Annotated in this window: 43 protein-coding genes, 2 tRNA genes, 1 rRNA gene and 1 pseudogene (1 of these 47 running past the window's edge); 17 read left to right on the forward strand and 30 right to left on the reverse strand. The window is 56.7% G+C overall.

Annotation, left to right across the window (positions count from 1 at the left end):
* A protein-coding gene (locus AC1RKG_RS15125; RefSeq protein WP_020825346.1) for a MurR/RpiR family transcriptional regulator crosses the window boundary here: on the reverse strand, positions 1 to 77 show its start. The gene continues 763 nt to the left of window position 1, outside the view; the window shows 77 of its 840 coding nt (coding positions 1-77); the start codon lies at positions 75 to 77; its stop codon lies beyond the left edge, outside the window.
* Positions 78 to 223: 146 nt separating this feature from the next.
* On the opposite strand from AC1RKG_RS15125, the gene AC1RKG_RS15130 reads away from it, so the two are divergent.
* From AC1RKG_RS15130 to AC1RKG_RS15155, 6 genes and pseudogenes are all read left to right on the forward strand, one after another.
* Positions 224 to 1810, forward strand: coding sequence for a gamma-glutamyltransferase family protein (locus tag AC1RKG_RS15130; RefSeq protein WP_493183378.1), 1587 nt, complete (start codon positions 224 to 226; stop codon positions 1808 to 1810).
* Between the two features lie 27 nt (positions 1811 to 1837).
* Positions 1838 to 2029, forward strand: coding sequence for an oxalurate catabolism protein HpxX (gene hpxX, locus AC1RKG_RS15135; RefSeq protein WP_046374439.1), 192 nt, complete (start codon positions 1838 to 1840; stop codon positions 2027 to 2029).
* Complete coding sequence (locus AC1RKG_RS15140; protein ID WP_256814089.1) at positions 2026 to 3426, forward strand: AtzE family amidohydrolase; 1401 nt, start codon at positions 2026 to 2028, stop codon at positions 3424 to 3426. Before hpxX ends, AC1RKG_RS15140 begins: the two co-directional genes overlap by 4 nt.
* Positions 3427 to 3429: 3 nt before the next feature.
* A complete protein-coding gene (gene hpxZ / locus AC1RKG_RS15145; RefSeq protein WP_041415223.1) occupies positions 3430 to 3813 on the forward strand; it encodes an oxalurate catabolism protein HpxZ in 384 nt (127 codons plus the stop codon).
* 89 nt (positions 3814 to 3902) lie between these two features.
* Positions 3903 to 4019 (forward strand): annotated as a pseudogene (locus AC1RKG_RS15150) (CopG family ribbon-helix-helix protein); the annotation flags it as partial.
* Between the two features lie 41 nt (positions 4020 to 4060).
* Positions 4061 to 4255, forward strand: a complete 195-nt coding sequence (locus tag AC1RKG_RS15155) for a type II toxin-antitoxin system RelE/ParE family toxin (RefSeq protein ID WP_238387424.1) — start codon at positions 4061 to 4063, stop codon at positions 4253 to 4255.
* Positions 4256 to 4264: 9 nt separating this feature from the next.
* On the opposite strand, the gene AC1RKG_RS15160 is transcribed toward AC1RKG_RS15155, so the two are convergent.
* The gene (locus AC1RKG_RS15160) at positions 4265 to 5149 is read right to left on the reverse strand and encodes a siderophore-interacting protein (protein WP_041414248.1); all 885 of its coding nucleotides are present in this window, start codon (positions 5147 to 5149) and stop codon (positions 4265 to 4267) included.
* Positions 5150 to 5154: 5 nt separating this feature from the next.
* Positions 5155 to 6378 carry an MFS transporter gene (locus tag AC1RKG_RS15165; protein WP_129982481.1) on the reverse strand — a complete coding sequence of 408 codons (1224 nt, stop codon included), beginning with the start codon at positions 6376 to 6378 and terminating at the stop codon, positions 5155 to 5157.
* A 137-nt stretch (positions 6379 to 6515) separates the two neighbouring features.
* Between AC1RKG_RS15165 and AC1RKG_RS15170 the strand changes: the two genes are divergently transcribed.
* Genes AC1RKG_RS15170 through AC1RKG_RS15190 form a run of 5 tightly spaced genes read left to right on the forward strand, consistent with a single transcriptional unit; the run spans position 6516 to position 14548 of the window.
* Entirely contained in the window at positions 6516 to 8261 is a 1746-nt protein-coding gene (locus tag AC1RKG_RS15170; RefSeq protein WP_048759744.1) for an IucA/IucC family protein, read from the forward strand.
* On the forward strand, positions 8258 to 9208 hold the full coding sequence (locus AC1RKG_RS15175; RefSeq protein WP_493183381.1) for a GNAT family N-acetyltransferase: 951 nt from the start codon (positions 8258 to 8260) through the stop codon (positions 9206 to 9208). Before AC1RKG_RS15170 ends, AC1RKG_RS15175 begins: the two co-directional genes overlap by 4 nt.
* The gene (gene iucC, locus AC1RKG_RS15180) at positions 9205 to 10953 is read left to right on the forward strand and encodes an IucA/IucC family protein (protein WP_020825335.1); all 1749 of its coding nucleotides are present in this window, start codon (positions 9205 to 9207) and stop codon (positions 10951 to 10953) included. The genes AC1RKG_RS15175 and iucC overlap by 4 nt, the downstream gene beginning before the upstream one ends.
* The gene (locus AC1RKG_RS15185) at positions 10950 to 12278 is read left to right on the forward strand and encodes a lysine N(6)-hydroxylase/L-ornithine N(5)-oxygenase family protein (protein ID WP_122077366.1); all 1329 of its coding nucleotides are present in this window, start codon (positions 10950 to 10952) and stop codon (positions 12276 to 12278) included. The genes iucC and AC1RKG_RS15185 overlap by 4 nt, the downstream gene beginning before the upstream one ends.
* Positions 12279 to 12313: 35 nt before the next feature.
* Positions 12314 to 14548: a TonB-dependent siderophore receptor gene (locus tag AC1RKG_RS15190; protein ID WP_020825333.1), complete on the forward strand. Its 2235-nt coding sequence runs from the start codon at positions 12314 to 12316 to the stop codon at positions 14546 to 14548.
* Positions 14549 to 14608: 60 nt separating this feature from the next.
* Here AC1RKG_RS15190 and puuE read toward each other — a convergent pair whose 3' ends face one another.
* From puuE to AC1RKG_RS15205, 3 genes are read right to left on the reverse strand one after another with little or no spacing between them, the layout of a single operon-like run.
* Positions 14609 to 15547, reverse strand: coding sequence for an allantoinase PuuE (gene puuE / locus AC1RKG_RS15195; RefSeq protein ID WP_020825332.1), 939 nt, complete (start codon positions 15545 to 15547; stop codon positions 14609 to 14611).
* 19 nt (positions 15548 to 15566) lie between these two features.
* Positions 15567 to 16310, reverse strand: a complete 744-nt coding sequence (gene hpxA / locus AC1RKG_RS15200; protein WP_493183385.1) for an allantoin racemase — start codon at positions 16308 to 16310, stop codon at positions 15567 to 15569.
* Entirely contained in the window at positions 16307 to 17056 is a 750-nt protein-coding gene (locus AC1RKG_RS15205; RefSeq protein WP_493183387.1) for a GntR family transcriptional regulator, read from the reverse strand. Before AC1RKG_RS15205 ends, hpxA begins: the two co-directional genes overlap by 4 nt.
* Before the next feature lie 166 nt (positions 17057 to 17222).
* On the opposite strand from AC1RKG_RS15205, the gene AC1RKG_RS15210 reads away from it, so the two are divergent.
* Positions 17223 to 18683, forward strand: coding sequence for an NCS1 family nucleobase:cation symporter-1 (locus AC1RKG_RS15210; protein WP_261156662.1), 1461 nt, complete (start codon positions 17223 to 17225; stop codon positions 18681 to 18683).
* A 46-nt stretch (positions 18684 to 18729) separates the two neighbouring features.
* Here the strand turns inward: AC1RKG_RS15210 and AC1RKG_RS15215 are convergent.
* Together AC1RKG_RS15215 and dnaQ are read right to left on the reverse strand one after the other, a co-directional pair.
* Positions 18730 to 18806: transfer RNA gene (locus tag AC1RKG_RS15215), tRNA-Asp, on the reverse strand.
* 157 nt (positions 18807 to 18963) lie between these two features.
* A complete protein-coding gene (gene dnaQ, locus AC1RKG_RS15220) occupies positions 18964 to 19704 on the reverse strand; it encodes a DNA polymerase III subunit epsilon (protein ID WP_373417546.1) in 741 nt (246 codons plus the stop codon).
* 72 nt (positions 19705 to 19776) lie between these two features.
* Here dnaQ and rnhA point away from each other — a divergent pair, with 72 nt between their 5' ends.
* Complete coding sequence (gene rnhA / locus AC1RKG_RS15225; RefSeq protein ID WP_020825327.1) at positions 19777 to 20244, forward strand: ribonuclease HI; 468 nt, start codon at positions 19777 to 19779, stop codon at positions 20242 to 20244.
* Here the strand turns inward: rnhA and AC1RKG_RS15230 are convergent.
* Positions 20241 to 20960 (reverse strand): class I SAM-dependent methyltransferase, encoded by a 720-nt coding sequence (locus AC1RKG_RS15230; protein WP_020825326.1) that lies wholly within the window; start codon positions 20958 to 20960, stop codon positions 20241 to 20243. The genes rnhA and AC1RKG_RS15230 overlap by 4 nt on opposite strands.
* 44 nt (positions 20961 to 21004) lie before the next feature.
* On the opposite strand from AC1RKG_RS15230, the gene gloB reads away from it, so the two are divergent.
* Positions 21005 to 21760 (forward strand): hydroxyacylglutathione hydrolase, encoded by a 756-nt coding sequence (gloB, locus tag AC1RKG_RS15235; RefSeq protein WP_493183390.1) that lies wholly within the window; start codon positions 21005 to 21007, stop codon positions 21758 to 21760.
* A 71-nt stretch (positions 21761 to 21831) separates the two neighbouring features.
* Positions 21832 to 23217 (forward strand): murein transglycosylase D, encoded by a 1386-nt coding sequence (mltD, locus tag AC1RKG_RS15240; RefSeq protein WP_170868526.1) that lies wholly within the window; start codon positions 21832 to 21834, stop codon positions 23215 to 23217.
* 62 nt (positions 23218 to 23279) lie between these two features.
* Here the strand turns inward: mltD and AC1RKG_RS15245 are convergent, their stop codons facing one another.
* Together AC1RKG_RS15245 and AC1RKG_RS15250 are read right to left on the reverse strand one after the other, a co-directional pair.
* Complete coding sequence (locus AC1RKG_RS15245; RefSeq protein WP_071844577.1) at positions 23280 to 24074, reverse strand: endonuclease/exonuclease/phosphatase family protein; 795 nt, start codon at positions 24072 to 24074, stop codon at positions 23280 to 23282.
* Positions 24075 to 24317: 243 nt separating this feature from the next.
* On the reverse strand, positions 24318 to 25493 hold the full coding sequence (locus tag AC1RKG_RS15250; RefSeq protein WP_493183392.1) for an MFS transporter: 1176 nt from the start codon (positions 25491 to 25493) through the stop codon (positions 24318 to 24320).
* Positions 25494 to 25599: 106 nt separating this feature from the next.
* Between AC1RKG_RS15250 and yafC the strand changes: the two genes are divergently transcribed.
* Positions 25600 to 26487 (forward strand): DNA-binding transcriptional regulator YafC, encoded by an 888-nt coding sequence (yafC, locus tag AC1RKG_RS15255; protein WP_020825320.1) that lies wholly within the window; start codon positions 25600 to 25602, stop codon positions 26485 to 26487.
* 44 nt (positions 26488 to 26531) lie between these two features.
* On the opposite strand, the gene dkgB is transcribed toward yafC, so the two are convergent.
* From dkgB to AC1RKG_RS15340, 17 genes are all read right to left on the reverse strand, one after another.
* Entirely contained in the window at positions 26532 to 27335 is an 804-nt protein-coding gene (dkgB, locus tag AC1RKG_RS15260) for a 2,5-didehydrogluconate reductase DkgB (RefSeq protein WP_020825319.1), read from the reverse strand.
* A 141-nt stretch (positions 27336 to 27476) separates the two neighbouring features.
* Positions 27477 to 28706 carry a beta-ketoacyl-ACP synthase gene (locus tag AC1RKG_RS15265; protein WP_130016752.1) on the reverse strand — a complete coding sequence of 410 codons (1230 nt, stop codon included), beginning with the start codon at positions 28704 to 28706 and terminating at the stop codon, positions 27477 to 27479.
* Positions 28703 to 29434: a 3-ketoacyl-ACP reductase FabG2 gene (locus tag AC1RKG_RS15270; protein WP_115060019.1), complete on the reverse strand. Its 732-nt coding sequence runs from the start codon at positions 29432 to 29434 to the stop codon at positions 28703 to 28705. Before AC1RKG_RS15270 ends, AC1RKG_RS15265 begins: the two co-directional genes overlap by 4 nt.
* On the reverse strand, positions 29431 to 29904 hold the full coding sequence (locus AC1RKG_RS15275) for a hotdog family protein (RefSeq protein WP_002488030.1): 474 nt from the start codon (positions 29902 to 29904) through the stop codon (positions 29431 to 29433). Before AC1RKG_RS15275 ends, AC1RKG_RS15270 begins: the two co-directional genes overlap by 4 nt.
* The gene (locus AC1RKG_RS15280; protein ID WP_493183396.1) at positions 29901 to 31070 is read right to left on the reverse strand and encodes a beta-ketoacyl-[acyl-carrier-protein] synthase family protein; all 1170 of its coding nucleotides are present in this window, start codon (positions 31068 to 31070) and stop codon (positions 29901 to 29903) included. Before AC1RKG_RS15280 ends, AC1RKG_RS15275 begins: the two co-directional genes overlap by 4 nt.
* The gene (locus tag AC1RKG_RS15285) at positions 31070 to 31642 is read right to left on the reverse strand and encodes a DUF3261 domain-containing protein (RefSeq protein ID WP_493183398.1); all 573 of its coding nucleotides are present in this window, start codon (positions 31640 to 31642) and stop codon (positions 31070 to 31072) included. The genes AC1RKG_RS15280 and AC1RKG_RS15285 overlap by 1 nt, the downstream gene beginning before the upstream one ends.
* Positions 31642 to 33948, reverse strand: a complete 2307-nt coding sequence (locus AC1RKG_RS15290) for an MMPL family transporter (RefSeq protein ID WP_493183399.1) — start codon at positions 33946 to 33948, stop codon at positions 31642 to 31644. The genes AC1RKG_RS15285 and AC1RKG_RS15290 overlap by 1 nt, the downstream gene beginning before the upstream one ends.
* Positions 33938 to 34543: a LolA family protein gene (locus AC1RKG_RS15295; protein WP_261109751.1), complete on the reverse strand. Its 606-nt coding sequence runs from the start codon at positions 34541 to 34543 to the stop codon at positions 33938 to 33940. The genes AC1RKG_RS15290 and AC1RKG_RS15295 overlap by 11 nt, the downstream gene beginning before the upstream one ends.
* Positions 34540 to 34968 (reverse strand): acyl-CoA thioesterase, encoded by a 429-nt coding sequence (locus AC1RKG_RS15300; RefSeq protein WP_046374459.1) that lies wholly within the window; start codon positions 34966 to 34968, stop codon positions 34540 to 34542. The genes AC1RKG_RS15295 and AC1RKG_RS15300 overlap by 4 nt, the downstream gene beginning before the upstream one ends.
* Entirely contained in the window at positions 34965 to 36683 is a 1719-nt protein-coding gene (locus AC1RKG_RS15305; RefSeq protein WP_493183400.1) for a glycosyltransferase family 2 protein, read from the reverse strand. Before AC1RKG_RS15305 ends, AC1RKG_RS15300 begins: the two co-directional genes overlap by 4 nt.
* A complete protein-coding gene (locus AC1RKG_RS15310; RefSeq protein ID WP_020825309.1) occupies positions 36674 to 37018 on the reverse strand; it encodes a 3-hydroxyacyl-ACP dehydratase FabZ family protein in 345 nt (114 codons plus the stop codon). Before AC1RKG_RS15310 ends, AC1RKG_RS15305 begins: the two co-directional genes overlap by 10 nt.
* Complete coding sequence (locus AC1RKG_RS15315; RefSeq protein ID WP_493183402.1) at positions 37015 to 38388, reverse strand: AMP-binding protein; 1374 nt, start codon at positions 38386 to 38388, stop codon at positions 37015 to 37017. The genes AC1RKG_RS15310 and AC1RKG_RS15315 overlap by 4 nt, the downstream gene beginning before the upstream one ends.
* Positions 38355 to 38912 carry a COG4648 family protein gene (locus AC1RKG_RS15320; RefSeq protein WP_116691257.1) on the reverse strand — a complete coding sequence of 186 codons (558 nt, stop codon included), beginning with the start codon at positions 38910 to 38912 and terminating at the stop codon, positions 38355 to 38357. Before AC1RKG_RS15320 ends, AC1RKG_RS15315 begins: the two co-directional genes overlap by 34 nt.
* A gap of 38 nt (positions 38913 to 38950) precedes the next feature.
* A complete protein-coding gene (locus tag AC1RKG_RS15325) occupies positions 38951 to 39202 on the reverse strand; it encodes an acyl carrier protein (RefSeq protein WP_046374464.1) in 252 nt (83 codons plus the stop codon).
* Between the two features lie 9 nt (positions 39203 to 39211).
* Positions 39212 to 39472, reverse strand: coding sequence for a phosphopantetheine-binding protein (locus AC1RKG_RS15330; RefSeq protein ID WP_044548404.1), 261 nt, complete (start codon positions 39470 to 39472; stop codon positions 39212 to 39214).
* Positions 39473 to 39476: 4 nt separating this feature from the next.
* Positions 39477 to 40295 (reverse strand): lysophospholipid acyltransferase family protein, encoded by an 819-nt coding sequence (locus tag AC1RKG_RS15335; protein WP_046374465.1) that lies wholly within the window; start codon positions 40293 to 40295, stop codon positions 39477 to 39479.
* The gene (locus tag AC1RKG_RS15340; RefSeq protein ID WP_493183405.1) at positions 40295 to 41017 is read right to left on the reverse strand and encodes a beta-ketoacyl synthase chain length factor; all 723 of its coding nucleotides are present in this window, start codon (positions 41015 to 41017) and stop codon (positions 40295 to 40297) included. The genes AC1RKG_RS15335 and AC1RKG_RS15340 overlap by 1 nt, the downstream gene beginning before the upstream one ends.
* Before the next feature lie 284 nt (positions 41018 to 41301).
* Between AC1RKG_RS15340 and AC1RKG_RS15345 the strand changes: the two genes are divergently transcribed.
* Positions 41302 to 41691, forward strand: coding sequence for a hypothetical protein (locus AC1RKG_RS15345; RefSeq protein ID WP_115060041.1), 390 nt, complete (start codon positions 41302 to 41304; stop codon positions 41689 to 41691).
* Between the two features lie 188 nt (positions 41692 to 41879).
* On the opposite strand, the gene AC1RKG_RS15350 is transcribed toward AC1RKG_RS15345, so the two are convergent.
* Both AC1RKG_RS15350 and rrf read right to left on the reverse strand, forming a co-directional pair.
* Positions 41880 to 41956: transfer RNA gene (locus tag AC1RKG_RS15350), tRNA-Asp, on the reverse strand.
* A 95-nt stretch (positions 41957 to 42051) separates the two neighbouring features.
* Positions 42052 to 42131 (reverse strand): 5S ribosomal RNA (gene rrf, locus AC1RKG_RS15355); the annotation flags it as partial.

Here is a 42131-nt window from a genome sequence, read left to right on the forward strand (position 1 = left end):
ATAAAATCGGCTACCCGCTGTTCCTGCGGCGTAAGCTGCGAATATTCCCCGCGCAGGCGTTCATCGATCTGCTTCATTGCTGCTCCTGCTTGTAACCTTTGTTTCAGCGGAACATAGCACGGCCAATCTACCCGCTGGCAAGCGTTTATTACCACCGAAGAAAACATGGAACGCCTCTTGCTTGTCTTTGAGACAGAAGCTGACCTCAAACAAGGGCCAAGAAATGATTAACAGCAATACCGCGCCATTGGGCATGGCCGTCACGCCTCACCACCTCGCCAGCGAAAGCGCGCTGGCGGTTCTGCGTGAAGGGGGTAACGCCATCGAAGCCATGGTCGCCGCCGCCGCGACTATCGCCGTGGTTTATCCGCACATGAATGGCCTGGGCGGTGACGGCTTCTGGCTGATTGTGCCGCCACAGGGCGATCCGGTGGCGATCGACGCCAGCGGCGCTGCCGGTTCCTTAGCCACGCTGGATTTTTACGCCGGTGAAAGCCACATCCCGCATCGCGGCCCCAGGGCGGCGCTGACCGTTGCCGGCACCGTTGGCGGCTGGCGTGAAGCGCTAGACTATTCCGGCGAGCTGGGCGGCGAACAGCTGCCGCTACCGCGTCTGCTGGCCGATGCCATTCGCTATGCGGCGGACGGCATTCCGGTTACCGCCTCGCAGGAGGCCGCCACACGCAGCAAATATCATGAACTGGCGGATGTGGAACATTTTGCCCGCACTTACTTACCGCAGGGGGAAATCCCCCTTGCCGGACAGCGTTTCTGCCAGCCACAGTTAGCGGATACCCTGATTGCCCTGGCCGAAGAGGGGTTGGACAGCTTCTATCGCGGCCGACTGGCGCAAAGCATGGCGGGCGATATGGCCCGGCTGGGCATGCCGCTCACCGCCCAAGATCTTGCGGATTATCGGCCGCGTCGGCGCACGCCTTTGCGACTTGAGCATCAGAAAGGTGAAGTCTTCAACCTCACCCCACCGACTCAAGGCCTGGTGTCGCTGGCAATCCTCGGTTTGACCGATCGCCTGCCCCTGGCCAGCAAAAGCGAAGGCGCAGTGGTGCATGGCATCGTCGAGGCCACCAAGCTGGCTTTCGGTCTGCGTGACCAATTCATCACCGATCCACGCCAAATGACGCAGGATCCGCAGGCACTCCTGACGACAGAACGCCTGGATACGCTGGCCAAGCATATCGATCCTGAGCATGCCGCGGCCTGGGGCAAAGGCAAGGGGCCGGGCGATACCGTGTGGATGGGCGTGATGGACAGCAGCGGTCTGGCGGTGTCCTTTATCCAAAGCATTTACCACGAATTCGGCAGCGGAGTGGTATTGCCGCAAAGTGGCGTGCTGTGGCAAAACCGCGGAGCGTCCTTCAGCCTGGATGCCGCCCATCTGCTGGCACTGGCGCCAGGCAAACAGCCTTTCCACACTCTGAACCCCGCGGCAGCTCGCCTGTATGACGGACGCACCTTGGTGTATGGCTCCATGGGCGGCGACGGCCAGCCGCAAACCCAGGCGGCGGTGTTTGTTCGCCATGTGGTGCAGGGCCTGCCGCTGCAGCAGGCGATCAGCGCGCCGCGCTGGCTGCTGGGACGCACCTGGGGTGAAAGCTCTGACTCGCTGAAGCTGGAAGGTCGCTTTAGCGCGGAAACCGTCGACTACCTGCGCCAACGGGGTCACGACGTGGAGTTGTTACCGGACTTTAGCGAAGCGGTCGGCCATGCCGGCGCCATTGTTCGCCATACTAACGGCATGCTTGAAGGGGCTTTCGATCCCCGCAGCAACGGCAGTGCCGCCGGCTTCTAGCCGCCATTTTTATTGGGGAGAAGTAAAATGAAAAACCAACCTGCCGTCGACTGGGCGGCCTATATCAGCCAAATGGAAGCGATACTGGCGCTGGAAATGGATGACGCGCGCCGTCAGGAACTGCTGACCCAGTTCAATCGCATTGCTGCACTGGCGGAACCCTTGATGGCCTTTCCGCTCGATCCACGCCTGGAGATCGCAGGAGTGTATCGCGCATGAATTCGTTAAGTGCCCTATCGATCGCCGAGATCCGCGCGGCCCTGAAGCAAGGTGCGATTTCTGCACGTGAGATTGCCCAACAGACGTTAGAGAATATTGACGCACGGGATCCGGCGCTGAACGCCTATACCCACATCACGCGCGAACGCATGTTGAGCGAAGCCGATCACCTCGATCGCGCACGTGCCAAAGGTCTTCCAATGCCGAGCCTGGCGGCGATCCCTTACGCGGTAAAAAACCTGTTCGACGTCACCGGCGAAACCACCCTGGCGGGGGCCAGTCTGTTCAGCGATAACCCGCCGGCCAAACAGGACGCCTGGGCGATCGGCAAACTGGCCGGCCAAGGTGCCTTGCTGTCCGGCATGCTGAATATGGACGCCTATGCGTACGGTTTTACCACCGAAAACAGCCACTACGGCGCGACGCGTAACCCGCACGACACCACGCGTATTGCCGGTGGCTCCTCAGGCGGTTCGGCAGCGGCGGTCGCCGCCGGGCTGGTGACATTTTCCCTCGGCAGCGACACCAATGGGTCAATACGCGTACCCGCATCGCTGTGCGGCATCTTTGGGCTGAAGCCAACCTTTGGCCGTCTGTCGCGCAGCGGTAGTCAGCCTTTCGTCGCCAGTCTGGATCATCTCGGCCCCTTTGCCCGCCGGGTGCGAGATCTGGCAACGGTGTATGACGTGATGCAGGGCACGGATATTGAAGACCGTTTTCAGGCGGATAAACCGGTCACGCAAACCGAATCGCTGTTGCCCCGTGGCCAACAAGGCCTGCGCTGCGCGGTGCTGGGCGGGTATTTTCAGCAATGGTGCAACGATGATGCTAAAACCGCTGTAAGACAGGCTGCGCAGGCACTGGAGGCCGTGGCTGAAGTTGAATTTCCGCAGGCCGAATTGGCCCGGTCGGCAGCGTTCATCATCAGCGCCGCCGAGGGGGGCAATCAGTATCTGCCGCTGTTGCGCAGCCAGCCAAACCGCTTTGAGCCGCTGTCGCGTGAACGCCTGCTGGCCGGTGCCATGCTGCCCTCCGCCTGGTATGTGCAGGCGCAGCGCTTTCGTACCCATTTTCAGCAACAGGTGCTGCCGCTGTTCGAACGCTGGGACATCCTCATCGCCCCCGCAACGCCCTGCAGCGCCACGCCGATCGGCCAGGAAACCATGCATATCAACGGCACGGATCTGCCGATCCGCGCCAGTATGGGCATGCTGACGCAGCCGGTCTCTTTCCTCGGCCTGCCGGTAGTGACGGTGCCGCTGAAAACCGACTCTGGCCTGCCGATAGGCCTGCAGCTGATTGCCCCCCCCTGGCGAGAGGATCTGGCACTGCGTGCCGCCTATGCGCTGGAACAACGTGGCGTGGCAAGATGTGTTATACCGGGAAAACAGGACTAAATGATGAAAAGTGAGTATATCGATCGTCCGGCGGTGCTGGCAGAGGTGAACGCCGCCTTTTACCGTTACGAACAGGCGCTGATCGGCAATGATATTGAGGTGCTGGATGAGTTGTTTTGGCACGATGGTCGTACCGTCCGTTACGGCGCGACGGAGAATTTGTACGGCATCGATCAGATCCGTGACTTCCGCCAACAGCGTCCTTCCAAAGGGTTGGATCGCCTATTGGAGAACACCGTTATCACCACCTACGGTGACGATATGGCCGTCGCCAGTACCGAATTCCGCCGCCCCGGCAGCGAAAGCGTTGGCCGCCAGATGCAAACCTGGGTCAAATTGCCCTGCGGTTGGCGCATCGTCGCCGCGCACGTGAGCTTGATGGCTTAAGGCAAACCCGGCGCACAAAAAATGGATAGTCTGGCATGTTGAGCCTTATAGTCGGCAGAGGTATTACCTTTAGCTAACTGAGGCTACTTATGACTACGGCTGCATCGATAAAAATTGATGATGAGCTCAAGCAACGGGTGCAACAAATCGCGGCCACGCGTCAGCGAAGTGCGCACTGGATTATGCGCGAGGCTATCCGTGAATACGTCGAGCGAGAAGAAAAGCGCGAAGCGCTGGGCAAAAGGCCGTGGCATCCATTCGTAGCAGCATCAATATCCTGGCCCATCATCCTCAGGCCGGTCGGCCCATTGAAGATATGGAAATTGAATTTAGGGAATGGCCGAACGATTTCGGCAACAGCGGCTATATTGCCCTGTATCATTTTGATGGCAGCACCGCTGTACTGCTGGCAGTGCGCTATCAAAGTGAAGCCGGTTACTGACCGGGTCCCTCAACACCAGTACGCCATAAAGTTAACGGTGGAGCGATCGAGATCGCGTTCGCCAATCAGATAACGGCGTAGCGCCTTCACCGCGGAAGACTCTGCCGCAACCCAGGCGTAGAAGCTTTTCGCCCCTTCGGCTCGTTCCCACAGCAGATCGCCGCCCAAACTGTTTTCCGCCAGCGACTGCGCTTGCGTCCGCGCCGATTCGGGAATATTTACCCGTTGGCGCACCGACTCCACCAGCAGCGTACCGTGCATCTGCTGATGCCCGACATCACGCGGCAGCCAATAGACCTCGGCGAATGGGAAGCGATCCATGTTCAGGCAGTCGCCCGCCACAGGAACCTCGAAGAAAGCCTGTACCCGCGGCGGATTGGCCCGCTGCGCCAGCTGTTCCAGAATGCCTACCGCCGCCGGTACCGCCGTCTCGTCGGCGATCAACAGCGCCTGCTGCAGCTCGCTCGGGGGAACCCATTCGTAACCGCCGCTGTCACCGTCAAAATCGGCATTGGGGGCTACGGTTTGAATAACATCCCCCGGTTTGGCATGGGTCGCCCACGCCGAGGCCGGGCCGTTCACGCCATGCAGCACAAACTCGACGTCCATTTGATTCTGTTCGGCACGCAGCGCCCGCAGCGTATAGGTGCGCATCACCGGGCGTTGATCTTTCGGTATCGCCATATAGTCGCGATACCAGTCGTCGCTGTTTTCCAGACGCAGGATCTGCCCCTCTTCGGCCGGGAACAACAGTTTGATGCGCTGATCCGGCGCCTCCAGCTTCATGCGATGGACATCCGGCCCCTCGAAAACGCAACGCAGCAAGGAAGGTGATACGTTTTCTTTTATTTTCAGTGTGATATCAAAAATTCTGTAGCTTGATGCGCCGGACATACTTGTTACTCTCCCGCAGAATTTGCACTGATGCGGTGCTGGCGCCACAGCCAGCCGCTGATACCCCCCAGCAGAACCGCCATCGTCAAAGCGGCCGCAATCAGCTGCGACTCACCATAAAATTTGGCCACCACCGGCACCATCAATGCGCTCAGGCCGTAACCCAGCGTATGGCTGGTAGCAATGGCCCCCGACCCTTTGCCGGTAGACAATTTATCGTTCAACATCAGTTGATAACCCGGCGTCGCCATGGCAGCGCCAAAAGAGGCCAGTGCGCAACCAACATAGAACAGCGCCAAAGGCTGAGCGCACATCAGGCCCAGTCCCACTATCATCAGCACGGCGGCAATCAGCAGCAGCTGCGACGCGCTAAAACGCTGCGGGCGCACCACCAGAAACTGAGCCAACAGCGTACAGGCCGCCGCCACGCTCAGCAACACCGCCACGTGATGACTGACGGTGGTGGCGGAATGACTGAATAAACCGGTCAAATGCGGTGCCAATCCCAATTGCATCAAGCTGACCGACGCGGCCAGCAACAGTGCGCACAGCAGGTAAGGCACCATATTGAGGCGAAGTCGGTTTTGCTGATGGGCAACCGGCGGCAGCGGTGGATCGTTATGCTGGCGGCACACTACCAATAGGGCGATCAATGGCGCAAGCGCCATCAACCACAGCGGCGCCATCGGATGAATCGACAACGCCAGCGCGGCGCACAGCGGCCCCAACAGTCGCCCGCAGCTCAGCCCGGAACTGATGGTCGCCAGCGCCGACATACGCTGTTCATAGCCGGCACGCTGTAGCGCCCAGGTCTGGCTGGCCGGCACCATGCCGGATACCGTCAGCCCGTAGATAATGCGTGCCGCAATCAGGCCGCCCAACCCCAGCGTCGATGAAAGCCAGCCAGCCGCCAACCCCCAAACCGCCAGTGCCAGTAAAGCAAAACTGAACAAATACCCTGCTAACGCCATGGTTACTACGAACTTGCAGCCGCGAATTTCAGACTGCCTGCCCCACCAGGGTGACCCCACCAAAAACAGCATCGAGCCAAGCGTCAATAGCCCGGCCCAGACTGAAAGCGACAGCTGGGTCATGCTGACCAGCACCGGCAACGCCACCAGCAGGCCGTTTTGCCCGATACCCAGCAGCCCGGCGCACAACGCCAGCGGCCAGTTGGAAGGAGACGTATTCGCTATTGGCGGTGATTTAGGGGGAGATGAAATATGCATCAAACGTAAATTTACCGTTAATAAAATTATAAGGTTATGTTCAATTCATTGAAAAATTGTATCATACGACGATTGATAACAATAAATATTATTGATATAAGAATCATTCTCAATTGATTCAATAGTGAAATGGGATCATGACAATCCAGTTTGAAACCGCGACGACCGACGTGGCTGCGCAATGTTTTCTCAACGCGTTGATGCGTGAAACCCGGGACTGGCAAATCGTTCCGGCGGCCAACAACCAACAGTATCCGCAGCTTCATATTCCACTTTCGCCTTCTCAGGCTATCCGCATCACTTTACGTCACACCTCCCCCACCCAACATCACCAGTATCTGTTCCCTGCCCGCTTGCATCAGCAAGACGACGGCGCTGGTGTTGCGCTGAGCGTGGAGCAACTGGTGACCCTGTTGCTGGAAAAACCGTCGGTGAAGGGGGAACTGTCGGATGAGGTCGTTACCCGTTTCCGCCAGCGCGTACTGGAGAGTCATGACAATACCCAACAGGCGATCGCGGTTCGCCTGGACTGGCCGACGCTGCGCGACAAGCCGCTCAACTTCGCTCAGGCGGAACAGGGTCTGTTGGTAGGCCACGCCTTCCACCCGGCGCCTAAATCCCATGAACCTTTCGACGAACAGCAGGCGCGCCGTTACCTGCCAGATTTTGGCGCCCGTTTCCCGCTGCGCTGGTTTGCAGTCGATAAAAATCACCTGTGCGGCGACAGCCTGAACCTGACGTTGCAGCAGCGCCTGCAGCGTTTTGCCGCCGAAAGCGCACCGCAACTGCTGGCGCATTTTACCGATGACGTCTGGCTGTTGCCGATGCATCCATGGCAGGCCGACCATTTGCTGACGCAGACCTGGTGCCAGGAACTGGTGACCCAGGGATTGCTCAGCGATCTGGGCGAAGCCGGCGAGCGCTGGCTGCCAACCAGCTCTTCCCGCTCTCTGTACAGCGCCAGCAATCGCGACATGATTAAATTCTCCCTCAGCGTGCGCCTGACCAACTCGGTGCGTACCCTGTCGGTAAAAGAAGTGAAGCGCGGCATCCGTTTGGCTCGTTTGGCGCAAACGCCACGTTGGCAGCAACTGCAGGCACGTTATCCCACCTTCCGCGTGATGCAGGAAGACGGCTGGGCCGGGCTGCGTTCTGCGGACGGGACGATTCAGGAAGAAAGCCTGATGGCACTGCGCGATAACCTGCTGTTTGAGCAGCCGGAAAGCCAGACCAATGTGCTGGTAACCCTGACCCAGGCCGCACCGGACGGCGGCGACAGCCTGCTGGCAGCGGCGGTGCGGCGTTTAGCCGCCCGACTGAATCTGCCGGTGCAACAGGCCGCTCATACCTGGCTGGATGCTTACTGCCAACACGTCTTACTGCCGCTGTTCAGCACCGAAGCCGATTACGGGCTGGTGCTGCTGGCCCACCAACAAAATATTCTGGTGGAAATGCAGCAGGATCTGCCGATCGGCATGCTGTATCGCGACTGTCAGGGCAGCGGCTTTACCCGCGATGCCGGGCCGTGGTTAGAAGAAATTGGCGAGGCCGAGGCGGAAAATCGCTTCAGCGAACAGCAGTTACTGCGTTACTTCCCTTACTACCTGCTGGTGAACTCCAGCCTGGCGGTCACTGCAGCGTTAGCCGCGGCCGGCTTCGACACTGAAGAACAGCTGATGGCCCGGGTGCGCGATGCGCTGAGTGGTCTGCGTGCCAACGCCAAAAACACCCTGTGTCTGGACTACGTCCTCGACAGCAGCCACTGGAACTGCAAAGGCAACTTCTTCTGTTATCTGCATGACCACAACGAAAACACCATCGTCGATCCGGCGGTGATTTATTTCGACTTCGTCAACCCGCTGCGCCAGGGAGCCGCTCAATGATGCCGCAAGCCAAACTGACGCATGCCGGCAACGGTTTTTGCTGCGAGCAGCTGGGAAAGGCGCTGCAACTCAGTCTGGGCCTGGACGGTAGCGCGGTGTTGCACTATCCGGGGCCACTGCCGCAGAACTGGCTGGTGCAGGCGCTGGACCAGTTGCTGGTGGCGGCACCGCAGCTCAGCGGTGTCACCTTGCCCTATGCGCAATGGTGCGAAGAACCGCAGGCACAGGCGCTGTTCGCGTTAGCCAGCAGTGACTATCTGGCGCGCGAAACCTTTTATCAGTTACCGCTGTGGCTCGGTGCCGAACGCCACTCCGCGTCCGGGAAAATGCAGTATGACGCCGAGCGTAGCCTGTGGTTCCCACAGCGCCCCGCTCGCCCCAGCGGCGAGGTGTATCGTCGTTACGATCCGCAGCTCAAGCGAACCCTGAGCTTCCGCCTGCCGGAAGTGGCACACGACGCCGAGCAGTTCACCCGCTGGATGAATTCACCGCGCGTGGATGCCTTCTGGGAAATGAGTGGCCCGCTCGAAACCCAGGCCGCCTACCTGCAGCGTCAGTTGGACTCCAGCTACTGCTATCCGTTGCTGGGGTGCTTTGACGATCGCCCGTTCGGCTATTTCGAAGTCTATTGGGCTCCGGAAGATCGCATCGGCCGCCACTACCGTTGGCAGCCGTTCGACCGCGGGCTGCACATGCTGGTCGGTGAAGAAGACTGCCGCGGCGCGCAATACATCCGCAGTTGGCTACGCGGCCTGACGCATTATCTGTATTTGGATGAACCGCGCACCACGCGCGTGGTCGCCGAACCGCGCGCGGATAACCAGCGACTGTTCCGTCACCTGCCGACAGCCGGCTACCAAACAGTCAAAGAGTTCGATTTCCCGCATAAGCGCTCGCGTTTGATCATGAATCAGCGTGATGAATTCTTCCGGGGGGCTTCAGTATGAACACCGTAGATTACGCCGACTGGCAGCGCGTAAACCGCCAAATGATCGCCAAGATCCTCGCAGAGCTGGAATATGAACGCACGCTGCAGGCCGAACAACACGGCGAGCAATGGCGCATTCTGCTGGGCGACGCTCAGTATAGCTTCAGCGCCGAACGCGGCATTTGGGGTTGGCTGCACATCGACCCGGCAACGCTGACCTGTGATCAATCGCCGTTAGCCGCCGACCAAACGCTGCGCCAACTGGCTCAGGTGTTGAAAATGGACGATGCGCAGGTCGCCGAACATCTGGAGGATTTGTACGCCACGCTGCGCGGCGATATGCAGTTGCTGTCCGCCCGTCACGGCATGAGCGCACAGGATTTGATTGCCCTGGATGCTGACGCGCTGCAGTGCCTGTTGGCCGGACACCCCAAGTTTATCTTCAATAAAGGTCGTCGTGGCTGGGGCCTGACCGCGCTGCATCAGTACGCGCCCGAATACCAGGGGCAGTTCCAACTGCACTGGGTAGCGGCCAAACGCGGCAGCTTTGTCTGGTGCGCCGACGAAGAATATTCACTGGATAACCTGCTTAACAGCGCGATGGACAGTGCCGAACGCCAACGCTTCGATCGCCGCTGGCGCGAGCTGAAACTGACCCATGACTGGATCCCGGTCCCGCTGCACCCGTGGCAGTGGCAGCAAAAGATCGCTTTGCACTTCCTGCCGCAGTTGGCCGAAGGGGATCTGGTGGAACTGGGTGAATTCGGCGACAGCTATCTGGCGCAGCAATCGTTGCGCACGCTGACCAATATCAGCCGCCGTTCCGCTTTCGACATCAAGCTACCGCTGACCATTTACAACACCTCGTGCTATCGCGGCATTCCGGGCAAGTACATCAGCGCCGGGCCGGCCGCTTCCCGTTGGCTGCAGCAGATTTTTACCGAGGACGATACGCTGAGCGCCAGCGGTGCCGAGATCCTCGGCGAGCCGGCGGCAGGCTATATGACCCACCCGACCTACGCCTCTTTAGCCAAAGCGCCTTATCGCTACCAGGAAATGCTGGGGGTGATCTGGCGTGAGAATCCCTCTTGCTACCTGCAGGAAGGCGAACAGGCCATCTTGATGGCGACGCTGATGGAAACCGACAACCACGGCCAGCCGCTGATTGCCGCCTATATCGCCCGTTCCGGCCTGAGCGCTGAAGCCTGGCTGCAGCAGATGTTCAGGGTGGTGGTGGTGCCGATGTACCACCTGATGTGCCGCTACGGCGTAGCGCTGATCGCCCATGGGCAAAACATCACGCTGGTGATGAAAGATCATGTGCCGCAGCGCGTGCTGTTGAAAGACTTCCAGGGCGATATGCGTCTGGTGGATCAGGACTTCCCCGAAGCGACATCACTGCCGAAAGTGGTGAGAGACGTCACCGTGCGCCTGTCCGCCGACTATTTGATTCATGATTTGCAAACCGGGCATTTCGTCACCGTGCTGCGCTTTATCTCGCCGCTGATGAAGGCCTGTGGGGTCAGTGAAACCCGCTTCTATCAACTGCTGGCACAGGTGCTGAAAGGCTATATGGCACAGCATCCGGACATGGCGGAACGCTTTGCGTTGTTTGATCTTTTCAAACCACAAATTATTCGCGTGGTGCTCAACCCGGTAAAACTCACCTACTCAGAGCAGGATGGCGGCAGCCGCATGTTGCCAAACTATCTGCAGGATCTGGATAACCCTCTTTACTTGGTCACCAAGGAGTTTGCCCAATGAATCAGCCCCTGGATTTCATCGGCATTGGTATCGGCCCGTTCAACCTCAGCATTGCCGCACTCGGCAGTGAAGTTGCCGGTTTTAACAGTAAATTCCTCGAACGCAAGCCGCACTTTTCCTGGCATCCCGGCATGATGGTGCCGGATTGCCATATGCAGACCAGCTTCCTGAAAGATCTGGTCAGCGCGGTATCGCCAACCAATCCCTACAGCTTTCTTAACTACCTGGTGAAAAGGAAGAAGTTTTATCGATTCCTGACCACCGAGCTGCGTACGGTGTCGCGCGAAGAGTTCGCCGACTACCTCGACTGGGCCGCCAACGGGCTGAAGTCGCTGGAGTTCAGTCAGGATATTCAGAGCGTCGATTTTGACGACCAGCAGCGCCAATTCATCGTCACTACCCAGCGTGCGACTTACCGGGCGCGCCACGTCTGCCTGGGCATAGGCAAACGCATAAAACTGCCGGACTGCGTTACCGAGCAAAACGATCGCTGCTTCCATGCCAGCGAAATGACGATGCGCAACCCGAACCTGGCCGGAAAACGCGTCACCATCGTCGGTGGCGGCCAGAGCGGTGCAGACCTGTTCCTGAACATCTTCCGCGCCGAATGGGGACAGCCTGCACAACTGAATTGGATCTCGCGCCGCAATAACTATAACGCGCTGGATGAAGCCGCCTTCGCCAACGAGTACTTCACGCCGGACTACGTTGACAGCTTCTATGGCCTGAACGACGGTGCCAAGCAGCGCATGCTGACCGAGCAGAAGATGACCTCTGACGGCATCACCAGCGATTCGCTGCTGGCTATTTACCGCGCAATGTATCACCAGTTTGAAGTGTTGCGCGAAAAGCCCTGGGCGCACCTGCTGCCAAGCCGCTCGCTGGCGGCAATCCAGGCCGCAGGCGATGGCTGGCAGTTGGTTACCCATCACCATCTTGATCAGGGTAAAGAAACCTTCGACACCGACGTGGTGATTTTCGCCACCGGCTATCAGCAGGATCGTCCGGCGTTCCTCGAACCGCTGGCCGATCGCCTGCTGACCACCGCCGATGACCAGTTCCGCGTAGCCCCCGACTTCAGCCTGGAGTGGGAAGGCCCCAAGGAAAACTGCCTGTTTGCCGTTAATGCCGGCATGCACAGCCACGGCATCGCCGAACCCCAACTCAGCCTGATGGCCTGGCGTTCGGCACGCATTCTCAACCGGGCTTTAGGACGCGACCAGTTCGATTTAACGTCCACCCCGGCTGTGATCCAATGGCGTAGTCGGCAGCCGGGTATTCCGTCCCGCGCCGAGCACGTCATGCTCAATTACACCGAGTTTTAACTACACACCAATATGGGACACTCTGGAAAATAACGATGAAACGCAAACACCTCTGGGTATTAAACCCTTGCCTGCTGGCGATGCTCGCCCCTACGGCCTGGGCAGAAGAACAAAAAAGCGAAGAGCAAATGGTGGTTTCCGCCAGCCGTACGCACCGTACAGTGGCAGAAATGGCGCAGACCACCTGGGTGATTGAGAGCCAGGAAATTGAGCAGCAAGTTCAGGGCGGCAAAGAGATCAAGGACATGCTGGCGCAGTTGATCCCGGGCATGGACGTCAGCGGTCAGGGGCGTACCAACTACGGCATGAACCTGCGCGGCCGCTCAATGATGGTGATGATCGACGGCGTACGTTTGAACTCATCGCGCAGCGACAGTCGCCAGTTGGATTCGATAGATCCCTTTAATATCGATCACATTGAAGTGATCTCCGGTGCTACCTCGCTGTACGGCGGCGGCAGCACCGGCGGCTTGATCAACATCGTTACCAAAAAAGGCCAGAAAGAGCAGCAGGTTGAACTGCAGATCGGCGGTAAAACCGGCTTTGGCGGCCACACCGACCACGACGAGAACGTAGCGGCAGCGGTCAGCGGCGGCAACGACAACGCCTCGGGCCGGTTGTCGGTCTCCTATCAGCGCTACGGTGGCTGGTATGACGGCAAGGGCAACGAAGTCCTGATTGATAATACTCAGACCGGCCTGCAATATTCCGATCGCCTCGACGTGATGGGCACCGGCACTATCAATATCGATGACCACCAGCAGTTGCAGTTGACCACTCAGTATTACAAAAGCCAGTCCGATGGCGACCATGGCCTGTTCCTGGGGGAAAATTTCGCCGCGGTGACCGGCAGCGCCAAGGCGTACAACAGCGGTAATCTCAATTCGGATCGTATTCCAGGCACCGAACGCCACCTGATCAACCTGCAGTACTCCAACACCGATTTCCTCGGCCAGGATCTGGTGGCGCAGGTCTACTATCGCGATGAGTCGCTGACCTTCTATCCGTTCCCGACGCTGGCAGGCAAAGCCCCGGATTATTACGTCAGCAGCATCGGCGCTTCCCAGCAAAAGACCGACTTTTACGGCGGCAAACTGACGCTGAACAGCAAGCCGATCGAGGCCCTGACGTTAACCTACGGCATCGACGCCGAGCATGAGACGTTCAACTCCAACCAGCAGTTCTTCGATCTGGCGAAAGCGCAGCAGTCTGGCGGTATGGACCTGCAAAACGCCTATAACACCGGGCGCTACCCAGGCTACAGCACCACCAACCTGGCGTCCTTCCTGCAGGCAAGCTACGACATCAACCCTATCTTTACCCTGAGCGGCGGCGTGCGCTACCAGTACACCGAAAACAAGATTGATGACTTCGTCGGCTACAACCAGCAGCAGGCTATCGCTACCGGCGCCGCCACCTCGGCTGATGCTATCCCGGGCGGGAAAACGGACTACAACAACGCCCTGTTCAACGCCGGCCTGTTGGCACACCTGACCGAACGTCAGCAGACCTGGATCAACTTCTCGCAGGGTTACGAGATCCCGGATCCGGGCAAATATTACGGCAACGGTACCTATGCGCTGAACAACGGCCACTACCAGTTGAACAAAAGCGTCAACGTTGGCGACTCCAAGCTGGAAGGCATTAAGGTTAACTCCTACGAACTTGGCTGGCGTTACACCGGCGATAACCTGCGCACGCAGATTGCCGGCTACTACTCCCTGTCCGATAAGAGTATTTCGATCAACAAAACCGACATGACCATTAACGTCAACTCGGACAAACGCCGTATTTACGGGATGGAAGGCGCGGTCGATTACTTCTTCGAAGACAGCGACTGGAGTGCGGGCACCAACTTTAACTTCATCCGCTCCGAGACCAAGGTCAACGGCGAATGGAAAAAGCTGGTAGTGGATACCGCCAGCCCATCCAAAGTGACTGCCTATGTCGGCTGGGCGCCGGGCGACTGGAACCTGCGCCTGCAGTCACAGCAGACTTTCGACGTATCGGATGACGGCGATTACACCAAGGCAGGCTCTACCCAGGGACGTAAAATTGATGGCTACAACACCATCGATTTCCTCGGCAGCTACGCGTTGCCGGTGGGTAAACTCAGCTTCAGCGTGGAAAACCTGCTGGATAAGGAATACACCACCGTTTGGGGCCAGCGCGCACCCATTCTCTATAGCCCGACCTATGGCTCACCCGAGCTTTACAGCTATAAAGGCCGCGGCCGTACCTTTGGTCTGAACTACTCCGTACTGTTCTGATCCATGCCCGAGCGCAATCCTGCGCTCAAACATAACGAAAAGGGCCACATCGGCCCTTTTTTACTTCTTAAAAGGATGCTGTGCCAGCCAGTGGTCAGCAATATCCTGGCGTCGACATACCCAAACCCGATCGTATTGCTCGATATAGTCCAGGAATCGCTGCAGCGCGCGAAACTTGCCCGGACGGCCCAATAAACGGCAGTGCATGCCGATCGACAGCATCTTCGGCGACTCCTCGCCTTCGGCATACAGCACGTCGAAGCTGTCTTTCAGATAGGTAAAGAACTGCTCTCCGGTGTTAAACCCCTGTGGCGAGGCAAAGCGCATATCGTTGGCCTCGAGGGTATAGGGTACGATCAGGTGCGGCTTTGTTTCACCATTGGCGCACTGCACCTCGGTCCAGAACGGTAAATCGTCTCCGTAATAGTCGCTGTCGTATTGCAAGCCACCGTGCTCTACCACCAAACGACGGGTATTGGGACTGTCCCGCCCGGTATACCAACCGAGCGGTGCCTGGCCGAACAGATCCCGCAATACCGTCATCGCCTGCTGCATGTGCTGCCGTTCGGTCACTTCATCCATCTGCTGATAGTGGATCCAGCGCCAGCCGTGGCTGACCACATCGTAACCGGCGTTTTTAATCGCTTCGACCACCTGCGGGTTACGCGCCAGCGCCATCGCCACGCCAAACACCGTCAAGGGCAGGCCGCGACGCTGAAACTCATCGTGGATGCGCCAGAACCCGGCGCGTGAACCATATTCGTAAAGGGAATCCATCGACATATGCCGTTCTGGATAGCTGGCCGCACCGATGATATCGGAAAGAAACTGTTCGGAGCCGGCGTCGCCATGCAGCACGTTGTTTTCAGCCCCTTCCTCATAATTGAGGACAAACTGCACCGCGATGCGCGCCTGACCAGGCCAACGAGCATGCGGCGGACGACCGGCGTAGCCGATCAAATCACGGGGATAATCTTTATTGAACGCGAAATCACTCATCGTTGTTTCCCCTTACCGATCACCCGTTAAAATGACTGAACATGCCGGACAAAGGTTTTGCCCGCGGAAAATCCAGATCGCCGTGCTTGCTGGTGCTCAGACCGAGCGCGCTTAGCGATTCGATCATTTTTACCGCGGCGCTGACGCCGTCGATCACCGGGATCCCCAATTCCAGCGTCAGTTCGCGCGCCAAATCGGCCATGCCGCCGCAGCCAAGCACAATCGCCCCGCTGCCATCCTGTTGCTTAGCCCGGATGCACTGCTCACGCACTTTTTGCTGAGCCCGACCGCTGCCGTCCTCCAGCGCCAACACCGGCAGATCAATCGCATGCAGCGCCGCACAGTGCCGCTCAAAACCGTATTGATGCAGTAAATGCCTTGCAATGACCAACGTGCGCGGCAGCGTGGTAACAATGGAAAAACGCGTCGCCACCAGCGTCGCCATGTGCATTGCCGCCTCGGCGATACCGACCACCGGCTTGTCGGCCAGCTCACGCGCGGCCAGCAAACCCGGATCGCCAAAGCAAGCAATGACATGACCGCTCACACCGGCTTCTCGGCCGGCTTTCACCTGCTGCAAAACGCCAATGGCAGCAATGGCTTCGTCAAAATGTCCCTCTATCGATGGCGCCCCTTCCTGCGGGCAGACCGCCAGGATTTCGGTGCCCGGCGCAGCCACCGCACACGCCGCAGCGGCGATGGTTTCGGTCATTGCCTGGCTGGTGTTCGGATTGATGACCTGAATAATGCAGCGAGTTGTCATAGCGTCTCCCGCGGATCGGCGTCGGCAAAAATATGGGCGAAATCCGGCGTTTCATTCGCGTCGTGGTTAAACCGTAAATTAGCCACAATATCGTCAAAATGGCGGACCATATGATCTGCCAGCGCCGCGCTGTCTTTCCCCCTCAACAGCGCCAGCAAATCGCTGTGATCGTGGCAGCGACACCCCTGCTGCCAGGGTGAACCATAAACGGCAATCGCCAGCGACGATCGCAAAGTGAGCTGCGACACCATTTCGGTCAGCACCTGATTACCGGCGATAGCCTGCAGTTGAACGTGGAACGCGGCGGACAGGCGGATCGCCGCAGCGCCGTCCTGATCGCGGTGCGCCTGCTGTTCCTGCGCCACGATCTCCTCCATCGCCAGCAGATGCTTTTCGTCGCAGTGGGCAAGCACCTGCGGCAGGTTGGTGCATTCCAGCATCTTGCGCGTCCGGAATACCTGGGTTGCCTCGTCCTGCCCGGGCGTAGCCACCTGTGCACCACGTTTGGGCAGTTGGGTCACCAATTGCACTGCGGCAAGGCGCTGCAGCACCCGACGGATCCCGGTTCGGCTTACGCCGAAGGTCTCGGCCAAGGCTTCTTCCGGCAATTTGCTGCCGGGCAGCAACCGATGTTCGACAATGGCTTTCACCAACGAGTTGTAAATATGATCGTCTTTATCTTCAATGAAATAAGTGGCCTGTTGCCCATGCCACGCGGCGTTGGTACCGATCGTCGTGCCGACCATTTTTCTGCTCCCCGTCCCCTTGAATAGTCAAATCGTATACAAGATGAAGATATTTTGTATACAAAAAAGAAAAGTCTGGCCTGGATCCTGCAAAAGCCCTCTCAGCAACCTTTGCCAAAAAACAGATAACAACATCCGGGTGACGTTCTTGAGAGGAGCACGATTTATGCCAAACCCTAATGAAAACTACAGTCCCAAGCTGTGCAACGACGATCTGGCACCAACGCGTGACCAGAACTGGAGCTGGTACAACATTTTTTCTTTCTGGATGTCCGATGTACACAGCATGGGCGGCTATGTGGTGGCCGCCAGCTTCTTCGCCCTCGGCCTGTCGAGCTGGCAGGTCCTGATTTGCCTGCTGGTGGGGATTTGCATCGTGCAGTTTTGCGCTAACCTGGTGGCCAAGCCCAGCCAGCTCGGCGGCGTGCCCTACGCCGTATTAAGCCGCCAGGCGTTTGGCGTGTTCGGCGCCAATATCCCGGCGGTGATCCGCGGCATGATCGCCTTCGCCTGGTATGGCATCCAAACCTATCTGGCCTCCAACGCGCTGATGCTCACACTGCTGAAATTCTTCCCGTCGCTGGAACCGATGACCCTGCCGCATTTTCTTGGGCTGTCGCAGCTTGGCTGGGTTTGTTACATCACCATGTGGCTGCTGCAGGCGATGGTGTTTTGGCACGGTATGCAGGCAATTAAGCGTTTTATCGACATCGCCGGGCCGGCGGTTTACGTGGTGATGTTCGCGCTGGCAGGCTGGATTGTATACCGCGTAGGTTTCTCTAATCTCTCCCTTACTCTGGCGAGCAAAAACCTGAGTGCCGGTGAGCAAGGCTGGCTGATGCTGACCGCCACCGCGCTGGTGGTTTCTTACTTCTCCGGCCCGCTGCTTAACTTCGGCGACTTTACCCGCTACGGAAAAAGTTTTGCTGAGGTACAGCGCGGCAATCGCTGGGGTTTACCCTTCAACTATCTGCTGTTTTCGTTGGTCACCGTGGTGATCGTTTCCGGCACCCTGCCATTGTTCGGGCAACTGATCACCGATCCGATCGAAACCGTCACCCGCCTCGACAGCGATATCGCCGTGGCCCTTGGGTTGCTGACGATGATCGTCGCCACCATCGGCATCAATATCGTGGCCAACTTTGTCTCGCCGGCCTTTGATTTTTCCAACTGTTCGCCGCAGAAGATCAGCTTCCGTACCGGCGGGATGATTGCCGCCGTCGGCTCGTTCCTGTTGACCCCCTGGAACCTGTTCCAGTCACCCGAGCTGATTCACTACACGCTGGACGTATTAGCGGCCTTTATCGGCCCGTTGTTCGGCATTCTGTTGGTGGATTTCTACATTATCAAACGCGGTGAACTGCACGTCGACGACCTGTACAATGCCACGCCAGGCGGCCGTTACTGGTATAAAAACGGCTTCAATCCGAATGCGATTTGGGCACTGGTACCCTCAGTGATTATCGGGTTGGCGATCAGCTTCACGCCGAGTTTGCATCAGGTGGCTAACTTCAGTTGGTTTATCGGGGCAGCGTTGGGTGGGGGATGTTATCGGATCATTGCTCGCCGGGAGTGGGCAGCCAATCAGGCGGTGACCTTCGCCAAAACGCAATTGAGCAAAGATTAAAAACAACGAAGCCCTGAGTTATTACTAACTCAGGGCTTCTAAATGTTGGCGGAACGGACGGGGCTCGAACCCGCGACCCCCTGCGTGACAGGCAGGTATTCTAACCAACTGAACTACCGCTCCGCGCCGTTCTTCTCTTGCGAGAGGAACGAGGCGCATATTACGGTTGAGCCACTATGTCGTCAATGCCTTTTTCTTACCAAATGAACCGTTTGCACAGTTTTTCAGCTAACGGAACCCTAAGGTGATAACGCCCGGTTTATTTACGGCGAAAATACCGTTATTCCGCTTCCGCACGCCACAGGCAACTGCCGCCCTTTTTCGCCACCAAATCCAGACGCGCCTCATGGGCCATCACTTCTTCATCGCTGGCGTAGACCACTTTCATTGCCGTTGCCGGACGCACAATGCGCTGAATGTCCTGCGTCGAATTGTTGTTTTGCGTATCCCCTTCCATCTGGAAGGCCATTGACGTCTGACCGCCGGTCATCGCCAGATAGACTTCCGCCAGGATCTCGGCATCGAGCAATGCGCCGTGTAGCGTACGCTTGCTGTTGTCTATCTCATAACGACTGCACAGGGCGTCGAGGTTGTTGCGCTTGCCCGGGAACAGGCGACGCGCCATTAACAGGCTGTCGGTGATGGTGCAGAAGGTATCGGTCTTCGGAATGCCCTGCTGCAGCATGCGGAATTCGTGATCCATAAAGCCGATGTCGAACGCCGCATTATGGATAACTAACTCACCGCCGCGGATAAAGTCGATAAACTCATCGGCAATTTGGTCGAACGTCGGTTTATCCGCCAGGAACTCGTCGCTGATGCCGTGAACCCCATAGGCCTCCGGGTCCACCAGCCGATCCGGCTTGATGTAGACGTGGTAGTGGCGACCGGTCGGGCGACGGTTAATGACCTCGACCGCACCAATTTCAATGATGCGATGGCCTTCGTAATGCACCCCGAGCTTGTTCATACCGGTGGTTTCGGTATCGAGGACAATCTGTCTGGTGGTTGTAGTGATCATATTGCAGTGCTCACAGCGTTCGTTTATGTCAGACTTGGCTTTTATAAAACTGATAGGAAGAGTCTACCAGAGATGCTTAAACAGGTAGAAATTTTCACCGACGGCTCCTGCCTTGGCAACCCGGGTCCCGGTGGTTACGGCGCCATACTGCGCTATAAGCAGACGGAAAAAACCTTTAGCGCGGGCTTCCGCCTGACCACCAACAATCGCATGGAGATGATGGCGGCGATTGTCGCATTGGAAGCGCTGACCACGCCTTGCGAAGTGATCCTCAGCACCGACAGCCAATATGTACGCCAGGGCATTACCAGTTGGATCCATAACTGGAAAAAGCGTGGCTGGAAGACCGCCGACAAAAAGCCGGTCAAGAATGTCGATCTTTGGCAGCGTCTGGACCTGGCCATTCAGCGCCACACCGTCAAATGGGAATGGGTCAAGGGCCACGCCGGCCATCCGGAAAACGAACGCTGCGACGTACTGGCACGCGAGGCGGCCGGCAATCCAACGCAGGAAGACGTGGGTTACAAGCCGGAAAACTAAGGCTGCTTGCGATAACTCTTGGTCGCGCCGACGGCGCGGCTGAGAGAAGGCTTTCGCGCCCCAAACTTCATCGGCGTTGGCGTCAACGGCAAAGTGCGCTTACGCGCCACAATCACGCTCATACACCCCAGCGCCGGTAAATGGGTGCACAAAAACTTCCCGCCCTTACGCTGCCACGGCAGCACGTGAAAACGCGACTGATGCAACACCTCATAATTCAACAGGCTCAGCCAGTCCAGCAGGCGCATTTGAGTAAACATCCGGCTGACGTAAGGCTGGCGGCGGCGTAACCCTGGCACCAGTTTCCCCAACCCCAACAGACTGAACGGGTTGAAGCTGCTGATCACCAGCCAGCCGTCGTCGATCAACACGCGATCGACTTCACGCAGCATGCGGTGCGGATCGTCAGCATAGGATAGCGTGTGTGCCAGCAAACAGGCATCTACCGACTTGGCGGCGAAGGGCAATTGGTAAGCATCTGCGACTACCTGCAGGTTATCGCCTTCCAGGCTGACGTTGACCTGGTGGGAAATGGCGCATTTATCCGTTGCCAGACTGGCGCTGAGATTACCGATTTTCAGCAGGTGGAAACCAAACAGCTTCGGCCACCAGGGTTGCAACTGCCGCTCTAGCGCCTCACGATAGTATTCCCCCCACGGCAACTCGGCCCAAGACTGTGGGCTGGCGAGCTTTTGTAGAGTATGGGCTGGTTTCATGATTTATTATCTTCTTTCAAGCCGTTGCCAACGAGAGGTCCAAGATGAATCTTATCAGTATTCCCGCCTTCCAGGACAATTACATTTGGTTGTTAGATAACCAGCAGGGGCACGGCATCATTGTCGATCCCGGTGAGGCACAGCCGGTGCTTGATGCGCTGGAACGCCTGAATTTGACGCCTGACGCGATTCTGTTGACCCACCATCATCACGATCACGTCGGTGGCGTAGCGCAAATTGTGGCACGCTATCCTGGGCTGAAGGTCTATGGGCCACAGGAAACTGCCGACAAAGGCGCTAACCACATCGTTCATGACGGAGAAACCCTCGAGATCGATGGCCGAAAATTCGCCGTAATCGCGGTTCCCGGACATACCTTGGGTCATATTGCATTCTATAGCGCCCCTTATCTTTTCTGCGGAGACACTATTTTTTCTGCCGGCTGCGGCAGGCTGTTTGAAGGGACCGCAGAACAAATGTACGACTCATTTCAACAACTCGCGCAACTTCCCGATAACACCTTAATTTGTTGCGCGCATGAATATACACTTTCAAATCTTAAGTTTGCGCGGGCTATTTTGCCGGAAGATCGAGGAATTGAAACATATCAGCAACAAGTTGAAGCGTTACGGGCAAAAGGCCTGCCTAGCGTCCCCACTCAGCTACAATTAGAGCGTAAAATTAACCTATTTTTACGCTGTCATGACACTGATTTACAAATAAAATTAGGCTTTCACTCGCCACCACAGCACCTTCATTCGGTTTTTTCCGAATTACGCCTGCGAAAAGACAACTTCTGAGCTTTTAGTTGTGTTATTTGACGAAGCAAAGTATGATTGCTCGTCTTTTAAGCAACTACATTGACACACACATGAAGGCTAAAGCGATATTTCTCGCCTCAGTCTTGCTAGTGGGGTGCCAGTCGTCCAGGCAGGACGCACCGGCCCCAGAACAGCATGCACAGAGTTTGTCTTCGGCAGGTCAAGAGAGTGAAGCAGGAGAGTACACAGCGAATGGTCGAGCGAGCTCGGCGCGGTGGCTAGATAATAATAGTGGTGCCGCGCAACAGAACCTGTGGAACTTCATTAGCGACGAGCTGAAGATGGAGGTTCCGGAAAATTCCCGGATCCGTGATCAAAAAAGAAAGTACCTAAAAAGTAAGAGCTATCTCCACGATGTAACATTACGGGCAGAGCCGTACATGTACTGGATAGTCGGGCAGATTAAGAAACGCAATATGCCGATGGAACTGGTACTGCTACCCATAGTGGAGAGCGCTTTTGACCCACACGCCACGTCAAGTGCCAACGCCGCAGGGCTATGGCAAATCGTGCCGCAAACGGGTCGCAATTATGGTTTGAAAAACAACCAGTGGTATGACGGGCGACGCGATGTCGTCGCCTCGACGACTGCTGCGCTTGATATGATGCAGTATTTGAACCGCATGTTTAACGGTGACTGGTTACTGACCGTTGCCGCTTATAACAGTGGTGAAGGCCGTGTCATGCAAGCGGTTAAGGCGAATAAACGCCAGGGTAAGCCAACCAATTTCTGGGCATTGTCGCTTCCGCGTGAAACGTCAATTTATGTTCCGAAAATGCTGGCGCTGAGCGACATCATTAAAAACAGCAAGAAGTACGGTATCAATCTTCCGAAGACTGATAATACCCGTGCACTGGCGCGTATCGATGTTGGGCAGCAAATACAGTTAACTCAGGCGGCTGAGATGGCTGGGCTTTCAATCACCAAGATGAAAGCTTATAACCCAGGCTACAAAAAAGGCGTTACGGCACCCAACGGGCCCCATTACATTATGGTTCCCAAAGGTCATGCCGATCAGCTGAAAGACTCGTTGGCCGATGGCCAGATCGCAGTGACTCAGCCAACCACTCAGTTGGCGAAGAATAGCGGTTTGACAGGCGGTAGCTCGTATAAGGTTCGCTCCGGCGACACGGTATCGGGCATTGCCAAGCGGTTGAATATTAAGTCCAGCGATTTGCAGAGTTGGAACAACTTACGTGCCAAGAGCACCTTAAAAGTTGGGCAAACCCTGCAAGTGGCCAGCAACACCGGCAGTAACAGCAGTATCACCTATCAGGTTCGCAAAGGTGATTCGCTGGCCAGTATTGCACGTCGTCACGGCGTCGATATTAACGACGTGATGCGTTGGAACTCAACGCTAGCCAAGGCTAACAATCTGCAACCGGGTCTGAAATTGACCCTGTTTGTCAGTGATAAGTCGTCGCCGGATACCTAAATTTTCGGCACAAAAAAAGCACCCTTCGGGGTGCTTTTTTATTGTCTGAATACGGACGATAATCACCAGTGCGGTTTGTCCGCCTCGGGATGAAACTCCACCAGCAGCGGATTATGGTCTGACGCGCTGGTCACCAGCACCGAAGCCTCCGCCACGCCCATATTGCGATAAAACACAAAGTCCAGCGGGCGGCCAAACGCCTTACGACGATGATCGTCCGTGAAGTTCACCTCACGCAGTGCCATATCGCTGGCGAACTGATACAGCGCATTGATTCGTTTGCGGCTCCAGGCATTAAAATCCCCGGCCATAATCACCGGCCCGTGGTGGTTGGCAATCTGCTCACCAATCGGCCCCAGTTGCTTACTGTAGACGTCCACGCCCAGGCTGAAGTTCACCGCATGAATATTTACGACCATCAAAAGCTGGCCGTTAAACAACGGGTAGACGGTGATTAACGCCGATTTGGCCAGCCGCAGCAGTGGTTCGCGTTCGCGTAATGGGCAGCAATACACCGGATGCGCTGCCGCCAAAGTCATCACGCCCGAAGGGTGTTGCGGCAATACAAAAGCCGGCACCTGATCGGCAGCCAGATAGTTTGACGTGGCAAAGCTCACCAGTTCAGGCGTGGTTTGCGCCTCCTGCAGCAGGACCAGTTGCGCATCCTTGCCATAGCTTTTCAACACCGAGAGCCAGTCTGCCCGTTGCTGTTTAAAGATGTTCCACACCATCACTCGCAACGCGCCGGACGTAGGCAATGCAGCCCCGGGCGGCAGCGGTTGATTAATGGCGCCAGGGAAAATTCGCTCAACTGGCTGACCTGCAACATACCTCATTGCATAAGTTCGTTTCGGCACGCTATTCGCCTATTTCCCATTAGGATGAAACTGACGGTGACATTCCCGCCAACATTGAATCGATTATACGCCTGCCCTCACCTGACGGCATGGCTTTTACGGGGTATATCCTTTCCAGTTATAGGGGCGTGAGGTAGGGATTTCAATCTTCTGACAGTATATGTGTGTAAAGGTTAGCGGTGATCGATGATAAATGCGAAAAGGCCCGCATTTTGCGGGCCAGATAAGGGGAAGGTGCTGCTATCAAGCCAATTGCTGCCGGCACTTCTTATCCAGACGCCCGCTAACCCCCACCAGCAGCAGAGCCACCAGCACGATCAGCGCACCAATCCACGGCGTTTGCGCCAGGCCCAGCGTGGATACGGTCTGACCGCCGATGACCGATCCCAGAGCAATGCCCACGTTGAAAGCTGCGATGTTCAGACCGGAAGCGACATCTACCGCATTCGGCGTGTACTGTTCGGCTTTCTGCACCACGTAAACCTGCAGCCCCGGTACGTTACCGAAGGCGAATACGCCCATCACCACCACCGTCATCAGCGCTGCGATGCTATGGCTGGCTGTGAACTGGAACACCAGCAGCAAAACGGCCAGCGCGGCAAAGATAAAGCTGAGGGCACGGACGGCACCATGGCGGTCAGCCAATTTTCCGCCCCAAATGTTGCCAATCGCTACCGCAATGCCGTAGGCCAGCAGGATCCAACTGACCGCGGGGGCGGAGAACCCCGCCAGTTCCTGCATCATTGGCGCCAGGAAGGTGAAGGTGGTGAATACGCCACCGTAACCCAGCGCGGTGATGGCGTAAATCAGCAGCAGGCGTGGATGAGTCAGCACTTTAAACTGCTCGCCAATGCTGGCGCTGGCCTGATTTTTAATGTTGTTGGGTACCAGGATGACGCTGGCCACCGTGGCAATCACGCCAATAAGCGACACCGCCAGGAAGGTTTCACGCCAGCCAAAATGCTGGCCGATAAAGGTCCCCAAGGGTACCCCTGTCACCAACGCCACGGTCAGGCCGCCGAACATAATGGCGATCGCCGAGGCGGCTTTCTCTTTCGCAACCAGGCTGGTAGCGATAGTAGAGCCGATGGAGAAGAATACCCCGTGGGCCAGGCCGGTCAACAAGCGGGCCACGACCAACGACTCGTAGCTCGGCGACTGCCAGGCCAGCAGGTTGCCGAGGGTAAACAGCACCATCAGGCTGATCAGCAGCAGCTTGCGCGGTACGCGGCCGGTTAAAGCAGTCAGTACCGGCGCACCAATCGCCACGCCGATAGCATAAATGGTAACCAGCAGCCCGGCGGACGGTACTGTCACTCCCAGTTGTTCCGCGATAGTCGGGATTAGCCCAACGATCACAAACTCGGTAGTACCAATAGCAAAGGCGCTGATGGTCAATGCAAGTAATGCGAGAGGCATCTTTTTTACTCCAAATAGCGTTCAGGTTGATGGCGGCTATTATCGGCCTGTGCTTAAATGATAAAAATGCTCAAAATATCAAATGAATTTTGCCAATGGAGCAACAGTGAAAGCGAATTCCGATGAGTTGATTACTTTCGTGACCGTGGTGGAAAGCGGCAGTTTCAGCCGTGCGGCCGAACGGCTGGATCAGGCCAATTCGGTGGTTAGCCGCACCGTCAAAAAGCTGGAAACCAAGCTCGGAGTCACGCTGCTCAACCGCACGACGCGTCAGATCAGCCTGACACAGGAAGGGGAAAACTATTTCCGCCAGGTGCAGAAGGTACTGAGTGATATGGCCGCGGCGGAGAATGCGCTGATGGAAAGCCGTCAGCGTCCACAGGGGCTGTTGCGCGTCGATGCTGCCACGCCAGTCGTGCTGCACGTATTAACGCCGCTAGTGGCGGAATTTAGGGCCCTGTACCCGGAAATGTCGCTGTCACTGGTGTCTTCAGAGAACTTTATTAACCTGATCGAGCGTAAGGTGGATATTGCCATCCGCGTCGGTGAGTTGACCGACTCCAGCCTGAAGGCACGCAAACTGATGACCAGCTATCGACGCGTGCTGGCCTCCCCTGCCTATTTGGCACAATACGGCATGCCACAAAAGGTGGAAGACCTGGCGCAACACTGCTGCATCGGTTTTAACGATCTGCCCAGTTTGAATCGCTGGCCACTGGCCTGCGCCGACGGTCGGCAGTTGGAAATCACCCCGGGCCTCACCACCAACAGTGGTGAAACTCAGCGTCACCTGTGCCTGCATGGCAACGGCATTGCCTGCCTGTCCGATTTTATGATTAGCGCAGACATCGAGCGCGGCGATCTGGTGCCGATCTTGGTGGAGGAGACGCTGCCGGTCGCCATGCCAATCAATGCGGTGTATTACAGCGACAGTGCCGTCAGCAACCGCCTGCGCAGCTTTATCGATTTTCTCAGCAAACATCTGGGGCAATAAAAAAGGCGCCCGTCTGGGCGCCTCTGATGTAAAGGTACGGAAAATTAATCCCAGTTCGGTGCCAGGCCTTCCGGGCTGACCAAACGGCCATTGCTTTCCAGCTTGGCAATTTCTGCCATTTCCTCACTGCTTAACGTCAACTGCTGCGCCAACAGGTTGCTCGCCAGGTTTTCACGTTTGGTCGATGATGGGATCACCGCGTAACCCAGCTGCAGCGCCCAGGCCAGAATAACCTGTGCCGGAGTGGCATTGCGGCGTGCCGCAATCGCCTTGATGGTCTCATCCTTCAGCGCCTGACCATAGGCCAGCGTCATGTAGGAAGTGATGGCAATGCCGTGCTGCTGGGCAAACTCCACCACTTTGCGGTTTTGCAGGTAGGGCGAGAGCTCAATCTGGTTTGTGGCGATCTGCTCTGCCCCAACGGCGTCAATCGCTTGCTGCATCAGATCCAGAGTGAAGTTGGAAACGCCAATTTGGCGCGTCAGGCCTAATTTTTTCGCCTCCGCCAGTTCGGCCATAAACTCGGCAACAGGAACTTCGTCGTTCGGCGAAGGCCAGTGAATCAGGGTCAGATCAACATAGCCGGTTTGCAACTTGCTCAGGCTCTCTTGCAGGCTCGGGATCAGCTTGCCTTTCGCCAAATTGGCGATCCAGATCTTGGTGGTGATAAACAGCTCTTCACGCGGTACGCCGCTGGCGGCAATCGCCTGCCCCACCGCCGCTTCGTTTTCATAGATTTGCGCCGTATCGATCGCGCGGTATCCCAGCTCGAGTGCCGTAGTGACCGAGTCGATCACCACCTGATCCTGGAGACGGAAGGTGCCTAAACCAAATGCAGGGATGCTCATAATTTTATTCTCTCATTAGGATGTTGAAGCGATATGGGAGGATTATGGCAACTGTTTTGTTGATCAAAAACGCCCTATTGTGCATAAGACTTTTGATTAGATAGCAACAATTGCCGGAGGAAAACCTCCGGCAGTGCAAGATTACGCCCAGCGGCGCAGGATCAGTGAAGTATTGATGCCGCCGAAAGCGAAGTTATTCGACTGCACAAACTCGGTATCAATCTGACGATAGCCGCCCATGATGTAGTCCAGGTCGCCACAGGCGCTGTCCGGTTCGCTGAGGTTGATGGTAGGGGCGAAGCTGCCTTCGCGCATCATCTCCAACGTCATCCAGGCTTCCAACGCACCACAGGCGCCCAACGTATGGCCAAAATAACTTTTCAGCGAGGAGATCGGCGTTCGATTGCCGAAAATCGCCGCCGTTGCCTGACTTTCCGCGATATCGCCACGATCGGTCGCCGTGCCGTGGGCACTGATATAGCCGATATCACCAATTGCCAACCCGGAAGCCCTCAGCGCCTGCTGCATGCAAATCTGCATGGTTTCCTGCTGCGGCTGAGTGATATGTGCCGCATCACAGTTGGTGGCAAAGCTGATAACCTCGCCGTAAATGGTCGCACCACGCGCCTGTGCATGTTCCAGCGACTCCAGGATCAGCGTACCTGCCCCTTCGCCAATCACTAACCCATCTCGCTGACGGTCAAACGGCCGTGGCGAAAACTCGGGGCGATCGTTCTGCTGGCTGGTTGCAAACAGCGTGTCGAACACCGCCGCTTCCGAAGGGCACAGCTCTTCGGCCCCGCCGGCCACCATCACCGTCTGATAACCGTGGCGGATGCTCTCATAGGCATAACCAATCGCCTGACTGCCGGAGGTGCAGGCACTGGATGTCGGGATCACCCGGCCCCGCAGGCCGAAGAACAGGCCAGTGTTTACCGCCGCGGTATGAGGCATCATCTGCACATAGGTGGTGCCGGTAATATTGCCGGTGTGCTTCTCGGTGAGCATGGTGGCGAATTCACTGACCGGCTTGGTGCTGCCGGTCGAAGAACCGTAGGCGATACCGGTCTCACCGTTAGTCAGCACCTTCTCGCCCAGCAACCCGGCCTGTTCGAGCGCCAGTTCCGTCGCTCGGGTCGCCAACAGCGAAACACGGCCCATGGAGCGAATACGCTTGCGCGTATAGTGATCCGGCAGTATGAAATTCTCGATCGGGGCACCGAGGTGGGTGTTCAACCCCTGATATTCTTCCCATTGCGTCATGTAACGCACCGCATTCTTGCCCTGCTTCAACCGGCTGGACACCTCTGCCCAGCTATTGCCGAACGCCGTAACGCCCGCCATGCCGGTGACGACCACTCGTTGCGTCATACCATTCCTCCATTAATGGAAATGACCTGCCGCGTTACATAGCCGGCGATATCCGACATCAGGTAGCTGGCCAACCCCGCCACCTCTTCCGCCGATCCCATACGCTTAAGCGGGATTGCCCGCATCGCTTCATCCAGCGCCGCCGGCTCGATGTCGATCATGCCAGTGTCAATCAAACCCGGGGCGATGCAGTTAACGGTAATTTTGCGTTTCGCCAGTTCGATAGCCAACGCCTTACAGGCACCGATCACGCCTGCCTTGGCCGCACTGTAGTTTACCTGTCCACGGTTGCCCATGACGCCCGATACCGACGACAGCGCGATGATCCGCCCGCCTTTGCGCAGGCCAATCATTGGCATGACACAGGGGTGAAGCACGTTGTAGAAGCTGTCGAGATTGGTATGGATCACCCCATCCCAATCCTCCTCGCTTAACGCCGGGAAAGCGCCGTCGCGGGTGATCCCTGCATTATTCACCACGCCGTAGTAGGCGCCGTGGGTTTCAATATCCTGCTCCAACACCTCACGGCACTGCATGCGGTTGCTGATATCAAACTGCATCAATCGCCCTTGCCCGCCGGCACTGACAATTTGCTGCAAGGTGTGTTCTGCCCCGGTCTTATCGCTGTGGTAGTGGACTACAATCAAAAAGCCATCCGCAGCCAGGCGGCAGGCTATGGCCTGACCGATCCCTTTACTGGCGCCGGTGACTAAAACGGAACGCATCATGCGTCTCCCCTTAAGGTCGTCAATTGAATAATTTCTTGTTGATCAGGTTGATAGGTGTTCAACCTGCCCTGTGCGATCGGCACATTATCGATACTGATTTCACACTCAAAACTGGCTAATTTCTCGTCTTTCAACAACTGCTGCACGCTAACCACCAGCTCGCTGCCGGCAGGAAAAGCGGGCAACTCACAGTGAATGGCTCGCCCGCCAAGCAGCATACCCAGCTGCGGCGGCTTGGCACTCTGGCGACCGTGCCAGCCACTCCAAACCCCAATCGCCTGCGCCATCAGCTCAATGCCGTACCAACCAGGAAGTGCCCCCTGCTCGTCGAGAAACGGCGCCAGCACGCTATTCGCACTGACGTTGACCGCGCAGCGTGCATGCTCTTCACCCACTTCCAGCACCCGTTCCAGCAGCACCATCGGTGAGGCATGAGGTAAGTAATATTCTGCCGTCCGGTAAGCATTCATGGAGCATCTCCCAACAGCAAACAGGCATTGTTGCCGCCGAAGGCAAATGAATTGGAGAGGATAGCGCGCGCTCCCAACGTCTGGGGCTCACACACCAGACCGATCGGCGCCAGTTCGGCATCGCGGGGAACTGCACTGAAATCTTGCTGCGGCAGCGGCAATGACTGGGTCAACAACAGCCAGCTCAGCGCTGCCTCCACCGCTCCAGCCGCCCCCAGCGTATGGCCGGTAAGATGCTTGGTCGAACTGCACGGCGTTTGTTCGCCAAACAGGCGATTCACCACCAAGGCTTCAACCTGATCGTTAAGCCGCGTGGCCGTGCCGTGCAAATTAATATAACCAACTTGGTCGGTACTCAAACCGGCCTGCTGCAATGCCATGGTCATTGCACGCTCGGCGCCTTCACCGGCTGGATGCGGTGCCGACATGTGCCAGGCATCCGAAGATTCGCCAACGCCCAACAACGCCACCGGCGCAGGTTCCCGCGTCAACAGCATTAACGCCGCCGCCTCACCGATATTAATCCCGCTGCGTCCTGTTGCAAAAGGCGTGCAGCGCTCCGCGGACAGTGACTCCAGGCTGTGGAAACCGTTAATCGGCATTTGGCACAGACTGTCTGCCCCGCCTACAATCGCCGCGTCCACTAACCCGGCTGCAATCAGACGTTTACCGCTGATGATGGCCCGCGCGCTTGAGGAACAGGCCGTCGACAGGGTATAGGCCGGACCACGGGTCGAGAGAAAAGCGCTGAGAAACTGGCTCGGATCGCCCAGCTCCTGCTGGTGATAATGGTAACCCGGTGGCCACTGCCCCACTTGATACTGGTGAAGCGCCAGTTCGCCTTCGTGAATGCCGGAAGTGCTGGTGCCCATAATCACCGCGACACGATCGGCGCCGTAACGGGCAATGGCCTCGCGTACTGACGTCTCGATCTGCGCCAAAGCGGCCAACAGCAAGCGATTATTGCGAGAATTATGCCGCTTGAGCGACTCGGGGATCACCGGTAAATCCCCCTGTACATTGCCAAACCAGGATGGCGCGCCGCCCGTCAGCCACTGCGTCTGCTGCTGCATGCCGGGCGAAATACCGCGCGCCAGGTTTTGCGCGATCTGCGGCAGATCGTTGCCCAGCGCATTCACCATCCCTACGGCGGAGAAATAGATCATTATTCGTTCCCCAGCGTTTGAATGATGATGCGGTAATGGAAGGCGGATTGAGCGATCGACACCGGCTCTCGCCTTCCGTCCATCTGCTGGTAACGGATTTCATTGATCACCGCCCCATGCTCGTCATACAAGCGACGTACCAGCGCCTGGTCTTCCAGTCGCCACCCTGCTGGCAGCAAGGGTTGCCAGTCCTTCACCGGCCAGTAGCTCAACATGATATCCGCCAGCACCTGGCTGGCTGGCGGCAGTTCCCCCACCTTGATCAATTGTTTGGTGTGGATCCCCTGACGATCGTAGGTCAGGTTAAACAGACGGATACCGAGCGGCGACATGCCCACCAGTTGCAAACGCTGGCCGTCGGCATTGAGCAGCACCAGCATCGAGTGCTGTTGCCCTTTGACTTCGGCGGTCAGCAACTGTTGCTGACTGATCGGCTGAGCCAGCGCTGGAGGTGGTAAGGTCACCTGCGTACCGGGTTTTAGCCACGCCTGCGGCAGCGTCGGATCCTGCGAACCAGCGCAGCCGGCCAGCACGACAATCCACATTAACAGCACCATTCGTAAGCCGCGCATCAGGCTTTCCCTCTTTTTCTTTTCGATACTAACGTCAGCGGTGCCAATAAAAATGCCACGGCAATTCCACTGCTCAAAACGATACCAAAACTGCTGATGGCCTGAGTGTGGCTCAGTACCAGCATGCCGAACGTCAGTTGGGTGGTGAATACCGCCATAAAAATGGCGAACATCGAGGTGGTCGGCGTGCCCCGGGGATTGGTAAAGAACAACGTATAGTTAATGCCGATCCCCAAAACCAGCACCAGCGCCAACAGCGAAAACAGATTTAGCGTATGGCCACTCAGTGCCAATACCGCAATACCGCTACCCAGTGACAATAGCGTCGGCACCATGCAGCGCAAGCCATGACGCAGACCAAAACGCCACAGGTAAATCAGCGCAATCGCTGCAACCGACAATGCCAACAGATAAGAAAGATACAGGCGATATTGACCAAACAGGTCACTGAACTCGGTTTTCCTATCGATCCAACCGGTGCCGGGTACCTGCTCCGCCAGTGTCTTCATCATCGCACTGTTCTTCACGCCGTTAACGGGCACCAGCGCCGCACTGCGCCCATCGGGCAACGTCAGCCACAGCAGACGCCAACCCTCGCTAACCACGCTGCCCAGCCACTGCTGCGGGCTGACCCATTCAGGCGTTAAATCTGGTGTACTCAATACCAACTCTGCCTGCTGCAGGTTGTTCATCACCTGCGGCGCCACGCGCTGCAATAAAGCGATGTTTTCTTGCTGGCGTTGGAGAGAAGGCAGAGGCAACAGACGATAATCCGCCAGCACGCCTTGCCGTTTGGCCTCAGCCAGTTTGGGTTGCAACAACTCGATACGTTGCAACAGCTGCTCGGCATTGGCGCCGTAGACCACCAGCCACTTCTGATCGTTATGTTGGCCCGTCAGTGCGGCGATACGCTGCTCCTGCTGCTGTAACGCCACAGGTAATGCCTGCAGTTGGCCAATGTCGTCATCTACCTTCAACTGGCTGAACCCCGCGACCACCAGCAACAGCACCGCGCCGGGCAACCCATAACGCAACAGCGGCCGATGGCGCCAGGCATGCAGCCAATTCAGGATCAGCGTTAACCCCGGCGCTGGGCGTACCGGCAACCGTCGCGACAATTGCGGGTACCAGCAAATAACGGTAATGCAGGCGGCGCTCAATCCGGCAGCGGCAAATACCGCCAACTGCTGCAAACCGGGGAACGGCGCAATCAACAGCGCCAGGTAGGCCACTACGGTGGTCAGCAACGCCATCAATAACGCCGGCAACAGCTTTTGCAAACTGGCTAATGGCGTCGACTGCCGACCATGCACCATTCGCTCGGTCAGGAAATAGAGCGTGTAGTCAGCCGAAATGCCGACGATGCTGATGCTCAGCACCAGCGTCATCAAATGTATTTCGCCAAAGGCCAGCAGCGTAGCGACGGTGCCGGCCAGAGCGCCAATACCCACCGACAGCGCGCACAACAACAGCGGCAAAGGTGAGCGGAACATAAACAACACCAATAAAAACACGCCCGCCACCGACGCCAGGCCAATCGTGGAAATATCCTTTTCGGCCTGTTGGCTGGCGTAGTTGCTGTAAAACAACGTGCCGCGGCTGAGCACTTCGGTTCCCGGCCAGCGCTGCTGCAGCTGCAGCTGCAACGCTGTCAGTTTATCTACCGTTAGCCGGGCACTGCTGATGTCATAAGATGATGCGCTAAGCTCGGCGTGCAACAAATACCAACTGCGCCCCTGTACATCCCGCGCCACCAGCCACCCCTTGGATAGGCTTAGCAAGCCGCCGTTCTGTTGCTGCGCCAACTGTGAGGCACGTACCAGCATCAACGGATCGTTCGACAGCTCTTTGCCGCTGACGCCGGCGAAAGCAGAATAGAGTTGGCCGAGGATCCACTGGCTCTGCGCGTCTGCCCCCTGCTGCAAACGTTGCCGAGTGGCATCATCCAGCAGCACATTGCGATGCTGGTAGAAAAAACGCCCCCACTGCTGCTGACGTTGTGCATCCATAGGCCCGCCAACCCGCTGCAACTCAGGCATCTGACGTAGCTGCTGCCACCACCAATCCACTGCGGCGTTATCCGCCCCTGGCGGCGGGCTGACTAGCCACATCAGTTGACGATCCAGGCGGCGGCTGAAGCCGTCAGCTAATTCATCCGGCACGCCAACCAGTTGCTGTTTTGGCAATAACGCCAGGACGCTGCTGTTGATTTGACTGCGCGGCAACAGCCAGCACAAGGCCGCAATCAGCAGCAGGCAAATCGCCAGCCAGCCAAATGCCAGCCGCCGATGCAGTTCAGGACGCAAAACGCTGTTGCTCCTCGTCAGTCAGCGCCTGCGGCACCGTACGTTGATTAAAGAAGCGAATATGGGTGGCGTCACTTTGCATATCGTCGATATCAATAGTTTCCAGGTACTGTTCGCCGTTGAGGGTAATGCGCTTGAACAGTTTGTCGAGCGGCATGGTTTTCGGCGTCAGCACCAGCCGCCAGTGGTTATGCCCCAAATCGGTGAACTGCAGAGCAAAGTTTTGTTCCAGCGCCTGGCTGTCGGCATGAAACAGCGCGGTCAGCAGGTGATTGAACTGGAACATCTGCGGGTTGTTGTCCGCCGTTATCACCTGCGGCGGCTGGCCCGCCAGGGTTTGCACCATGCGTTTATCATCCAGCAGCAGGGTCAGCGGGAAAGGCTTCTGTTGCGCCCACCACAATCCTTTCTGCTGAGAAATCAACAGTTCGCCGCTGGACTTTAACGGTTTTGCCATGCCGCTGATACTGCGCTGCTGCTCAAATTCGGCGCGCAGCACCGGCTGTTGGCTAAACCGCTGCTGCAGCTCCGGCAGCGTTACCGCCTGCACACCCAGACTGAAGAAGGTCACAACAGCCAGCATCCAAAATTTCATTGCGCCCCCTCGATGTTATCCAACAGTACTTGCGGGGAGACAAAGCACATTTCTTTGCTGTCGGCGTCCACCGCGACCTGAATAGTATGGCCGCGGGTGGTGGTTATTCCGCTCTCTGCATCCAGAATGCGGTAGCCGATGCGCAGGCGGTTTTCATACTCTTCCAGCTCTGCACAGACGATGATGCGCTGCTCAAACAGGACAGGCGCAATATATTTCACCCGCGTATCTACGATCGGCCAGACATAGCCCGACGCCTGCATCTGCCGGTATCCGTAATTAAACTGTTTGAGCAAGGCTTCGCGGGCAATCTCAAAATAACGGAAGTAGTTACCGTGCCAGACCACGCCCATGGCATCGGTATCATGGAAAGGGATGGTAATTTCAACCCTGACGGAGAATCGCGGATTGTCTTTAAGCTTCATGTCTCAGGCCCCTGTTGCGTTGGCGACGGTGCCGCCAACTGCCAGAAATCGAAAAAATTAAACCAGTCGAGCGGCGCCAGCAGGCAATAATGCTCCAGCCGGGCGGCATAGCGGTCCACCGCATCCTGCAACGCCTGTTGGCGCTGCTGCCGGGGTAATGACAGCGGATCGGCAAACGGTTCGAAATAAACGTTCAGACGCCCCTGCTGTTTGAGACCGAACATCAGGTATACCGGACAACGCAGCGCAGCGGCCAGAACAAAAGGCCCCTGAGGGAAAGGTGCCGATTGACCGAGAAAGCGGCTCCACACCACCCTCGGTTGCTCACCGCGCTGATGTTTTCCGGCCGAGGTGCGATCGCCAACGATAGCCACCCACTCGCCGGCGTCGAGTTTGTCCTGCAGACGCATGGCGGTTTCAGGCCCCAATGAAGTCACCGGTATCAGGTTAAGGTTGGCGCGAGGGTTGACCTCTTTCATCACCTGATTGAAGCGCTCGGCATGCTCGGTAAACACCAGAGCATTCACCTTGACGCCAGAATTCAACTCACCCAACGCGCGGCAAGACTCGATATCCCCCAAGTGCGAGGCCAGGATCAGCGTACCTCTGCCGGAAGCGATCTGCCGTTCACAGGCTGCGGGATCTACCAGCCGAACGTCACGAAGTTCACCACGCCAGCTCGCCAGCTTGTCGAGCATCGCATCGCCAAAACGCATAAAGTGCCGAAAGCTGTTGAGCGGCGTGGGTAATGGTTGCTGTCGATTGTGGGCAAACTGCCGCAGACGTTGCAGATAATCACGCGAAGCTTCACGTTGGGCACGCCCGGTCAGCCAAAAGTAGCCGATCACCGGGTACAGCAGCCATTGAAATGCCCGGCGGCCAAACATCCGGTAGACCTTCAGCATAAGCCGAATCCCCCACAGGCCATGACGCTCCTGAGTTGCTGACCAATGCTGCGCTTTCTTCGCCCGTTGGCGTTGACGCAGTAAACGCGGAATCCGCGGCAACATGCCGAAAAACAACCGGGTGTGCATCCAGGAAATACGCAAGTTATCGCGCAGCGCATCGAAATGCGAAACGCCATCGACCGGGTAAGTAACCCGCGTCGGCAAGAAACGGCTTTGCACCCCCTGCCAATACAGCCGGACCATCACTTCGGTATCGAAATCCATGCGTTTGCCAAGCGGTTGGCGCGCCGTCAACGCCAGCGTCGGCGCTACCGGGTAAACGCGGAAACCGCACATGCTGTCCTTTAATGACAGCGACAGGGTTTCGATCCACACCCAGACGTGGGTGACGTAACGCCCATACAGGCGCGCTTTGGGTACCGAGCTGTCATAGATTGGCCGGCCGGAAATCAGACAGTTCGGGTGAGCGCGCGCTTCGGCAATCATGGCCGGTATATCACTCAGTTGATGCTGACCGTCGGCATCCACCTGCAAAGCATGGCTGTAGCCCTGTCGCTGAGCCAATTGCAGACCGGCGATGACCGCTGCGCCCTTCCCCTGGTTTTTTTCCAACCGCAACAGGCTAACCCAGGGCCGTTCGGCGGCCAGCCGCTGTAGCGTTTCGGCGGTGGCAGCAGCGCTGCCGTCGTCCACCACCAGGCAAGGCAGGCCATAACCCGCCAACGATGTCAGTACCGCGGCCATCATCTGCCCGTGATTAAAACAAGGGATAAGAAGACAGGGGGAAAAAGGGGCACTTACTGACATAACGAGATCTTGCCGCTGCTGGCGATCGCCTCACCGACGCGATAGCTGAACAACAGCTTGTGCCGTTCCGGTTGCCATTCGAGTTGCAGTAACACCCTTTGCCCCGGCAGTAACGGTTGTTGAAACTTGACCACCTCGATCCCTTTGAATCCGGCCTCGATAGCCAGCAGCTGACGGGCATACTGCATGACCCAGTTCAGTTGCGTGACCCCCGGCAGGATTGGATGCTGCGGAAAGTGGCCGCGAAACCAAAACAGTTCAGCGGGCAAATGCAGCTGCAGGCTGGCATGGGTGGCATCGCTCACCTGCTGTTGCAGCACCTCAGGTTGCATCATAAGAACAGCTCCTGTAGCTCAGCATAGGCGCGCTTGCCCTGAGGATTAAGCGGAATGGCATCGATAATGCGCCAACTGCGCGGCAGAGCCACTGGCTCCAGCCAGCCTCGCAGCGCCTGGTGCAGTTCACGGGTAAAAGCCCCTTCGGACAAGCTTTGTCGGCGGAGCTCGCCGTACGGAGATAGCACGACAACGGCCACCAGCAGCATGCGCCCTCTTTGCTGCTGCGTTAGCACGGCAGCATCGGCAACCTCCGGCAAGGCCACCAAGCGACGTTCCACCTCGGTTAACGACAACCGTTTCTCTTCCAGCTTGATAATGCGGTCGGCGCGGCCATTTAACTGGAATTGTCGACCATCCGGCGCCAGTTCGATAATGTCGCTCAGCAACGTTTTACCCGTGTCAGGTATCAGGGGTGACATAACCTCAATCCGATTGTCTGAATCCACCTTTAACCTGACGCAAGCAAACGGCTGCCACAGGGCAATGTCCCGATTTTGCCTGCGCCAGGCCAGTGAACCGGTTTCCGTGGTACCGTAGATTTCCAGTGGCAATACCCCCAGCATTTGCCGGGCAAGCTGTGCTTCCACCTCGGATAACGGGCCGCCGGCGGAAAAAACCTCCACGCACTCGGCGAGCGTCAAACGATTATCCAAACGCTTGAGCCATGCCGGGCTGCTGACAAACACCAAACGCCGGCCCTGATGTCGGGCAATCAACTGCTCTTGGTATTGCGTCAACTGCGCATCAAACGGCAGCCCTAAAGCCAGCGGCAGAAACAGCCGGAAGCTCAGGCCATACATATGCTGATGGGATACCGATGCGACGACGCAGCATCCTCGCAAGACGTCACCAAAAGCGGCAGCCAACAGTTCGCTTTCACGGTCCATGCAGGCGACGGATTTGTACACAGCCTGCGGTTGGCCGGTCGAGCCGGAAGTGTAAAGAATAAAACGAGGATCCTGAGGCCAGGCGGGTAGCGCGATATCCTCACAACCGCCCTCGCGCACCGTCAAAACGGGCACGCCAGGATCGAGAGGCAAATCGGTCAGTAGCGCATCGTAATCCGCTCGTTGCTCTTTGAGGATAGCTTCTCGCTGGTGACCAAAAATCACCGGCAGCCTGCCGGCATACAACGACGCCAGCAAGGCGACGGCAAAGCGATAGCTATCATCAAAGCACAGCGCCCAGCGGTGCTCTTCCCTACTCGCCAGTATCGCGGCCAATGCGGCAACGTCACGGCGAAATTGGCCGAGACAGAATAGCTGATCGCCACGCCAGGCGATCGGCACCGAATCATCGCGTTGCGTGCTGAGCCAGCGGTTCATTGGCAAACTCAGGCGTGCCGGATCCTTTTCCTGACTATCCATTCAATACCCATTAATGCCCCCATCAGCAGATAGCTGATGCCGCCGTTATACAGCGTCCAGAGTGTGATATCACCGGACAGACAGGTTGTCAGCGCTATCGCACCGTTAACAATAAAGAACCCGCACCACACCTGAGTCACCCGGCGAGTATAAGCAATGCCGGCAGCGTCCAACTGCGGTTCCGTTATACGGGCCAATCGCTCCACCACCGTAGGCGGGGCAAACAGCGAGTAGGCAAACAGCAGCAGCAGTATTGCGTTGACCAGCACCGGGTAGTACAGCAACCAGTGGCTCTGCTTTAACGCCCAACTGGCGAGCGCCAGCAAGATGCCCACTAGGGCCAAGGCTTTTCCCAGCCACATTTGTTGGCGCAGTTTCCCGCGCAACATCAGCAGGCGCAAGCTAAAGACTCCCACCAATAACGGTGCCAGGAGAGCGGTTCCCCAATGCGTCAGGCCGACCCAAACCGCCAGCGGATACAGCAACAGCACCAGCCATACTGCGCCCTGCAGCAACCGCAACATCGGGGTCAGCCAACGACTCTCCACCTTAGCCCGCAGCCTTAGCTTTCTGACTTCAGCAGTTCATCAATGGCGTCAACCACGTCTTGTACGGTTCGCACCGACTTGAACATTTCCGGTTTGATCTTTTTGCCGGTCGTTTTCTGCAGGTGCACTACCAGATCCACCGCATCGATGCTGTCTAGCTCCAGCTCTTCGTACAAACGGGACTCTGGCTTGATGTCATCGGCGTCCAGCTCGAACAGTTTGACCAGCAGCGCCTGAATTTGCAGGTAAATTTCTTGCTTATCCATGAAAACCCCTTATTGGCTACGCTGTGCAGAAACAAACTTCGCCAGCGTTTCCACGGAATAAAAGTGTTGGCGCATATCCTGGCTTTCAGCCGACAGCACTACGCCGTAACGGTTCTTTAAAGCCAGCCCCAGTTCCAATGCATCAATGGAGTCCAGACCCAGTCCATCACCAAACAGCGGCGCTTCGGCGTCAATCTCCTCCGGTGTCATACCTTCAAGATTGAGCGTATCAATGATCAATTGCTTGATTTCGGTGCTCAATAAATTCATTACGCTATTTCTCATTATTTATAGGTTCTGACTGTAAAGCGTCAGTTAAATGCTGGGTTAATCTTCTTGCCGCAAGGGCGGGCGAAACATCATTTGCATGAATGAATGCGCGGGTGTCGATCTTATCCTGAACGGTGATCCGGAATTGCGGTTTTACCGCCGGGATCTTATACCATTTGCCTTGCTTCGTCAGCATAGGGGGGTGACAGTGGATATGCACAATGCGGATGCTACATTGACCGCGCAGCGCAATATTGGCCGCTCCTCGCTGCAGTGCCAGAGCCTTGCCTGGTGTGGTGCGGGTGCCTTCCGGGAAGATTAAGATTGTCCCCCCGGCAGCCAGCCTTTGTCCGCACTGTTCCAACAATATATCCGACTGCGCATTGGCCAGATATCCGGCGGCCTTGATCACTCCGCTGACAAACACATTGCTCAGCAAAGCCTCTTTCACTATGCAGTCGCAACGTGGCATTTGCGAAGCCAATAACACGTAATCCAACAGGCTGGGATGATTGGCGATCACCAAACAACCGCGATCTTCGCGAAAGCGCTCCGCATTGTCGAAATGGTAGTCCAGTACGCCGAAAAACCTCGTGGTAGCCAGGAAGAAACGGAAACTGTGGCGGATAGAACTTTGCGTCAGTTGGTTGCGACGAGCAGGATCACGCACTGCAAGACGCATAAGATTAAACCAAACACCGGACAATAACAGACCGCCCAGGCCAAACAACGAGAAACAAAAACCCGTAGCTATCACCCGCCAACAACGGTTAAACCATGAGGATTGTTCCGGCGTATTTTCTGCAGGCATCGCATTTTCCATCAGCGTCCCCACACCCAGTCATGCCGTTGGCCGGGGACCGTGAATGCATCATCAGCGCCAAGCCAACCGCGCAAAAATGCCAGACTCTGTGGTTCCCGACGGCTAGCCTCAACCTGCGCCGATTCAGCAACCTTGCAGTGTAACGAGCCACCGTTTTCCAGCAACAGGGCGACGGCATAAGGGAATGTATTTTCTGGCGCGAAAGGCCGGTAGACATCCGGTACGGTACCGTCGAAATCAATTAATAACACCCGCTGCGCACTGCCCGTAGCTAACAAGGCCTGAGCCTCTATCATGCCCTGCTGAAAACTGTCCTCGCCGGCAGCCAACGAGGTGGTTGGCAAGGTATTCTTCGCTATAATCGTTAACCATCCCGCCGCCGTGTTATGCACCGACATGGCAAAATCCGTTGGCGATAGCGGTTGTTCCTGATGCAGATGTTGAAGAATCTTGTGCGTCCGCTCCAGCTCACCATGCCGACTGGTGAAGATCGCCATATCTGCCCGATAGTCCTTCAATAAGATCAGCCCGCTTTCTACTGCCAAACGCGTTCCGGCGCTCATTCGGCGCAGCGACATCATGGGGATATGAGAACAGGCAGGCAACGAGCCCTGATAATCGGAGGCAAGAAAGTCATCTGATGACCATTGACGCCATGCTTCACGCGTTCCACGATCGGGAGCCATTGCCCACCAACTGAGTATATTCATGTCGCCCGCCATTAATGGTATTACCGGTCAGAAAAGTTCCGTGGCTAAATCTATTATATTTAATCCTGGATTGCATTCCCAAAATTCCTATTTTTAGTTGAAATGCGCGATTAACCGATTAGAGTTATTTATCGACATAACACCGTGAGACTTGAGCGCAGAGGGAATTATCACAATGAAAAGCTGCAATATTTGTCGAAAATCTCCCGGAGGAGTATCTTATTGAGGGTAAGCATACATAACATCTCATGTATGAATATTACACATCTTAATAACGAACACTCATGGAAAAGAGTATGAAACCTTTAAAACTCATTTTAACTGGTGTATTCGCAGCGATTCTGGTCAGCGGCTGTGCAGGCACTGCGCCAGTAAAAAACGTCAGTCAAAACGTTGCAGGTAGCCACAGTAATGCACAGGTGCGTCAGGCCATTCTCGCCGCAGGGCTTAACCGTGGTTGGATCATGAACCCAGTCAGTGACGGTGTGATCGATGGCAAGATCTTACTGCGTGGCCATAGCGCCGATATTCGTATAAATTACAATTCGAATAGTTATCAGATTAAGTATATTGCCAGCAGTAATATGGATGCCAAAGGCGGAAATATTCACCCGAATTATAACCGCTGGGTCGCCAACCTGGATAAAGATATTCAACTGGAACTGGCCCGTCAGAATATCAAATAACGATAAAGAAAAAGACTACCCGGCGAGAATAACATTGCCGGGTATATTATTCTTTATATTGGTGCACAATTCAGACAATGATTTATAAAAGCAGATTTTCACCGCATAAATCACGTAGTGATTTGGCTTTTCTTGAATTTTGCATATGAAAAAGCCCTGAGTCATAGACTCAGGGCTTATCAAATAAGTGGCGGAACGGACGGGGCTCGAACCCGCGACCCCCTGCGTGACAGGCAGGTATTCTAACCAACTGAACTACCGCTCCACCGATTCTTTTACGTCACATCTTTCGATGTGGGCAAAACCGCGCTTGGCGATCCTGCTTATTACCAGTTGTCAGGCTGATAACGTTTGTTTGATGCCTGGCAGTGTCCTACTCTCGCATGGGGAGACCCCACACTACCATCGGCGCTACGGCGTTTCACTTCTGAGTTCGGCAT

The organism is Serratia sp. GW822-FHT06D09, assembly GCF_058799515.1.

Excerpts from the sequence above, each read along its gene's own strand:
- AC1RKG_RS15130 (WP_493183378.1), top strand. The coding sequence starts at position 224 with ATGATTAACAGCAATACCGCGCCATTGGGCATGGCCGTCACGCCTCAC.
- hpxX (WP_046374439.1), top strand. The coding sequence starts at position 1,838 with ATGAAAAACCAACCTGCCGTCGACTGGGCGGCCTATATCAGCCAAATG.
- AC1RKG_RS15140 (WP_256814089.1), top strand. The coding sequence starts at position 2,026 with ATGAATTCGTTAAGTGCCCTATCGATCGCCGAGATCCGCGCGGCCCTG.
- hpxZ (WP_041415223.1), top strand. The coding sequence starts at position 3,430 with ATGAAAAGTGAGTATATCGATCGTCCGGCGGTGCTGGCAGAGGTGAAC.
- AC1RKG_RS15160 (WP_041414248.1), bottom strand. The coding sequence starts at position 5,149 with ATGTCCGGCGCATCAAGCTACAGAATTTTTGATATCACACTGAAAATA.
- AC1RKG_RS15165 (WP_129982481.1), bottom strand. The coding sequence starts at position 6,378 with ATGCATATTTCATCTCCCCCTAAATCACCGCCAATAGCGAATACGTCT.
- AC1RKG_RS15170 (WP_048759744.1), top strand. The coding sequence starts at position 6,516 with ATGACAATCCAGTTTGAAACCGCGACGACCGACGTGGCTGCGCAATGT.
- AC1RKG_RS15175 (WP_493183381.1), top strand. The coding sequence starts at position 8,258 with ATGATGCCGCAAGCCAAACTGACGCATGCCGGCAACGGTTTTTGCTGC.
- iucC (WP_020825335.1), top strand. The coding sequence starts at position 9,205 with ATGAACACCGTAGATTACGCCGACTGGCAGCGCGTAAACCGCCAAATG.
- AC1RKG_RS15185 (WP_122077366.1), top strand. The coding sequence starts at position 10,950 with ATGAATCAGCCCCTGGATTTCATCGGCATTGGTATCGGCCCGTTCAAC.
- AC1RKG_RS15190 (WP_020825333.1), top strand. The coding sequence starts at position 12,314 with ATGAAACGCAAACACCTCTGGGTATTAAACCCTTGCCTGCTGGCGATG.
- puuE (WP_020825332.1), bottom strand. The coding sequence starts at position 15,547 with ATGAGTGATTTCGCGTTCAATAAAGATTATCCCCGTGATTTGATCGGC.
- hpxA (WP_493183385.1), bottom strand. The coding sequence starts at position 16,310 with ATGACAACTCGCTGCATTATTCAGGTCATCAATCCGAACACCAGCCAG.
- AC1RKG_RS15205 (WP_493183387.1), bottom strand. The coding sequence starts at position 17,056 with ATGGTCGGCACGACGATCGGTACCAACGCCGCGTGGCATGGGCAACAG.
- AC1RKG_RS15210 (WP_261156662.1), top strand. The coding sequence starts at position 17,223 with ATGCCAAACCCTAATGAAAACTACAGTCCCAAGCTGTGCAACGACGAT.
- dnaQ (WP_373417546.1), bottom strand. The coding sequence starts at position 19,704 with ATGATCACTACAACCACCAGACAGATTGTCCTCGATACCGAAACCACC.
- rnhA (WP_020825327.1), top strand. The coding sequence starts at position 19,777 with ATGCTTAAACAGGTAGAAATTTTCACCGACGGCTCCTGCCTTGGCAAC.
- AC1RKG_RS15230 (WP_020825326.1), bottom strand. The coding sequence starts at position 20,960 with ATGAAACCAGCCCATACTCTACAAAAGCTCGCCAGCCCACAGTCTTGG.
- gloB (WP_493183390.1), top strand. The coding sequence starts at position 21,005 with ATGAATCTTATCAGTATTCCCGCCTTCCAGGACAATTACATTTGGTTG.
- mltD (WP_170868526.1), top strand. The coding sequence starts at position 21,832 with ATGAAGGCTAAAGCGATATTTCTCGCCTCAGTCTTGCTAGTGGGGTGC.
- AC1RKG_RS15250 (WP_493183392.1), bottom strand. The coding sequence starts at position 25,493 with ATGCCTCTCGCATTACTTGCATTGACCATCAGCGCCTTTGCTATTGGT.
- dkgB (WP_020825319.1), bottom strand. The coding sequence starts at position 27,335 with ATGAGCATCCCTGCATTTGGTTTAGGCACCTTCCGTCTCCAGGATCAG.
- AC1RKG_RS15265 (WP_130016752.1), bottom strand. The coding sequence starts at position 28,706 with ATGACGCAACGAGTGGTCGTCACCGGCATGGCGGGCGTTACGGCGTTC.
- AC1RKG_RS15270 (WP_115060019.1), bottom strand. The coding sequence starts at position 29,434 with ATGATGCGTTCCGTTTTAGTCACCGGCGCCAGTAAAGGGATCGGTCAG.
- AC1RKG_RS15275 (WP_002488030.1), bottom strand. The coding sequence starts at position 29,904 with ATGAATGCTTACCGGACGGCAGAATATTACTTACCTCATGCCTCACCG.
- AC1RKG_RS15280 (WP_493183396.1), bottom strand. The coding sequence starts at position 31,070 with ATGATCTATTTCTCCGCCGTAGGGATGGTGAATGCGCTGGGCAACGAT.
- AC1RKG_RS15285 (WP_493183398.1), bottom strand. The coding sequence starts at position 31,642 with ATGCGCGGCTTACGAATGGTGCTGTTAATGTGGATTGTCGTGCTGGCC.
- AC1RKG_RS15295 (WP_261109751.1), bottom strand. The coding sequence starts at position 34,543 with ATGAAATTTTGGATGCTGGCTGTTGTGACCTTCTTCAGTCTGGGTGTG.
- AC1RKG_RS15300 (WP_046374459.1), bottom strand. The coding sequence starts at position 34,968 with ATGAAGCTTAAAGACAATCCGCGATTCTCCGTCAGGGTTGAAATTACC.
- AC1RKG_RS15305 (WP_493183400.1), bottom strand. The coding sequence starts at position 36,683 with ATGTCAGTAAGTGCCCCTTTTTCCCCCTGTCTTCTTATCCCTTGTTTT.
- AC1RKG_RS15310 (WP_020825309.1), bottom strand. The coding sequence starts at position 37,018 with ATGATGCAACCTGAGGTGCTGCAACAGCAGGTGAGCGATGCCACCCAT.
- AC1RKG_RS15315 (WP_493183402.1), bottom strand. The coding sequence starts at position 38,388 with ATGGATAGTCAGGAAAAGGATCCGGCACGCCTGAGTTTGCCAATGAAC.
- AC1RKG_RS15320 (WP_116691257.1), bottom strand. The coding sequence starts at position 38,912 with ATGTTGCGGTTGCTGCAGGGCGCAGTATGGCTGGTGCTGTTGCTGTAT.
- AC1RKG_RS15325 (WP_046374464.1), bottom strand. The coding sequence starts at position 39,202 with ATGGATAAGCAAGAAATTTACCTGCAAATTCAGGCGCTGCTGGTCAAA.
- AC1RKG_RS15330 (WP_044548404.1), bottom strand. The coding sequence starts at position 39,472 with ATGAATTTATTGAGCACCGAAATCAAGCAATTGATCATTGATACGCTC.
- AC1RKG_RS15335 (WP_046374465.1), bottom strand. The coding sequence starts at position 40,295 with ATGGAAAATGCGATGCCTGCAGAAAATACGCCGGAACAATCCTCATGG.
- AC1RKG_RS15340 (WP_493183405.1), bottom strand. The coding sequence starts at position 41,017 with ATGGCGGGCGACATGAATATACTCAGTTGGTGGGCAATGGCTCCCGAT.
- AC1RKG_RS15345 (WP_115060041.1), top strand. The coding sequence starts at position 41,302 with ATGAAACCTTTAAAACTCATTTTAACTGGTGTATTCGCAGCGATTCTG.